General features: G+C 45.3%; 49 protein-coding genes, 2 tRNA genes and 1 pseudogene (1 of these 52 running past the window's edge). 23 read left to right on the top strand and 29 right to left on the bottom strand.

The window, feature by feature from the left end; all coding sequences use genetic code 11:
- Positions 1 to 23 precede the first annotated feature (23 nt).
- The 4 genes from B0182_RS14310 (at position 24) to trpC (ending at position 3,144) form a co-directional block, all read left to right on the top strand.
- Positions 24 to 200 (top strand): hypothetical protein, encoded by a 177-nt coding sequence (locus B0182_RS14310; protein ID WP_158079658.1) that lies wholly within the window; start codon positions 24 to 26, stop codon positions 198 to 200.
- A 276-nt stretch (positions 201 to 476) separates the two neighbouring features.
- Positions 477 to 1,100 (top strand): anthranilate synthase component II, encoded by a 624-nt coding sequence (locus tag B0182_RS07285; RefSeq protein ID WP_078274287.1) that lies wholly within the window; start codon positions 477 to 479, stop codon positions 1,098 to 1,100.
- Between the two features lie 88 nt (positions 1,101 to 1,188).
- A complete protein-coding gene (gene trpD, locus B0182_RS07290; protein WP_078274288.1) occupies positions 1,189 to 2,250 on the top strand; it encodes an anthranilate phosphoribosyltransferase in 1,062 nt (353 codons plus the stop codon).
- Between the two features lie 75 nt (positions 2,251 to 2,325).
- Positions 2,326 to 3,144 carry an indole-3-glycerol phosphate synthase TrpC gene (gene trpC, locus B0182_RS07295; protein ID WP_078274289.1) on the top strand — a complete coding sequence of 273 codons (819 nt, stop codon included), beginning with the start codon at positions 2,326 to 2,328 and terminating at the stop codon, positions 3,142 to 3,144.
- A gap of 63 nt (positions 3,145 to 3,207) precedes the next feature.
- Here trpC and B0182_RS07300 read toward each other — a convergent pair whose 3' ends face one another.
- The gene (locus tag B0182_RS07300) at positions 3,208 to 6,174 is read right to left on the bottom strand and encodes an insulinase family protein (RefSeq protein ID WP_078274290.1); all 2,967 of its coding nucleotides are present in this window, start codon (positions 6,172 to 6,174) and stop codon (positions 3,208 to 3,210) included.
- A 197-nt stretch (positions 6,175 to 6,371) separates the two neighbouring features.
- Between B0182_RS07300 and glmM the strand changes: the two genes are divergently transcribed.
- The 6 genes from glmM to B0182_RS07330 all read left to right on the top strand — a co-directional run bounded on the left by glmM (position 6,372) and on the right by B0182_RS07330 (position 10,422).
- Positions 6,372 to 7,727, top strand: coding sequence for a phosphoglucosamine mutase (gene glmM, locus B0182_RS07305; protein ID WP_078274291.1), 1,356 nt, complete (start codon positions 6,372 to 6,374; stop codon positions 7,725 to 7,727).
- Positions 7,728 to 7,896: 169 nt separating this feature from the next.
- Positions 7,897 to 8,145: a hypothetical protein gene (locus tag B0182_RS07310; RefSeq protein WP_078274292.1), complete on the top strand. Its 249-nt coding sequence runs from the start codon at positions 7,897 to 7,899 to the stop codon at positions 8,143 to 8,145.
- Complete coding sequence (locus B0182_RS07315; RefSeq protein ID WP_078274293.1) at positions 8,142 to 8,513, top strand: hypothetical protein; 372 nt, start codon at positions 8,142 to 8,144, stop codon at positions 8,511 to 8,513. The genes B0182_RS07310 and B0182_RS07315 overlap by 4 nt, the downstream gene beginning before the upstream one ends.
- Before the next feature lie 163 nt (positions 8,514 to 8,676).
- Positions 8,677 to 8,910: a hypothetical protein gene (locus B0182_RS07320; RefSeq protein ID WP_115369586.1), complete on the top strand. Its 234-nt coding sequence runs from the start codon at positions 8,677 to 8,679 to the stop codon at positions 8,908 to 8,910.
- 19 nt (positions 8,911 to 8,929) lie between these two features.
- The gene (gene pdxH, locus B0182_RS07325) at positions 8,930 to 9,583 is read left to right on the top strand and encodes a pyridoxamine 5'-phosphate oxidase (RefSeq protein ID WP_078274295.1); all 654 of its coding nucleotides are present in this window, start codon (positions 8,930 to 8,932) and stop codon (positions 9,581 to 9,583) included.
- Positions 9,580 to 10,422 carry a metallophosphoesterase gene (locus B0182_RS07330; RefSeq protein ID WP_078274296.1) on the top strand — a complete coding sequence of 281 codons (843 nt, stop codon included), beginning with the start codon at positions 9,580 to 9,582 and terminating at the stop codon, positions 10,420 to 10,422. Before pdxH ends, B0182_RS07330 begins: the two co-directional genes overlap by 4 nt.
- A 2-nt stretch (positions 10,423 to 10,424) precedes the next feature.
- Here the strand turns inward: B0182_RS07330 and B0182_RS07335 are convergent, their stop codons facing one another.
- The gene (locus B0182_RS07335; RefSeq protein ID WP_078274297.1) at positions 10,425 to 11,357 is read right to left on the bottom strand and encodes a DUF2628 domain-containing protein; all 933 of its coding nucleotides are present in this window, start codon (positions 11,355 to 11,357) and stop codon (positions 10,425 to 10,427) included.
- A 69-nt stretch (positions 11,358 to 11,426) separates the two neighbouring features.
- On the opposite strand from B0182_RS07335, the gene trmB reads away from it, so the two are divergent.
- On the top strand, positions 11,427 to 12,269 hold the full coding sequence (gene trmB, locus B0182_RS07340) for a tRNA (guanosine(46)-N7)-methyltransferase TrmB (RefSeq protein ID WP_078274298.1): 843 nt from the start codon (positions 11,427 to 11,429) through the stop codon (positions 12,267 to 12,269).
- A gap of 1 nt (position 12,270) precedes the next feature.
- Here trmB and mtgA read toward each other — a convergent pair whose 3' ends face one another.
- The gene (mtgA, locus tag B0182_RS07345) at positions 12,271 to 12,942 is read right to left on the bottom strand and encodes a monofunctional biosynthetic peptidoglycan transglycosylase (protein WP_228157833.1); all 672 of its coding nucleotides are present in this window, start codon (positions 12,940 to 12,942) and stop codon (positions 12,271 to 12,273) included.
- 159 nt (positions 12,943 to 13,101) lie between these two features.
- On the opposite strand from mtgA, the gene B0182_RS07350 reads away from it, so the two are divergent.
- The 3 genes from B0182_RS07350 (at position 13,102) to B0182_RS07360 (ending at position 17,425) form a co-directional block, all read left to right on the top strand.
- Complete coding sequence (locus tag B0182_RS07350; protein ID WP_078274300.1) at positions 13,102 to 13,512, top strand: thioredoxin domain-containing protein; 411 nt, start codon at positions 13,102 to 13,104, stop codon at positions 13,510 to 13,512.
- Between the two features lie 573 nt (positions 13,513 to 14,085).
- Positions 14,086 to 15,846 (top strand): L-lactate permease, encoded by a 1,761-nt coding sequence (locus B0182_RS07355; RefSeq protein WP_078274301.1) that lies wholly within the window; start codon positions 14,086 to 14,088, stop codon positions 15,844 to 15,846.
- 370 nt (positions 15,847 to 16,216) lie between these two features.
- Entirely contained in the window at positions 16,217 to 17,425 is a 1,209-nt protein-coding gene (locus tag B0182_RS07360; protein ID WP_029102711.1) for an alpha-hydroxy acid oxidase, read from the top strand.
- An 83-nt stretch (positions 17,426 to 17,508) separates the two neighbouring features.
- Here B0182_RS07360 and lolD read toward each other — a convergent pair whose 3' ends face one another.
- Together lolD and B0182_RS07370 are read right to left on the bottom strand one after the other, a co-directional pair.
- Complete coding sequence (gene lolD, locus B0182_RS07365; RefSeq protein WP_078274302.1) at positions 17,509 to 18,189, bottom strand: lipoprotein-releasing ABC transporter ATP-binding protein LolD; 681 nt, start codon at positions 18,187 to 18,189, stop codon at positions 17,509 to 17,511.
- Positions 18,190 to 18,198: 9 nt separating this feature from the next.
- On the bottom strand, positions 18,199 to 19,437 hold the full coding sequence (locus tag B0182_RS07370) for a lipoprotein-releasing ABC transporter permease subunit (RefSeq protein WP_078274303.1): 1,239 nt from the start codon (positions 19,435 to 19,437) through the stop codon (positions 18,199 to 18,201).
- A gap of 172 nt (positions 19,438 to 19,609) precedes the next feature.
- Here B0182_RS07370 and B0182_RS07375 point away from each other — a divergent pair, with 172 nt between their 5' ends.
- A complete protein-coding gene (locus B0182_RS07375) occupies positions 19,610 to 20,578 on the top strand; it encodes a hypothetical protein (RefSeq protein WP_078274304.1) in 969 nt (322 codons plus the stop codon).
- A gap of 191 nt (positions 20,579 to 20,769) precedes the next feature.
- Here the strand turns inward: B0182_RS07375 and B0182_RS07380 are convergent, their stop codons facing one another.
- The 3 genes from B0182_RS07380 to B0182_RS07390 form a co-directional block, all read right to left on the bottom strand.
- Positions 20,770 to 22,491 carry an efflux transporter outer membrane subunit gene (locus B0182_RS07380; RefSeq protein ID WP_078274305.1) on the bottom strand — a complete coding sequence of 574 codons (1,722 nt, stop codon included), beginning with the start codon at positions 22,489 to 22,491 and terminating at the stop codon, positions 20,770 to 20,772.
- 89 nt (positions 22,492 to 22,580) lie between these two features.
- Positions 22,581 to 25,727, bottom strand: coding sequence for an efflux RND transporter permease subunit (locus B0182_RS07385; RefSeq protein ID WP_078274306.1), 3,147 nt, complete (start codon positions 25,725 to 25,727; stop codon positions 22,581 to 22,583).
- A gap of 9 nt (positions 25,728 to 25,736) precedes the next feature.
- Positions 25,737 to 27,203: an efflux RND transporter periplasmic adaptor subunit gene (locus tag B0182_RS07390; RefSeq protein WP_078274307.1), complete on the bottom strand. Its 1,467-nt coding sequence runs from the start codon at positions 27,201 to 27,203 to the stop codon at positions 25,737 to 25,739.
- A 407-nt stretch (positions 27,204 to 27,610) separates the two neighbouring features.
- On the opposite strand from B0182_RS07390, the gene B0182_RS07395 reads away from it, so the two are divergent.
- Positions 27,611 to 27,684, top strand: a tRNA-Cys gene (locus B0182_RS07395).
- Positions 27,685 to 27,712: 28 nt separating this feature from the next.
- Positions 27,713 to 27,799, top strand: a tRNA-Leu gene (locus tag B0182_RS07400).
- Positions 27,800 to 28,397: 598 nt separating this feature from the next.
- On the opposite strand, the gene rpmG is transcribed toward B0182_RS07400, so the two are convergent.
- From rpmG to alaS, 8 genes and pseudogenes are all read right to left on the bottom strand, one after another.
- On the bottom strand, positions 28,398 to 28,553 hold the full coding sequence (rpmG, locus tag B0182_RS07410; protein WP_003659281.1) for a 50S ribosomal protein L33: 156 nt from the start codon (positions 28,551 to 28,553) through the stop codon (positions 28,398 to 28,400).
- Between the two features lie 20 nt (positions 28,554 to 28,573).
- Positions 28,574 to 28,810 carry a 50S ribosomal protein L28 gene (gene rpmB / locus B0182_RS07415; protein ID WP_029102716.1) on the bottom strand — a complete coding sequence of 79 codons (237 nt, stop codon included), beginning with the start codon at positions 28,808 to 28,810 and terminating at the stop codon, positions 28,574 to 28,576.
- Between the two features lie 250 nt (positions 28,811 to 29,060).
- Positions 29,061 to 29,405 carry a HopJ type III effector protein gene (locus B0182_RS07420; RefSeq protein ID WP_078274309.1) on the bottom strand — a complete coding sequence of 115 codons (345 nt, stop codon included), beginning with the start codon at positions 29,403 to 29,405 and terminating at the stop codon, positions 29,061 to 29,063.
- 91 nt (positions 29,406 to 29,496) lie between these two features.
- Positions 29,497 to 29,664, bottom strand: a pseudogene (csrA, locus tag B0182_RS07425) (carbon storage regulator CsrA); the annotation flags it as partial.
- Between the two features lie 154 nt (positions 29,665 to 29,818).
- A complete protein-coding gene (locus B0182_RS07430; protein WP_078274310.1) occupies positions 29,819 to 31,105 on the bottom strand; it encodes an aspartate kinase in 1,287 nt (428 codons plus the stop codon).
- Between the two features lie 35 nt (positions 31,106 to 31,140).
- The gene (locus B0182_RS07435) at positions 31,141 to 31,578 is read right to left on the bottom strand and encodes a hypothetical protein (RefSeq protein ID WP_078274311.1); all 438 of its coding nucleotides are present in this window, start codon (positions 31,576 to 31,578) and stop codon (positions 31,141 to 31,143) included.
- Positions 31,578 to 31,760 (bottom strand): hypothetical protein, encoded by a 183-nt coding sequence (locus B0182_RS13965; protein WP_112742048.1) that lies wholly within the window; start codon positions 31,758 to 31,760, stop codon positions 31,578 to 31,580. Before B0182_RS13965 ends, B0182_RS07435 begins: the two co-directional genes overlap by 1 nt.
- A gap of 229 nt (positions 31,761 to 31,989) precedes the next feature.
- Entirely contained in the window at positions 31,990 to 34,653 is a 2,664-nt protein-coding gene (alaS, locus tag B0182_RS07440) for an alanine--tRNA ligase (RefSeq protein ID WP_078274312.1), read from the bottom strand.
- A 278-nt stretch (positions 34,654 to 34,931) separates the two neighbouring features.
- On the opposite strand from alaS, the gene B0182_RS07445 reads away from it, so the two are divergent.
- Together B0182_RS07445 and tfpB are read left to right on the top strand one after the other, a co-directional pair.
- A complete protein-coding gene (locus B0182_RS07445) occupies positions 34,932 to 35,159 on the top strand; it encodes a hypothetical protein (RefSeq protein ID WP_078274313.1) in 228 nt (75 codons plus the stop codon).
- 203 nt (positions 35,160 to 35,362) lie between these two features.
- Positions 35,363 to 37,129, top strand: a complete 1,767-nt coding sequence (tfpB, locus tag B0182_RS07450) for a type IV pilus assembly ATPase TfpB (protein ID WP_078274314.1) — start codon at positions 35,363 to 35,365, stop codon at positions 37,127 to 37,129.
- Positions 37,130 to 37,242: 113 nt separating this feature from the next.
- Here tfpB and B0182_RS07455 read toward each other — a convergent pair whose 3' ends face one another.
- From B0182_RS07455 to pgsA, 13 genes are all read right to left on the bottom strand, one after another.
- Positions 37,243 to 38,025: a hypothetical protein gene (locus B0182_RS07455; RefSeq protein WP_228157795.1), complete on the bottom strand. Its 783-nt coding sequence runs from the start codon at positions 38,023 to 38,025 to the stop codon at positions 37,243 to 37,245.
- 174 nt (positions 38,026 to 38,199) lie between these two features.
- Entirely contained in the window at positions 38,200 to 38,610 is a 411-nt protein-coding gene (locus tag B0182_RS15175) for a type IV pilin protein (RefSeq protein WP_272506368.1), read from the bottom strand.
- Entirely contained in the window at positions 38,604 to 39,119 is a 516-nt protein-coding gene (locus tag B0182_RS15180; protein ID WP_078274345.1) for a type IV pilin protein, read from the bottom strand. Before B0182_RS15180 ends, B0182_RS15175 begins: the two co-directional genes overlap by 7 nt.
- 25 nt (positions 39,120 to 39,144) lie before the next feature.
- Positions 39,145 to 43,815 carry a PilC/PilY family type IV pilus protein gene (locus B0182_RS07470; RefSeq protein WP_078274315.1) on the bottom strand — a complete coding sequence of 1,557 codons (4,671 nt, stop codon included), beginning with the start codon at positions 43,813 to 43,815 and terminating at the stop codon, positions 39,145 to 39,147.
- A gap of 31 nt (positions 43,816 to 43,846) precedes the next feature.
- Positions 43,847 to 44,602 (bottom strand): pilus assembly protein PilX, encoded by a 756-nt coding sequence (locus B0182_RS07475; protein ID WP_143821690.1) that lies wholly within the window; start codon positions 44,600 to 44,602, stop codon positions 43,847 to 43,849.
- An 11-nt stretch (positions 44,603 to 44,613) separates the two neighbouring features.
- A complete protein-coding gene (locus B0182_RS07480) occupies positions 44,614 to 45,486 on the bottom strand; it encodes a prepilin-type N-terminal cleavage/methylation domain-containing protein (protein ID WP_158079659.1) in 873 nt (290 codons plus the stop codon).
- Complete coding sequence (locus B0182_RS07485) at positions 45,486 to 46,016, bottom strand: type IV pilus modification PilV family protein (RefSeq protein ID WP_078274318.1); 531 nt, start codon at positions 46,014 to 46,016, stop codon at positions 45,486 to 45,488. Before B0182_RS07485 ends, B0182_RS07480 begins: the two co-directional genes overlap by 1 nt.
- On the bottom strand, positions 46,013 to 46,480 hold the full coding sequence (locus B0182_RS07490; protein WP_078274320.1) for a pilus assembly FimT family protein: 468 nt from the start codon (positions 46,478 to 46,480) through the stop codon (positions 46,013 to 46,015). The genes B0182_RS07485 and B0182_RS07490 overlap by 4 nt, the downstream gene beginning before the upstream one ends.
- 256 nt (positions 46,481 to 46,736) lie before the next feature.
- A complete protein-coding gene (locus tag B0182_RS07495; RefSeq protein WP_143821691.1) occupies positions 46,737 to 47,510 on the bottom strand; it encodes a ComF family protein in 774 nt (257 codons plus the stop codon).
- A gap of 3 nt (positions 47,511 to 47,513) precedes the next feature.
- The gene (locus B0182_RS07500; RefSeq protein WP_078274322.1) at positions 47,514 to 48,782 is read right to left on the bottom strand and encodes a phospholipase A; all 1,269 of its coding nucleotides are present in this window, start codon (positions 48,780 to 48,782) and stop codon (positions 47,514 to 47,516) included.
- Positions 48,783 to 48,924: 142 nt separating this feature from the next.
- A complete protein-coding gene (locus tag B0182_RS07505; protein ID WP_078274323.1) occupies positions 48,925 to 49,368 on the bottom strand; it encodes a DUF3465 domain-containing protein in 444 nt (147 codons plus the stop codon).
- Between the two features lie 522 nt (positions 49,369 to 49,890).
- Positions 49,891 to 52,119: a cytochrome c biogenesis protein CcdA gene (locus tag B0182_RS07510; protein WP_078274324.1), complete on the bottom strand. Its 2,229-nt coding sequence runs from the start codon at positions 52,117 to 52,119 to the stop codon at positions 49,891 to 49,893.
- Positions 52,120 to 52,381: 262 nt separating this feature from the next.
- Positions 52,382 to 53,029, bottom strand: a complete 648-nt coding sequence (gene pgsA / locus B0182_RS07515) for a CDP-diacylglycerol--glycerol-3-phosphate 3-phosphatidyltransferase (protein ID WP_078274325.1) — start codon at positions 53,027 to 53,029, stop codon at positions 52,382 to 52,384.
- 166 nt (positions 53,030 to 53,195) lie between these two features.
- On the opposite strand from pgsA, the gene B0182_RS07520 reads away from it, so the two are divergent.
- From B0182_RS07520 to B0182_RS07540, 4 genes are all read left to right on the top strand, one after another.
- On the top strand, positions 53,196 to 54,425 hold the full coding sequence (locus B0182_RS07520) for a BaiN/RdsA family NAD(P)/FAD-dependent oxidoreductase (RefSeq protein ID WP_078274326.1): 1,230 nt from the start codon (positions 53,196 to 53,198) through the stop codon (positions 54,423 to 54,425).
- Between the two features lie 186 nt (positions 54,426 to 54,611).
- A complete protein-coding gene (gene pnuC, locus B0182_RS07525; protein WP_078274327.1) occupies positions 54,612 to 55,373 on the top strand; it encodes a nicotinamide riboside transporter PnuC in 762 nt (253 codons plus the stop codon).
- A gap of 148 nt (positions 55,374 to 55,521) precedes the next feature.
- The gene (locus B0182_RS07530) at positions 55,522 to 55,965 is read left to right on the top strand and encodes an Mpo1 family 2-hydroxy fatty acid dioxygenase (RefSeq protein ID WP_078274328.1); all 444 of its coding nucleotides are present in this window, start codon (positions 55,522 to 55,524) and stop codon (positions 55,963 to 55,965) included.
- A 309-nt stretch (positions 55,966 to 56,274) separates the two neighbouring features.
- Positions 56,275 to 57,671, top strand: the 5' portion of a protein-coding gene (locus B0182_RS07540) for a formate--tetrahydrofolate ligase (RefSeq protein ID WP_078274331.1). 271 nt of this gene lie beyond the right edge of the window; the window shows 1,397 of its 1,668 coding nt (coding positions 1-1,397); its start codon is at positions 56,275 to 56,277; its stop codon lies beyond the right edge, outside the window.

Consider the following 57,671-nt stretch of genomic DNA (forward strand, 5'->3'; position numbering starts at 1 on the left):
CCTAAGCCACCAAAGGAGTAGTCATGTATGTCTATCCAAGAATAAAGGGCTATGCGATTAATGTGTGCGACCTGCCCCACTATATCAGCCCCTGTGTTAAGCATTATTATGTATTTTGTGCGTTTTGGCATGGGGTGAATTTCATGCCGTATCACGGGCTTTATGAGATTTTGAAGAAATTTTTAGGGAGAATTGAATGACCATACAAAGACGAGTTAGAATTACCGAATTTTGCAAATTATTGGGAAAAACACGCTCAACATTTGACAGATGGCGAAAGAGTGGTAAAATACCGAAAGAAGATGGGCATGACCCTTACCCTTACTGGTTAGAAAACAATGTCAAAACATTCATTGAGCAAAAATAACAAAAAGCACACTCAAACAGGGTGTGCTTTTTGTTTTTGAGTGTAATATTGAGTGTAGTTTTCTAAAATAAGATAAAATATGTAATAAAATCAACAGGATATTTTAAAAATGCTCTTAATGATAGATAACTATTGCAGTTTTACTTACAACATTGTTCAGTATTTTGGCGAGTTAAAGCAGGACATTGTGGTAAAACGCAACAACGAGATTACCATTGATGAGATAACCGCTCTTGCCCCTCAAGCCATTATCCTAGGGCCCGGCCCTTGCACGCCGACCGAGGCGGGGGTTACGGTGCCGATTTTGACGCATTTTGGTGGGCAAATTCCCATTTTGGGCGTGTGCTTGGGTCATCAAGCCATTGGGCAAGCCTTTGGGGGCAATGTCGTGCGAGCAGGCGAGGTCATGCACGGACGATTATCAGACGTGTATCATAAGGATATGGGCGTATTTCATGGCTTGCCAAAACCTGTGTCAGTGGTACGGTATCATTCGCTGGTCATTGACAAAGCCACGTTGCCTGAGTGCCTAGAAATCACCGCTTGGACACAAAATGCAGACAGCTCTATGGGCGAGATTATGGGTGTTCGTCATAAAGAGCTAGACATTGAAGGCGTGCAGTTTCACCCAGAGTCTATTTTAAGCGAGCATGGTTATCAGCTTTTTAACAACTTTTTAAAACGCTGTGGGCTTGCTGTGCTAGATGATGAAACTTTGCCAACGGTGGCGTGATTTTTTATTTAAAAACAGTATTGTAAGGGCAATTTATTCGCCCAAATTCGGTAAAATTATTCGTTTAAAAAAATTTAAAAGGAAATCCATGTTAAAAAATGACCACGACATTCACGCCTTTTTGGTACACACCCTAAACACCCTAATCAATGGCGAAAACCTAAGCGATGACGACACCGCCACGCTCATGACCCTTATCATGACAGGCAAATGCCCCGATGTGCTACTGTCCGCCATTATCACGGCTTGGCGTATCAAGGGCGAGACGGTGGACGAGGTTGCCATTTCTGCTCGTGTTATGCGGTCGTTTGCCAATGCCGTTACTTTGGACGTGGATAATGCGGTGGATATCGTGGGAACGGGCGGAGATGGGGCGAATTTGTTCAACGTATCCACAGCATCCGCCTTTGTGGTGGCGGTCTGTGGCGGTGTGGTCGCCAAGCACGGTAGCACAGGCGTGTCAAGCCGTTCGGGTGCGTCCAATTTGCTCACAAGTGCAGGCGTGAATCTCGCCCTTGACCCAAGCCAAGTTGCCGACTGTGCTAAAAATACAGGGGTGTGCTTTATGTTCGCCCCCAATCATCACCCCGCCATGCGTCATGCCAAGGCGGTGCGTGGAGCGTTGAAGGTGCGGACAATTTTTAATATTCTAGGGCCTTTGACCAACCCTGCGTCTACCCCAAACACCTTGCTTGGGGTGTATGATGTGGCATTGTGCGAAAAGCTCGCTCACGTCATGGGCAAACTTGGCAATCGCCATGTGTGGGTCGTGCATTCTGATGACGGCTTGGACGAGATAAGCCTTGCCACACCCACAACAGTATCGGAATACAAGGACGGTAAGGTAACTACCTTTAAAATTACCCCCACCGATGTCGGCATTGCCATGCAGTCGCTTGACGGCTTGTCGGTTGGCTCGTCTGATGAAAGTTTTGACCTTATCAAATCTGCCCTACAAGGGAAAACCGACTCACGCACCCAAAAGGCGTGTGATATTATCGCTCTAAATGCAGGGGCAAGCCTGTATCTGTCAGGGGTGTCAGACAACTTTAAAGACGGTGTCGCCCTTGCCAAAGAGGCCCTAGCAAGTGGTAAGGCATGGCAAAAAATGCAGGAATTTGTGGCATTTACCCAGACGTTTAACGCCTAAAATAGGATATGTAGGGGCAAATTACAATTCACCCAAATTATATTTTCAAATTTAAAAAATTTTAAAAGGAAAAACATGTCAACCCCCACCATTTTACAAAAAATTGTTGCCACCAAACACCAAGAAATCGCCCAAGCTCGCACCCAAATCAGCCTTGATGAATTAAAACAAAAAGCCAAATCCGCCCCTACTGTGCGTGGTTTTGCCAATGCCCTGCGAGCGGTGGAGCAAGGCAAAATCGGCGTGATTAGCGAGATAAAAAAGGCAAGCCCGTCCAAAGGCGTGATTTGCCAAAATTTTGACCCCATTGCCACCGCCCAAGGCTACGAGTCGGCAGGGGCAACTTGTTTGTCTGTTTTAACCGACCGTGAGTATTTTTTTGGGCATGATGACTATCTTATCCAAGCCAAAAACGCTTGTAATTTGCCTGCCTTGCGTAAAGATTTTATGGTGGACGAGTACCACATTTATGAAAGCCGAACGCTTGGGGCGGATTGTATTTTGCTTATCATGGCATGCCTTGATGATGAGACCGTGACACATTTGCACAAGGTGGCGATAGAGCTTGGCATGGACGTGCTGATTGAGATTCATGATGAAAATGAGCTAGCTCGTGCATTGAAATTGCCCAAATCCACCCACAACATTTATGGCATCAATAACCGCAATCTGAATACCTTTGATGTGGATTTGAACACGTCCATTCGCCTTGCTAAGACCTTGCGTGAAAATGTGGGTGATGACGCACTTATTGTCAGCGAAAGTGGCATTCATGGGGCGGACGATGTACACCTGATGCAGTCGCATGACATTCATCATTTCCTTATCGGTGAGCAATTTATGAAAACGGACAATGCAGGGCTTGCGTTACAAAATTTATTAAAAAGCATATAAATACCACACAAACCAAAACCCCACACCACACGGCATGGGGTTTTTGCTTGACTTAAAACAATCTTAACCAATCTTATGACAATCAAACCCAAGTTCTGCCATTTGACTCTCTTTTTCAAGCGGAGCAAGGCTCGCCTTAACATGAGGCTTGTCTTTTAGATACGTGTGTGCCACTCGTTTTAGGTCGTCTATCGTAACCGCCAACAGCTTGGCTCGTATGGCTTCTTGCATTTCTTTGGTGCGTCCGTGTAGTTCGCTAAAACACGCCTTGACCGCCTCGCCTGCTGGGGACGCAGGTTTGTCCATACCGCCGATAATCCCCAAAATCGCCTCCTCCAACTTATCAGCGTCATGGTCGTTATCAAGTAGCCAGTCAATGCTCTTTTCAAAATGAAGAAAAGTCGCCACGCAGTGCGGGTCTCGGTAGCTATAAAAGCGAAAACTTGCCGAATTGGCATCAAAACTCGCCCCACCGCCATACGCTCCGCCTTTTTCGCGGATTGCCGAATGCAGATAGCCATTTCTTAAAAACGGAGCCAGCACTGTCAAGGCAGGTGTGTCCTCATGCCCCGATGTGGTCGCAGGGTAGGCTGCGGCATTATGATAGACATTGGTGGCGATAAGCCATGCGATGTCTTTATTGTCATCGCTGTTAGAAAGCTCATCAAACGCTAGTAGCGTATCATGTACTACGACAGACGATTTGACAGGCTTATGCGGTGTGTTTAGCACGTCTTTTATCACCGCCTTTAACTCGTCCGCCTTGTCCGACTCACACACCAAAATCACGTCTTTGGGCAGGTTTTGTACTTGCTCATGGATTTGGGCTAGGCGTGCTGATAGCGTTTGCCAAACCGCTTGGTCGGTTTCACTTTGTTTTAAAAATGATTTTAGTGCCGACAGGGCAGGTAAGCCCGAATAACGGTATTCTAACGATGATAATTTGCTCATGCTCCGACTGGCGGTCTGAATGGCGTAGCTGTGTCCGCTTGCTGATAGGCGTGATTGCCAAGACGCTTGTTTTTGCTGTAACAGCTCGCTCATGCGGTCGGTTTCGGTGAAAATGGTGTTGTTTAGCACGTCGCTTACCAGTTCCACCGCCTCAGGCTTACGAGCTAAGGCACGGGTCGCCACTACTAGATAGCTTGTCATCGCCTCCTTATCATGGCGGTCGGTACGCTGTGAAATGCGAGCAGTAACGCCTGATGAAACGGACGCTTGCACCGCTTGGAACGTGCGTGCGTCATACCTATCCGTACCTAGCTCGGACAACAGCCCTAGATATAGGGGCAGCAGCGGATTATTTAAAATGCCTAAATTATCATTTAAATCAAGCACTACTTGATAATAATACAGTCCATTTGTCCCTGCATGATACTCATAAAGTGTACGTTCGTCTTGCCCAATGGTTATCGGCTGTTTGTTGGCGTGGGCGAATTTTATCGCTTTGGGAATGTCATCTAGCCCCACTTTTGGCAAAATATCCACGTCATCTATCATCGCTTGGCGTGTGGCAAGCTCGGCAGACTTTTGGCGAATGAGTGCTTTATCCTCATCGCTTAACGTGGTATTTAGCTTATCCAAACTTGCCTTTTCATCGTCTATCAGGCGTTGGGCTTTGTCCTTGTCAGGCGATAGAGTTAGGCGAACTCGGTGCGGATTGTCAATCAGGTGCGTTTTGATGAGATTTTGCACCCAATTTGGCTCTTTGACCTGCTCCGATAGCCACGACAAATGTTCATCAATCTCCCACATGTCCACAGGATTACCGCCATGCAGTGCCGTACCAAACCCTTCAAGCATGAGTGTCAAGCCATAAGGCATACTGTCGCCCCCGATATGGCGTTGGTCTAGCTCTATCTGATGCAAAATGGTCTGTATGGTCTCATTATCAATGGGGTTTTCTGCCACAGAACGAAGTAGCTCCAAAATGCCGTTTTCCACGTCATCGGCAAGCTCACGCTCCGAACCACGCACGCCTGCATAAAACGCCATTTCATAATGACTGTCGTCCAAGCCCAGTAGCGGACTTGCGGACGTGCCAAGTGGCGAGCTGTCAAGATACGCTCTTAGGGGCGAGCCTGCGTGTTCTATCAGCACGCCCTCCATGAGGCGAAGTGCCAGACGCTGTTTGGGGTCGGTAATGCTTGGTAGTAGCCACGCCAACACGTTATGGGTCATTTTCTCGCCACTCACGTCAGCGGTATAAGTGTCATAGACTTGCACAGGCTCATTTAGGCGAGTCTCGGTCATGGAGACGAACTGTTTGCCACGAGACGGCTTTTCAGCATCATCAAAACGCACTAGGGCATCATCGTGCAGGCGTGCTTGAATGTCCGCCACGTCAATGTCGCCAAAACTCATGATAATGGCGTTAGATGGGTGATAATGAGTCTTGTGAAAATTGACCAAATCAGCATGGGTCAGCTTCACAATCTCTTTTGGGTCGCCCCCTGAGTTATAATGATAAGTCGTGGTCGGATACAGGTGTGGTGCCAAAGCATAGTAAAGCTGGTCAATCTCGCCACTCATCGCCCCTTTCATCTCATTAAAGACAATGCCGTGATATTCAGGTCGCCCCTGCTTGTCAAGCTCCAAACGAATGCCTTCTTGGGCAAAATCTAACTCGTGAATGTTGGGGAAAAACACCGCATCAAGATAGACGGATAATAGGTTAAAATAATCGTTTTTGTTTTGACTGGCAAAGGGGTACACCGTCCAATCACTTGCCGTCATGGCGTTCATAAAGGTCTGCAATGACCGCTTAATCATGCTAAAAAACGGGTCTCGTACAGGGTATTTTTGTGAACCGCACAAGACAACGTGTTCTAGAATATGAGCTTCGCCCCGAGAAGTCATGGGCTGGGTGGCAAAGCCAATCATCAAGGCGTTTTCGTCATTATCACATGCCAGATGATAATGAGTTGCCCCTGTGGCAGTATGCTCGCAAAGTAGCACCGTGATATCAAGGGCTTCTATGTGGTGCTTAGATTTTAGGGTAAAGGCAGGGTGTGGGTTAAGATTTGTCATGAATGGTTCCGTGATGAAAAAATGCTATATTGTGGCAAAAATTTGCAATTTAAACAAGGCTTTTGTAAATTTTGATAAAAATTCTTGTTTTTATGATTAACTTTTATACTACTGAAAAAGTATTGAATTAGAGAATAATTTGGCGGTATACTTAGGATTATTTTTTCTTATCATTTTAATTTTAAAAGGCAATCATCATGAGCTACTTTGGCACAGACGGCATTCGTGGGGCATTTGGACAATTTCCCATTACCCCTGATTTTCTATTAAGATTGGGCTATGCCGCAGGGCAGGTTTTGACCGCCCAAAACATCACAGGCAGACGACCCAGCGTGGTTATCGGTAAAGACACCCGTCTGTCGGGCTATGTCATTGAATCCGCCTTGCAAGCAGGATTTAACTCGGCAGGCGTGGACGTACACCTACTCGGGCCTTTGCCAACACCTGCCATTGCTCATTTGGCAAGAAGTTTTCACGCCGACATGGGCGTGGTCATCTCGGCGAGCCACAACCCTTATGGCGACAATGGCGTAAAGTTTTTCTCAGGCGAAGGCAAAAAAATCTCAGACGAAACCCAATCCGCCATTAACGCCAAATTGGACGAGATGATACATGGCGACACGCTTTCACGCCTTGAACACTACCCCACCGAGCTTGGCAAAAGCTACCGCATTGATGACGCTAAGGGGCGTTATATTGAGTACTGCAAAGGCTCATTCCCCTACCAATACGACCTGCGTGGGCTAACCATTGTGGTGGACTGTGCCAACGGAGCAGGGTACAGCGTTGCCCCACGGGTTTTGCGTGAACTTGGAGCAAGTGTCATCGCCCACGCCAACACGCCAAACGGTACAAATATTAATGCGGGCTGCGGTTCAACCCACCCCGAAGCCTTGCAACGCCTAGTGCTAGAACACAAAGCCGATTTGGGCATTGCCCTAGACGGAGACGGCGACCGCATTGTGATGGTGGATGAAAACGGGCAAATTTTGGACGGCGACAGCATTTTATACATCCTTGCCAATGGAGCGGACGAAAAGCCTGCTGGCGTGGTCGGTACGCTGATGAGCAACATGGCACTTGAAAACTTACTTAAAAATCAAGGCACCCACTTTATCCGTGCCAAAGTGGGCGACCGCTACGTCATGCAAGAGCTAGAAAAACACGGCTACACCATTGGCGGAGAGTCATCGGGGCATATTCTTTGCCTTGATAAATCCCGCACGGGCGATGCCATTGTAGCAGGCTTGCAGGTGCTGGCGGTTTTGGTCAAAAAAGGCGGTAAACTCTCCGATTTAACAAAGGATTACACCCCATATCCCCAAACGCTCATCAACGTCCGCCTAGCCAAAATGAGCGACCCTTATGACAATGACGAGCTAAAATCCACCTTCGCCCAAGCCGAGAGCGAGCTTGGCAGTACAGGGCGACTACTAATCCGTAAATCAGGCACCGAGCCTGTGATTCGGGTCATGGTTGAAGCCCAAGATGGCGATACGGCACAAACATTGGCAACGTCATTGGCGGATAAGGTAAAGGCGGTGTTGGGGTGATTTTAAATCATAGATAATTTAAAATGAGTGTGTGGGGTGAATTGAATTTACCTTATGGTAAATTTAACATTTGGGCGAATAAATTGCCCCTACATATCCAATTTTAAAATCTATATTTAAAAATACCCTTAATAAAAATATCATTTTAATATTTAAAAGAGAAAAACCCATGATATTAGACCTACCCCCAACCACCATAGAGCTGATTACCGCCAAAGCCGAGCAAGCAGGTATGACGGTTGATGAATTGCTTATCTCTACTTTTACCAAAGATGATGAAGACGCTTATTATGATTGGTTTTATCAACATCATTTTGATATTGAGAAATTGGATAAATCAATCAAAAGCGGTTCTACCCCTATACCCCATTTTGACAGCGTAGAACAGCTGGCAGATTGGCTGGGCGGTGCAAGATGAAAGTGAAAACAAGTCTTGCCTTTGACGAACAACTTGCCCTACTTTCACACGCAGACCGCATAAAAATCGCTCTATTTATCCAACAAATTCAACAACACGGCTTGCGTGGTCTGCAAGGTCGTAATAAATCCTCCGCCCCAACCAATCCCCACACCAAAAAAGAGCGAGCCAATTTTGATTATGCCCAAAAACATTGTTTGTGGCATTATCATATAGGCATTCCTGAATATGTGGGCGATGATGGCGATATGACGAGCGAATGTATTCTGCATTATCAACGCTTTGATGATGAAATTGTACTGGTGGATATTAGTACACATCCGCCTTTTGAATTACCAAGTCAAGATAAATTAAAACAGTTGCAATAAAGGTTGTTAAATGAAAATTTTTGTCATAATAGGAATTTTATTGGCGGTATGAGCAAATGCCAATGTTGATAGCGCCAATCAAAATACAGAACATTTTATTGATAATGAATGCACGAAAGCGATTTTTGCGATGTCTGATGCAATTTTGTATGGCAGAATGTGCATGTTTTATGATGATAATTCCTTAGGTCTTGAGAGTATCTTATTTAATATAAAAACAGTAAATAAGACAACTGAACAAGCAAAGGCTGTTTGTCCTGCAACTTTATCTGGGGCTGAATACGATTTGATAGAGCAACATAGCCCCAATTGGCATTTACATCAAGTTAATCCAACACAAATTACCGAATATCCTAAAGCGATAGAATTTTGCAAAACTTATAAAACAAACCATTAAATCAAAAAAGGTAACTTCTATGGGAATTGATTTTAGTGCCAGCCGTCTGTCCTACGAAAAAGACGAACTCATTGAAAAAAACATTGGCGACACCCCTTATCCATTGCTCCAAAAATGGATGAGCGAAGCCCTAGCTGAACAAATCGGCGAAGCCTATGCCTTTTCGCTTGCCACTTGTGGGGCGGATAGGCGTCCATCGGTGCGAACGCTACTCATGCGTGAGATTGTGCCTGTGGGCGATGACATGGAAATGATTTTTTATACCAATTATGACAGCGACAAGGGGCAGGATTTGGCGGACAATCCCTTTGCCGAAGCCTTGTTTTTTTGGCATACGCTAGAACGTCAAGTGCGAGCGTCTGGGCGTGTGGTAAAATTATCCACTCAAAAATCAGAAGCCTACTACCATTCCCGCCCCAAAGACAGCCAGCTGGCGGCGTGGGTCAGTCGCCCCCAAAGTGGCGTGGTAGAGAGCCGTGAAGTCATGGAGAGCGATTTTGCCAAATTATCCGAGCAGTTTGGCGAGCATATCCCCAAGCCTGAGTTTTGGGGCGGATATTGCCTATTGGTGGATAAAATAGAATTCTGGCAAGGGCGAGCCAACCGTATGCACGACCGCATTGTCTATCGCAAAGGCGAAAACGGTTGGGAGAGAGAGCGGATATTGCCATGATATTTTTTAACAAATATAAAAAAGCGATAATAAGAATACTCATCGCTTTATTGATGATAGTTGCCATTATTATTTATAGCAATTTATTAAAAGTGGTGGATTATAAATTTGATAATATCGGCTATCAAAGTGATAAGGCATTAAATATCGCCCTAATTACCGATTTGCACGCTTGTTATTATGGCGATAATCAAAAATGGCTGATAGATGGTTTAAAACAAAAACAGCCTGACGTGATATTATTGGGCGGGGATATTTATGATGATAAAATGCCTTTTGATAATGCTGATGAATTATTGAGCCAATTACCCGATATTGCCCCAACCTATTATGTGGACGGCAATCATGAAAATTGGCTAAGTCAGCCGGATTATAATAAAGTTATGGGTAAAATTCACACTCATGGTGTATCAATCATTCATGGCAAAAGTATATCCGTGCCAAACACCAATGTCGTCATTCATGGCATATCTGACCCAGACGGCGGAGCGTTTGATAAGGATTTAAAAACAGTAACGGATAATTTAAATAATGATACTAAAAATCACGTCCATATTTTATTAACCCACCGCCCCGAGCATATTGACACGTATCTTAATTATCCTTTTGATATCATCATGGCAGGTCATGCTCATGGCGGACAATGGCGAGTGCCATTCGTTATCAATGGCGTGTACGCTCCCAATCAAGGGCTATTCCCCAAATATGCAGGCGGACTTTATGAATTTGCCAATGACAATAACACCAAATTTATCGTGAGCCGTGGCTTGGCACGAGAAAGCACGAGAGTGCCACGTCTGTTTAACCGTCCTGAATTAGTGTTTGTGAGTTTGGAGTGAAGCTACCCCACACAACGTTTTGGTGTTTGTTTTTTATTTAGCGATGTCTGACACCGCCACGAATTATCATCTATTTGATGATAAATTGCCAAATGCCGACCGTTTAAATACCGCACCGGATAACTTGCCCCTGATACCGTTGCCACCACCGCACAATCGGTCTTGGCATAGGGCAGGCTTGCCACCACTTCCACGCTCACCCTTTGGTTGTCGGTAGTAACGGGCAGACCCACAGGGCAGTTACCTGTTTGCTCATAGATGAGCTCCACTCGCTTGGCAATGGCATTGGTACTGCGATAACTCTCAAAAATCACTGCCTGCTCTTTTTGCATGGCGATAATCGGCACAAATTGCAATACAATAATCGCAAGCAACGTCCCAAACATGGCAAACGCCACGCCAAGCCCCACCACACTGACCCCGCCATGCTCTGCCAGATATGCCTTTTGAGCGTTCTTGTCAGTAGGGTATAGCTCCACGGCATCGGCAATCTCACGCCGTGCCATGCGATAATAATACGCGTCCGCCCAGCGTGCCACCATGCCCGACCAAAACAGCCACACCGCCCCAGCTATCATGAGCCGTGTGTACATCTGATAGTCATCAGGCAGTTTACCCACAAATAAAAATTCACACACCGCCAAAATGATGACGATGTTGAGCTTAATAAACGACCACCCTGCCACACAATACACCACGCAGTCTAGATAACGCTTGCGGTATAACAGCCAGCCAAACGTGGTGAGAAACGCCGACCAGTTCCAGCGAGCATGCAGTTTGCCTGCCTTATCAAATTGCCCAAACCGCTTTAAATAATAGCTTTGCGAGCGTGTGCCAATAAACCACTTGTCAAGCTGAATCCGCTCTTTGTCGGATAAGTGGGGCAAATAAAATGGAGGCGGAGTCGTGTCTTCTAAAAATGGCAAACGAAACATAAATTTTGTACTTAACCCATGAATGCTTTATAATAGGCACTATTTTACGCCTTTTTTAGGTAATATACCATGACTAACCCAGACCAATCCACCCCAAAAGCCCCCCTTGCCCCTGTTGGGGGCGACCGCCAAAGCCCTGACATCTCTCGGGATACCATCAGCCAAGAAATCCAAAACCTAGCTCGCACGCCCACCGAATACAGCCACGCCATCGCCACCTTTATGAGACGGCGAACGCACCTGAGCCAGTATGCTGAGACCGCCCTGACCGACCCTGCCTTTGCTCCGTACATCATCAATCATGGTAAGGATTTGGGCAGATTGGGCGATGTATCTAACATCACCGATTTGCGGGTGTTTTTTAAGGATACACCAAATGGCGAGAACGCCCCTTTGACCTTAGAAATCGGCTTTGGCATGGGCGACAGCTTGGTAGAAATGGCACAAGCCGAGCCAGCTCGTAACTTTGTCGGCATAGAAGTCCACGAACCAGGCATTGGGCGTACTGCTTATCTATCTCATGAATTGGAACTGACTAATTTAAAGGTGCTAAATGGCGATGCGATTGCCTTATTAAACAATTTACCTAGTGAGCATTTGGACACGGTACAGCTTTATTTTCCCGACCCGTGGCAAAAAAAGCGACATTACAAACGCCGTTTTGTAACGACCGACCGCATGACCTTGGTGGCAGACAAACTAAAAACGGGCGGGATTTTTCACAGTGCGACCGATTGGGAGCATTATGCCTTGTGGATGCTTGAAGTGCTAGATAACATGAGCGAGTTTGAAAATATGGCAGGCAAAGGCAACTTTTCGCCACGTCCTGATTTTCGCCCTGCCACCAAATTCGAAAAACGTGGGGCGGATTATGGACGTGCGTCTTGGGATTTGCTATATCAAAAGGTGTAACTTAAGGCAATACCGCACTGGGCATACGCTTCATGATAATCCGCTTTTTGTTTTGTAGGCGACGGTTATTGAGATTTTTTTGGTAATATTTGGGATTGGGGAGCATGCTGATGAGCAATGCCGACTGCTCACGGCTTAGGTTTTTGGCAGATTTGCCATAATAATGCCGTGCCGCCGCCTCAATGCCATAAATGCCCTCGCCAAATTCCGCCACGTTCAGATACACCTCTAAAATCCGCTGTTTGTCCCACATCTGCTCCATCATCACCGTGATAATCGCCTCTTCGCCCTTACGGATATAGGAGCGGTGCGATGTCAAAAACAGATTTTTGGCAAGCTGTTGGCTGATGGTCGAGCCGCCCATTGACACCGCCCCGCCTGCTTCGTTTGCTTTAATGGCGCGCTCAATGCCTTCCATGTCAAAGCCATTATGCGTGGCAAATTTGGCATCTTCGCTCGCCACCACCGCCTGTTTGACCGCTTTGGCGATATCATCATAATCTACCCATACCTGCACAACCTCGCCCCCTGATAGGCGATGAGCAACCATAAACATGGAGTTACCGACAGGGGCGACTTTCCACACGCCAAGCATGGCGGCGATGAGCAGGTGAAAGCTGATTACCAACACCAAGAGTGGAGCTATCACCCATCGCCACAGCCATGCCACCAGTCGCCGTCTTTTGGGTTTGGGGGGTGTTTGTGAGTCGGGACTGGGCTGAGACGGCGTATTTGTGGTTTTTTTAAACATAAAATAAAATAAACTTGGGGTGTATTTGCTATAATAAAAGCCCTATTTTACACGATTTTTTGCTATGGGGCATTTATTTTTATGAATAATATTAATTTTATCAAATACTTACAAAAATTAACAAACGACCGCTTCGCCCTAACTTGCCTGGCTCATAACGAATACCGCACGTTTCATGCCCTACTATTGGCGACATTTACAGGCTTAGACAGCCAGCAAATCATCCACACATCCAATCCTACCACAGATTGGTATCTTTTAGGCACGGATGGCTGTCATCTGTGCCACACCAGCCACGCCCTACTGACCCAAGCCCGAGCTATACATCCACGCATGCCTGCCATTCATGTGCTTGACCTTGCCGACAGCGAAGAGCTGATAGACCATCTGGGCACGCTCATTCCCATTCTTATCACCCCCACCCGCCTACTATGCTATCCGTTTGGGATTATGGATATTGTTCATCTTTTATCAAATAATCATCACGGATAAGCACGCCAAAATCGTACATCACACCGATTTTTATAAAATATTTTTATCAATTTTTAAAATTTATCGAAAAAAAAACAATAAAAATGTGATGATTGGTTAAAATCTGTTAGGGCGTACCCATCTTTGGTATTTGCAATGAAAAATGCTTGTTTAAAAAAGCAGGGGAATCGCCCGTTTTTCAAGGAAAAACTTGAGGCTGTGAGTCTTCTATCAGACAAGTTTTTGACTTCGAGCCACAAGATTTAGCCATTTTTCATGCAAAAATTGGTTAAAATTGTCAAATTCTCATCTTATTTTATAAAAATGTTATCAAGGGTAGGTACGCCCTATTTATTTTTAATAAATTTTTGAGTAAAATACCACTTTGGCTCATTATTTAGCTAATGAGATTTATTGCTAATAACCATTTTTATATTGTGGTATTTGCTAAATTTTACCAAAAATAGGGCTTTGTGATGTATCAATCATCACAAACGATTGTTATTTTGTATGACCCAACAATTTTAATGGATTTTTAAAATTGAAATCATAACACAAATGGGCATACAGTCTTTGTTGGACAAAGGAGTGTATATGCTGACCTTTTTGGCATTATTACCAATTTTAATTGTTTTTACCTTATTGGTCGTCATGCGACTACCCGCCAAAATTGCCATGCCTGTGGCGTATTTTGCAACAGCTTTGCTGTCATTATTTGTATGGCAAACCGCTGGCAATCAAGTTGCCGCTGCAACCATTCATGGCGTATTAACCGCCGCCAACGTCCTATTCATCGTCTTTGCTGCGGTGCTACTGCTTAATACCCTAAAAGAGAGCGGAGCCATTGTCGCCATCCGCCAAGGCTTTATGGGTATCTCGCCTGACCGTCGTGTACAGATGATTATTGTGGCATGGCTGTTTGGCTCACTCATTGAAGGCTCCACAGGTTGGGGTACGCCATCAGCAGTGGGAGCTCCCCTACTGCTGGCACTCGGCTTTCCTGCAATGGCGTGTGTCATGGCAATTCTTATCATTCAGTCCGCTCCTGTCTCCTATGGAGCAGTAGGTACGCCCATTCTTATCGGCGTGAACTCGGGGCTTGAAAATAAAGAAGATGTAACCGCTGCCATTAGTCAGCAGGGCATTGCCTTTAATGATTACATCATCCAAATCGGGGCAAACGTTGCCTTTGTGCATTCAGTGGTGGGTTTTTTGATTCCGCTGATTTTGTGCTGTTTCTTGACCAAATTCTTTGGGGTAAAACGCTCGTTTCGCCAAGGTTTTGAAGCCGCTCCTTTTGCCATTTTTGCCGGTCTGTGCTTTGTCATCCCTTACTATTTGACCGCCAAATTTGTCGGACCCGAACTACCTTCTTTGGTCGGAGCCGTGGTCGGTCTTGCTATTGTCGTGCCAGCTGCCAAAATGGGCTTTTTGACCCCCAAAAACACCTTTGACTTTGAAAGCCGTGATAAATGGGAAGAAGAATGGAGGGGCACCTTAGCCGCCACCAACATTGATGTGAATGAAAAAGCCAAATTCTCTGTGGTTAAAGCATTCTCGCCTTATCTGCTGGTCATCGGTATTCTAATCGCCACTCGTACCATCAAGCCATTAAAAGATTGGCTAAGCAGTAATGCGGTTATCACATTTAGCAATATCCTAGACACCAGTATCACCAACAAAACACAGCTACTGTACTCGCCTGCGACCGTGCTGCTGCTTGTCTCCATCATTTGCATCTTTTTGTTTGGCATGAAAGGCGACACCGTCAAAAAAAGTTGGTCAGCCTCTGGCAAAACCATGATAGCCGCCGCCCCTGCCCTACTGTTCTCAATTCCGATGGTGCAGGTATTCATCAACTCTGGCACGCCTGCTGATGTTGCCGAGCCGATTCTTGCCATGCCAAAAGTACTGGCGGCAGGTGCTGCTGATGTATTTGCAAATATGTGGCCACTCGTGTCGCCTTGGATTGGGGCATTGGGGGCGTTCATTGCAGGGTCAAACACCGTCTCTAACATGATGTTTAGCCATTTTCAGTGGAGCACTGCCACTCAGATTGACCTAGGTGCTAATGACGCCGCCAAAGTCGTCGCCCTGCAAGCCGTGGGCGGTGCCGCTGGTAACATGATTAGCGTGCATAACGTTGTCGCTGCCTGTGCGGTGGTCGGACTGGTGAACCGTGAAGGCTTGGTTATTCGTAAGACACTCATCGCCATGAGTTATTATGTAATACAAGCAGGTCTGGTGGGCATGGCGTTCATCTTTAACCCTGTATGGTGGATTGCAGCAGCATTGTGGGCGATTGCCTTCTTTGCCATCATGACTGTTATCAGCAAAAAGAGTGAGCGAACTTAAGTATGATTTTAACAAAAGGGGTTTTATAGGGCGTGTTAAACATTGGTATTTGCAATGAAAAATAAGAAAAATCGCACGTTTTTCAAGGAAAAAACAAAGGCTGTGAGTTTTCTATCAGACAAGTTTTTATTATGAAAAACAATCCGACCGCTTAATTTTAAGAGATTAAGTTTTAAAAATCTTAAAAATCTACATGATTAAGTGGTCGGATAGCCATTTTTCATGCAAAAATTGATTGATATTGTCAAATTCCCATCTTGTTTTATAAAATGTTATCAATGTTCAACATGCCCTAATCCCTTTTGTTATTTTTTATAAATTATTGTAAAATACACCCCATTTTCAAAACTTTAAAAACTAAGGCTGTTTTATGGCAGATTTAAGTAAAATCACCGAAATCGAAGACCTACGCCGTATTGCCGAGCGTAAAGTACCCCGCATGTTCTATGACTATGTGGACTCAGGCTCGTGGACACAGACCACTTATCGCAATAACGAAACCGACTTTGACCGCATCAAGCTACGCCAACGTGTACTCGTTGACATGGAAGGTCGTTCGCTTGCCACACAGATGATAGGGCAAGACGTGCATATGCCGGTGGCAATCGCCCCGACAGGCTTTACAGGCATGATGTGGGCAGACGGTGAGATTCACGCGGCTCGTGCTGCTGAGAAATTTGGCATTCCCTTTTCGCTCTCGACGATGAGTATTTGCTCTATTGAAGATGTCGCAGAGAACACCACCAAGCCATTTTGGTTTCAGCTGTATGTCATGCGTGATAAAAAATTCATGGAAAATCTGATTCGCCGTGCCAAAGAAGCCAAATGCTCTGCCCTTATCCTAACAGCTGATTTACAGGTGCTAGGACAACGCCACAAAGACATCAAAAATGGTCTGTCTGCACCCCCTAAGCCTACCCTAACCAACATCATCAATCTGATGACCAAACCTGAATGGTGCTTTAATATGCTTGGCACCAAACGCCATACCTTTCGCAACATTGTCGGTCATGCCGAAGGGGTGGGCGATTTGTCTAGCCTATCATCTTGGACGGCAGAGCAGTTTGACCCGAGCCTTAATTGGGACGATGTCGCTCGTATCAAAGAGCTGTGGGGTGGCCCGCTCATCATCAAAGGCATCATGGAGCCCGAAGACGCCATTTTGGCTGCCAAATCAGGAGCGGACGCCATGGTCATCTCCAACCACGGCGGTCGTCAGCTAGACGGAGCCCCAAGCTCTATCGCTAGCCTTGCCGACTGTGTGCAAGCGGTACAAGCAGAAAACTCAAAATGCGAAATCTGGCTAGACAGTGGTATCCGCTCAGGTCAAGACGTGCTAAAAGCCATCGCACTAGGAGCAAAAGGCACGATGATAGGTCGCTCATTCCTATATGGTCTGGGGGCGTATGGCGAAGATGGCGTTCGCCGTGCCTTAGAGATCATCTACAAAGAGTGCGACATCACGATGGCGTTCTGCGGTCATACCAACATCAGCACCGTTAATGAAGACATCTTTGTCAAAGGCACTTACGAGAATCTCAAAGCCAGTAACCCCCATGTTACGCCAATTCGTTGGTAAAAATACAAAACCATGTCTTAGGGCGTGGTTTTTTACTGATGCATTTACCTATGGCAAGCTCATACAGTTCATTGAATCATCCATCAAAACTGCGCCCACGTCCCACTTTTCATGTGTAGTACCCTATCAGCTCGTGCCGCCAATGTCCTGTCATGCGTGACCATGAGTAGTGCCATGCCAAGCGTGTCTTGTAGCTCTGAGAGTAGCTCAAACACCGCCAAAGCATTATCATCATCTAGGTTGCCCGTTGGCTCATCAGCCAACACCAAACTCGGGCGTGTTACCAACGCACGGGCAATCGCCACACGCTGACGCTCACCGCCTGACAACTCGCTTGGGCGGTGGTGGGTGCGATGCGACAGACCGACACGGTCTAGTAGTTCATTTGCCCTATCTTTTGCTTCGTTAATACTGACATCAACACGCATGAGCAGGGGCATGGCAACATTTTCGGTGGCGCTAAACTCCGCCAGTAGATGATGAAATTGATAAATAAAACCCAAATGCTCATTACGCATCTGTCCACGTGCCGTCTCATTTAAATGATTTAGGCACACGCCTTTGAGCCATACTTCGCCCTCAGTTGGTGTATCAAGCCCTCCCAATAAGTGCAACAGCGTACTTTTGCCCGAACCGCTACTACCAACGATGGCAACACGTTCGCCTTGATGAACGGTTAAATCAAGCCCTGTCAGTACAGATGTTTGAATTTTGCCTTCGTCATAGATTTTGCTGATATTTTTTGCCTCTAAAATAATACTCATCTAATTTCCTTATTCATAACGCAAGGTTTGGGCGGGCTGAATTTTTGACGCACGCAAAGCAGGATAAATGGTCATGACAAATGACAATAAAAATGACGCGGATGTGATAAGCAGTACATCGCTTAGCTTTACTTGTGATGGCAAATAATTGACAAAATACGCATCAAACAAATGTAGTCCAAAGAAATTATTAATAAAACCTAAAATATCACTCACCGTCAAAGCAAAAGTTATGCCCAATATCGTCCCTGCTATCGTACCAATCACGCCAATAATCATGCCTTGCACCATAAAGACTTGCATGATAAGCTTAGGACTTGCCCCAAAGGTCTTTAAAATCGCGATGTCAGATTTTTTATCCGTCACAAGCATTACAAGGCTAGACACGATATTAAAAGCCGCCACCACAATGATTAAAAAAAGCAGTAGTCCCACCATGGCTTTTTCCATTTGAATGGCGGAGAACAGATTGCCGTGCGTGCTTGTCCAGTCATTAGCAATCAAACGCTCAGGAGCAATGTTCTGTGCTTTTAGTGCCGCTTGGGGGGCTTTAAAAATATCATTCATTTTTAGGCGAATGCCCTGAGCTCCCTCGGGCAGACGCAGTAGAACGCCTGCATCACGCATGGCAACATACGCCATAGTGCTGTCAATCTCAGGGCTGATGCTAAACGTCCCCACAAGGGTAAAACGCTTAAATCTAGGAACAACACCCGCCACCGATACTGATGCTTCGGGCATTACCAAGGTTACCTTATCGCCTATCATCAGCCCCATAGATTGCACCATGCTCTCACCCAAGACAATACCAAACTCCCCCGCCCTTAATACATGGATGTCGCCTTGCACCATATGTTCGCCAATGATGGACACTTTGGTTTCATACTCAGGCTCAATGCCTGTTACCATAATACCCGCCACCTGTCCGTGAGCGGTCAGCATGCCTTGCAATCCGATAAATGGAGCAGTTGCCACGACATTTTTGTCATTCTCTTCAATCTTTTTGGCAAGTGTTTGCCAATCAGGCATAATCTCATAAGAGCTGACATTTGCCTGTGACACCATGCCCAAAATGCGGGTTTTTAACTCCCTATCAAAGCCATTCATCACCGACAAAACAGTAATAAGCACCGCCACACCAAGGGTTAGCCCAATCATTGAGATGAGTGAGATAAAGGAGATAAAGCCATTTTTACGCTCAGCTCGGGTGTATCTTAGCCCGATAAATAAAGCAAGGGGACGAAACATAAATGGGGATTGCCTTTTGAAATTTGACGCCATAGTTTACACCATTTTGGCATGCTTTTGGGGATTTTGTCGTTCATGATGATAAATTTTATCCAAATCAGTAGGATAAGATGACTTGATTTTTTAAAATTCCCCCTTATAAAGATGGGGTATTTATTCATACGGAACTCCCATGAGCATTCGCTACGACTACAAGCATGAAGTACCACCCCAAAAGATAGACTTGCCTTGCGACAAAAATGCAGGACATGGCGATCATTGGGCGATGTTAACTAATAACATTGCCGATGACGTGCCAGATTGGCTCCAAGCCATGTTGGAGACCGCCACTCTGCCTACTGGTTTGACCGTGGGGCGTACTGATCATAAGACCCTTTTACTCGGACAAGACACCCCTTGTCACATCAAGCAAATTCTTACCATGGATAACGGCAAACCCACCGCTTTTATCAACGCCTACCCTGCGGTGCATAGCCCTTATGGGGTAAACTGTCAGATTGAGCGAGTGATTCGCTGTGAGCGTACCGCTGACGCCATTTTACGCCTTCGAACCACCGATGGCACGACCATCTACGCCTTTGACCAGCTCTACGCCATCAATCGCCACGAGTACAAAACCCCAAAAAATTACTTTGCTAATTTTAGTGCATGGGCGTACAACATTGAACCAAGTAACAAAGATGAGACGCTACTGGTCAAAAACCCAAAAGCCATTCGCTATCATCGTGCCTTTAATGACATCGTGGCGGATAATGGTGGCATAGTGCCTGATGACATTGATGAGCAAATAAAAACATGGACACCCAAAGACGGCGATGAAAACACACTTCTTACTCCGGTGGAGATTAACTTTGGGGAGAGCTGTATTTATCTGTTTGGCGACACCTTCGGGCAAGAAGATGAAGCATGGTGCCAAGGTCAGGTGCTGGGCATAAGCTGTACTGAATTTTTTGGCATACCCATCACGCTCTTTGATGTGGCAATTTTACGTGAACCCAATGCCGAGGCCTTTGTGGTGCGTATCGCTGCCGTCAGCAATGAGCAAAACCGTCAGATTCAAGTGCAAGACTACATTCAAGCAAACATCTGGCTACAAGTGGCAATCTATGCCGAGAACCAACAAAGGCAATCTCACATCTAGCGATATTGATGGCGTATTTGCCAAGCCCTACCCATCATCTTGACCATAATTTTCACGTATTATGTCAATAACTATCTATGTCAAGCCACAATTTTAAAAGCCATGTTTAAACAACACCTTTTGCTCATCACTTAACTTTATGAAAAAAGTCCGCAACCCAACACAGATTGCGGACTTTTTTGATGACAAAATCAAGGGGTTACTTGCACAGGCTCACTATCATCAGCAGGTTTGATGATGGCTGATCCCGATGGGTTAGTGGCAGGCATACTGGTCACCTGTGCGTCGTTGGTCGTAGGCTCTGTCGCCACCCCACCCACATTGGATGGTTCCACCACACTGATATTATTAGGCTCAGGCTGTACAAGCTCTGGGCTGGTGGCAGTATTAGCACCTTTAATTTGGGCATTTGCCAACTGCTCAGCGGTAGCAAGACTTGCTGTCTGCATGGCTTCACGCTGTTTATTAAAGTTTGTAATCTGCTCAGCCGAGAGTGTCGCTCCCCCACCTAATACTTGATAAAGCTCAATCTGACTTAGAATTTTTTGTAATTCCAAATTCAAAATGCTTTGCTGATTGGCAAAAAGCGAACGCTCAGCATCTAGCACATTAAGATAATTATCAAGCCCCGAGCGAAAACGTGCATGGGCAATGTTATAGGTTTCTTGATAATTTTTTTGTAGGCGATACTGTGAATTTAGCTGATGTTCCATGGTGGCACGGGTAGCAAGCACATCAGAGACTTCTTTAAATGCCGTTTGAATGGTTTTTTCATAATTCACCAAGGCTTGCTTTTGACCGATTTGTGCGACTTCATAATTAGCACGTCTGTATCCTGCATCAAAAATTGGCAAGCTAATAGATGGACCCGCTGACCAACTAAATGCCCCTGATTTGAATAAATCCCCCAAATCAGTGGAGCCATAGCCGATGTTGCTTGACAGTCTAATGCTGGGAAAATAGGCAGCACGAGCCACATTGATGTTCGCTCCTGCTGCTTTTAGGCGATGTTCAGCTTGGACGATGTCAGGACGGTAGTATAACAGCTCACTGGGCAGACCCGTACTAAATAGACTTTGCGTGGTGATGTTATTTACGCCTAAATCAGGCAATAGCTCCACAGGTATCGGGGTTCCCAATAATAACTGCAAGGCATTTTTTGTTTTTAAGATATTGGCATCCGCCTGATAGACTGCCAATTTGGCAGATTCTAGCGACGCTTCGGCTTGTAGACTGGTTGATTTGGCATCAATGCCCGCCTCAAAACGCTTATTGTTAATGAACAGTGAATGTTCACGGGTTTTTAACGTTTCTAGGGCAAGCTGACGTTGTGCCATGGCATAGCTAAGATTGACATAGCCTTGGGCGATTGCTGAGATGATAGAAATTTGAGCGGCGTCTTTGGCGGAATTTTGTGCCAAATAGTCATGTAGTGCTGCTTCTTTGGCACTAGCAACCCGACCCCACAAATCAAGCTCATAACTTGACAGGGCAAGTCCAACATTATAATTGGTGCTAGGATTTCTATCACGAGCATCCACCCCACGAGTTGCCCCGCCCGATACGCCAATATTGGGGTAGGCATTGGCATTGGTGATCTGATACTGAGCCCTGGCACTTTGCACCGCCAAGATGGCTGATTGTAAGTCTTTATTGTGAGTCAGACCCATTTCAATCAAGGCCTTTAATTTGGGGTCGGCATAAAAATCTTGCCAACGCATGCCTGCCAAACTTGGTGCCTCAGGCGTGCTGATGGTTGTGTTAACATCAAGCACTTTATAAGGCAACTCTACAGGCACTTTTGGCTGAGCCAGTACACTTTGTGATTTTTGGGGAATGGTACTACACGCAGTCATGAACAAGGCAAGCGTGCTTAGCATGAACACACGTGATGTTTTTATGTTATTTTTCATAATATCTCTCTTTAACCAAATTAGCCCAAATCATGTCATGATACACAATGCAGGCTAATTTGGCAATGTCTTCCTATTGGTTGCCACGCTTAAGCGTTATGAACGTCCGCATTCGCTGTCTTTTTGTATTTGTATGGAAAAATCGAACGCACCCACACATAGAACATCGGAATAAAGAACACGCCCAAGAAAGTCGCCGTGATAACGCCACCGACCACACTCGTACCAACAGCGTTTTGACTGCCAGAGCCTGCCCCTGTGGCAATCATCAGTGGTACCACACCAATACCAAAAGCAAGCGATGTCATGATAATCGGACGCAGTCGCATACGAGCTGCTGTCATGACCGACTCTTTTAAGGATTTGCCCGACTCTTGAATTTCTTTGGCAAATTCAATAATCAAAATGGCGTTTTTGGCGGACAGACCAATGACCGTCAATAGACCCACCTGTAAGTACACGTCATTGGCAAAGCCACGCAGCATGGTAAAGATGACCGCACCGGCAACTCCCAGTGGAATCACCAACATGACCGAGAATGGAATCGACCAGCTCTCATACAACGCCGCCAAACATAGGAATACCACCAGCATAGAGATGATATAAAGTGGCAATGCTTGACCGCCTGATTTACGCTCTTCTAGTGACAGACCCGTCCACTCATAACCAATACCCTCAGGCAGTTGTGCAATCATCTCTTCCATGGCAAGCATGGCGTCACCCGTACTCTTACCAGGGGCGGCGGCACCTTGGACATTTAGTGATGACAGACCATTATAGCGGTTTAAGCCAGGGCTACCAAATTGCCATTCGCTGTCTGAGAATGCCCCAAAGCTAATCATCTGCCCCGCGGCATTACGCACATGCCATTTGCTGATGTCTTCAGGCGTGGCACGGCTGTTAGGATTACCTTGCATGTAGACCTTTTTGATGCGACCACGGTCAATAAAGTCATTAACATAGCTACCACCAAAGGCTTGGGCAAGCGTGGCATTGACGGTTGCCATATTTAGGTTATAGGCAGCTGCTTGCTCTTGGTTGATGTTAACTTTGAGCTTAGGAGCATCTTCTTGACCATTAGGGCGGACACCTGCCACAGTTGGGTTTTGAGCAGACATACCAAGTAGCATATTACGAGCTTCCAACAGCTTAGCATGACCCACACCGCCGATGTCTTGGAGTTGTAAATCAAAGCCACTGGCATTACCAAAACCTTGAATCGCAGGCGGGGCAATTGGATACACAAGTGTCGCCTCTGGAATCATGACATTAAGTGCCATGGCACGTCCTGCAATCGCCTGTGCTACACTCTCATCCGAGGTACGACCGCTCCAATCTTTTAATTTAACAAATGCTAAACCCGCATTTTGACCACTTGCCCCAAAGCTAAACCCTGAGATGGTAAAGACCGACTCTACGTTATCCGCCTCTTGTTCGCGAAAGTAGCCACCCACCTTTTCCATGACCGCAGCAGTTTGGTCAAGCGTCGAACCTGCTGGCAGCTGCACCAATGTCATCAGCATACCTTGGTCTTCTTCTGGTACAAATGAGCTTGGCAAACGCACAAAAATCAGTGCCAATACCGCAATCACACCTGCATAGGCGATGGCAAAGAGCCATTTGGCATTAAAGGTTTTACCAACAAAGTTCTCATAACTGCGACTGGCTTTAAAGAAAAAGCGGTTAAACCAACCAAAAAAGCCTTTTTGAGTATGGATGTCTTTATGAGCTTGGCGTTTTAGGATGGTCACACATAAAGCAGGGGTGAACACCAGTGCAATCACTGCCGACAGCGACATGCTGGTGATAAGAGTTGCAGCAAACTGACGATAAATCACCCCAGACGAACCACCAAAGAAAATCATCGGTACAAATACCACTGACAAAATCAAGGCAATCCCAATAACCACCTTACTAATCTCACCCATTGACTGAATGGTTGCATCTTTGACCGAGATATTCGGGTCTTCTTCTAAGATACGCTCGACGTTCTCCACAACAACAATGGCGTCATCAACAAGCAGACCGATGGCAAGCACCATCGCAAACATGGTCAAGATATTAATGGTAAAACCAAAAAACAGCAGTACCGCAAATGTTCCTAGGATAACCACAGGCACGGCAAGTGTAGGGATGATGGTCGCACGCCAGTTCTGCAAGAATAAGAACATGACTAAGAATACCAACACAATCGCCTCTAATAGCGTCATCACCACTTGCTTGATGGATAATTTTACAAACGGTGTGATGTCATAAGGTACGACAATTTTTAAACCCTTAGGAAAGCCTTGTGATAACTCATCAAGCCTTTGTTGTACCGCTTCACGCACTTCTAAGGCATTGGCACCAGAAGCGAGCATGATACCCATACCCGCAGCTTCTTGTCCATTATAGAGGGTTTTTACTGCATAACTCTCTGAACCCAGCTCAATATCCGCCACGTCTCTTAGATAAACTTTCGCCCCTGACGTGTCAGTTTTGACCAAAATGTTACCAAATTCTTCAGGTGTTTGTAAAAAGCTCTGCACACTTACAGTAGCATTAATCACTTGGCGATCAAGATCGGTTGGCAAATTGGCAAGCTGACCTGCTGACACCTGCACGTTTTGCGACTGTATCGCTGCTGAGATGTCAGATGGCATGAGTGAATAAGATGATAATTTGGTAGGGTCTAGCCAAATCCTCATGGCATAAGGCGAGCCAAACACGTTTAGCGAACCCACACCATTGACACGGCTGAGACTGTCCACCACATTTGAGTTAATGTAGTCGGCGATGTCCGACTGGGTCATACTGCCATCTTCTGACACAAAGGACGCCACCATCAAGAAACTACTGCTCGACTTGTTTACCGACACGCCTTGACGTTGTACATCAGCAGGCAGAGAGCTGGTCGCTGCTTGCAGTTTGTTTTGCACCTGCACCTGTGCGGTGTCTGGATTGACCCCATTTTCAAAGGTAAGCGTAATAGACGCCGAACCATTGGCTGATGAACTTGATGACATATACATGAGTCCATCAAGCCCTTTCATCTGCTGTTCAATGACCTGCGTTACGGTGTTTTCCACTGTTTCGGCATCAGCACCTGGATAGACGGCATTGACTGACACCGTTGGCGGGGCAATCTGCGGGTACTGCTCAATGGGCAAACTGCGTACCGCAATAATACCCACAAGCATAATCAAAATAGCAATGACCCACGCAAAAATGGGTCGTTCAATAAAATACTTTGACATCACTTACCCCTATTGTGCCACTTCATCAGCAGCATCTGCCATCGCTTGGGCTTCTGCTTGTTCAGCACTATCATCTGTCGGTGCTCGGTTTTGAGTAGGAGCTGTTGGTGCCTGTTGCTCTTGCCGTCCTTGCTGACTGGTTTTGCTTTGTTGTGGAGCTTGGCTTGGGGCTTGGTTAGGGTTCTGTACAGGTCCTTGGGCGGGGGCTTGACCTACTCCTTGGGGATTTTGACCGTTTGGTGAGTAGGGTCGTGTCTCAACCGCCTGCTCAGGCTTAACCTTAGCACCGCCAACCACAACGACATTATCACCATTGGTCAGACCATCGGTTACTACCCATTGACCTTGGAACGTGCCTGCGGTCTTGACATTACGCACTTCAATTTGTTTGTTTTGATTGACCACATAGACCTGAGTTTCGCCTTTGGGTGTGCGAATGATGGCAGTTTGGGGCAGTAGCATGGCGTTATGCACCACTGACTGGGCCAGGTTGGCATTGACATACATCCCTGGGATAAGCAGTCCGTCAGGGTTCGGGAACACCGCTCTTAGCTTGACCGCTCCTGTCGCCTCATCCACGCTGGCATCTGAGAGTGCCAAACGTCCAATGAGCGGGTAGGTCTCGCCATCTTCTAGAACGATTTGTACCTCTGTTGAGCCCTCACTGGCTTGACCGCTTGCCATCTGCTGACGCAGTCTTAGTAGCTCTGATGATGACTGACTGATGTCCACATACACCATGTCAGTGCGTGAGATGGTCGCCAGTGGTGTGACTTGACTGGCGGAGACCAATGCCCCTGCCGTGACCGCCGAAATACCAATCTTACCGCTAATCGGAGCTCGAATGATGGTACGGCTCATGTCAAGCTGACTGGCATCACGGTTTGCCTTGGCGCTGTTGATTGACGCATTGGCTTGATTGACCGTTGCTTTGGCAGCCTCGACATTTGCCTGTGCGGTTCTCACGGCGGTCTTATGCTGGTCATACAGCTGTTTTGATACCGCATCGATACCCACCAAGCTCTCAACACGCGCCAAATCTGCCCGAGCTTGGGCAAGGGTCGCCTCTTGGGCGGCAAGACTGGCTCTGGCACTAATCAAGCTCGCCTCCGCTGTCTGAATGGCAGCGATACTACTGTTAGCAGCACTGATATAATTATCACGGTTTAGGCGGTACAGCTCTTGCCCTGCCTTGACATAACTACCCTCATGGAAAGCAACAGACTCAATAATACCCGTCACCTGTGGACGCACCTCGGATGTCTCAACCGCTGTCACACGCCCTGAGAAAGATTTAACCACGGGTATTGAACGTAGCGACACCGTCTGCACTTCTACGGTCGCTGGGGGCATTTGCTGAGCAGCACCTGCCCCCGCTCCTGCACCGCCTGCCCCTTGGTCGTTTTTACCACAGCCCACTAGGGCGATGGTCGCCACAAGCACAGAGAATGTTAATACTTTTAAATTAAATTTCATAAATACCTGCTTACTATAAATATTTTAAAGTAATCATAAAAAGAGTTTTAGGGTTTTACTTTTTTGATTACACGCTTTTATAGATTTTCAAAATTCATATTTATGATATTATAATGAAAATTAACCAACAAAAGTAAAACGCTAAAGCCATTGCATTTTGGATAAAATGCATGTTTTTTCAAAAAACAGCTAAACCTGACTATTATACTCTAATTTATCCTAAAAGTTATGAGTTTTATTGACATCAATACCAAAAAAGCACTTGATTTTTCGGGCTAGTTGTGAACAATACGACCGTTTTTTACGAACTTTTGACGAAAATTTTTAAAATTTTTTAAAAAATACTTGCAATTTTACCAAAACATGATATTATAGCGACCACTTAGGTCATTGACTGACCAAGACAAGGCTGGGTGGCAGAGTGGTCATGCAGCGGACTGCAACTCCGTGTACGCCGGTTCGATTCCGACCTCAGCCTCCATTTTTGATTACTTTTATTTTAGTAATCCGCCCGGGTGGTGAAATTGGTAGACACAAGGGATTTAAAATCCCTCGCTCTTTTGAGCGTGCCGGTTCAAGTCCGGCCCCGGGCACCATCCATTTAAAATCCTTAAATATTTTCTAAGGATTTTTTATTTGTCTAAATAAATCATATGATATCCGCCCCACTCCATCTATACTCTTTTAATTTTAGGTAGTAGTCTAAAAAGTATGCTGAACTAGGTTTTCCGTTCGCCCTAAGCCTGCCTGCGGGTAGGAAAACCGTTAGGTTTCCCAAGCTCACCACGAACGGTTTTCCTTGTAGCATACTTTTTGAACCAGAGCTTAATTTTAAAATATACACCCAATAAACTTTAAAATTACTAGGGCGTGCCTGCCTTTTGTATTTGCAATGAAAAATGAGGAAAATCGCCCGTTTTTCAAGGAAAAACATTGTTTTATTTCTAAAACATTTCTATATTTTAAATTGTGTTATAAAGGTTAGGCACGCCCTATAAACACAATGATATTTGGATGTAGCCTTGTGCAGTAATGTCATCAAAGGGCGTGCTCAGCACATTCCTACAAATCCGTGGCATATATCAAGTTTGCTAGGGGCAAAATCTTGGAATAATGCTATTTTATCAGCAAACAAAAAACCAAATCCGAATACCGAATTTGGTTTTAAGCGATTTTCTAAATTAAAGGGCAAAATTATTTGATTTTTGCTTCTTTAAATAGAACGTGCTGGCGAATTTTTGGGTCAAATTTTTTGATTTCCATTTTGCCAGGCATGGTGCGTTTGTTTTTGGTGGTGGTATAAAAATAACCAGTGCCAGCCGTAGAAACGAGTTTGATTTTATCTCTCATGGTATTATCCTTTTGCTAAATTAAATCTTTTGACCTTGGGCACGCAAATCGGCAAGCACTTTGTCAATGCCGTGCTTGTCAATGATACGCATACCTTTTGAAGATACACGAAGACGCACAAAACGGTTTTCAGATTCTACCCAAAAACGATGGTTGTGTAGGTTTGGCAAAAAACGACGACGGGTTTTGTTGTTAGCGTGAGATACGTTATTACCCACTAGTGGGCGTTTTCCAGTAACTTGGCATACACGAGACATGATGAACTCCTATATTACGATGTGGCACGGATATTGAGCGGTATCGGTTGTGCCGTTTAAACAATCGCCACAAATTAGGTATGGACTAGGCGGATTATTCAAACTTGTTAGTGATGTCATTTCATCTTTATTGTTAAAGGCGACAATAAATAGAAAGTGACAGAAAAATCAAAGCCCAAATTTTACAGCAATTTCACTCATATTTCAAGTAAAATTTTAAAATCGGGCTTATTTTATCAAATTTACAAAATTAACGAGCGGTCAAAGCACTCACAGGCATACCAAACCCTTGCCAGCCATAATGCAAAAAGCTACGAATATTGGCGTGGTCGGTGCCGTCTGGCGTGTCTAGCACCGCCTGATAATGCTCGGCAAATAGTTTTAAGGTGTCAAGCTGATTTAGACCGTGCAGTTTGGCAAGGCTAAACACCTTGGCAGAGCCTTCGTTGGTGTCAGCAGGATTGACCGCTTCGCCATTATGAAAGGCGACAGGCGTATAAGTATAATTGGCATCAATAAAGGCAAGCACGTCTTTGAACGTCAAACTGCCCTGCTCAATACCATTTAATAGCCGTGAAATGTCAGTGTGATTCATCATGCATCCATTAGCGATTAAAATAATCGTCGTCATCAAATGATGGTGGGGCAAAGTTGCCTTGTTCTAGGTGGCTCATGTGCATTTGCATAGAGCGTTCGTGTTGGATACGCTGATAAATCTCTTCACGATGAACAGCGATGTCTTTAGGGGCATTAACACCAAGGCGGACTTGGTTGCCTTTGACACCCAGCACAGTAACGCTGACTTCATCACCAATCATTAGGGTTTCACCAACACGGCGAGTTAGGATTAACATAATAGCTCCTTGCTATAAAAACAATGCTAAAAAGCAAAAAATAAAAATTACCCAAGTTGTTATTATAAAACTTCTTGGGTAACTTGTCAGCTTTTTTTGGCAATTTTTACGTAATGATTATGATTAATAAACCAAATTGTTACATAATTGCTAATTACAGCCCTGCAACCTTACTCTCACCGTCTTCACGGTCAAGCCCAAAGGCGGTGTGTAGTGATTTGACCGCTTTTTCCAAATGCTCTTCTTTGATAAGTACAGAGACTTTGATTTCGGAGGTTGAAATCATTTGTAGGTTGATGTTTTGGGACGCTAATGTTTCAAACATTTTGCTTGCCACGCCTGCGTGCGAACGCATACCCACGCCCACGATAGAGACTTTAACCACATCGCTCGCTCCTACTACTTCGATGGCTCCGATGTCGTCTTTGACTTGTTCGTTCAGGATTTTCATGGCTTTGTCAAAGTCGCCACGAGGTACGGTAAAGCTAAAATCGGTTACGCCATTTTCGGACATATTTTGGATAATCATGTCCACTTCGATGTTGGCTTTGCCAATCGGACTTAAAATGGCAGAGGCAATACCAGGGCGGTCTGGCACACCCAGCACAACGATTTTGGCTTCATCACGGTTAAAGGCAATGCCCGAAATTAACGCTTTTTCCATAGTATCTCCTTCATCAGCGGTAATCAGTGTACCAAAAGTTTGTTTAAATTCATCATCAAAAGCCCCGTCATCGCCTTCATCAAAGCTAGACAGTACCCGTACAGGTACTTTATATTTGCCTGCAAATTCTACCGAGCGGATTTGCAGCACTTTTGAGCCAAGACTTGCCATTTCTAGCATTTCTTCAAAAGTGATTTTGTCAAGTTTTTTCGCCTTAGAAGTCACTCGGGGGTCGGTGGTGTACACGCCGTCCACATCAGTATAAATTTGGCATTCGTCCGCCTTTAACGCCGCAGCGATGGCAACACCTGTGGTGTCCGAGCCACCTCGTCCAAGCGTGGTCAAGTCGTTGTGTTCGTTCACGCCCTGAAAGCCTGCCACAATCAACACTTTACCGTCAGCGAGTTCTTGTTTTAGGTTGTCAGCGTCAATATGCTCAATGCGTGCTTTGGTGTGCGTGGTGTCGGTCTTAATGGCGACTTGACGACCTGTCATGGATTTGGCGTCCACGCCCAAATCTTTTAGTGCCATGGCAAGTAGGGCAATAGATACCTGCTCGCCTGTGGCGACCATTTGGTCGTATTCACGAGGGTCTGGGTCGTTTGAAATTTCACGAGCCAGACCGATGAGTCGGTTGGTCTCGCCGCTCATTGCCGAAACCACCACCACCACTTGATGACCGTGGTCGTGCCAGCGTTTGACACGCTGGGCGACATTTTTGATACGGGTGGTATTCCCCATGGAAGTACCACCGTATTTTTGGACGATTAGTGCCATAATTTTTCCTTGTAAATCAGAATGGCTTTGGAAAATTAAACTTTTGTGCGAATCAATTCTACCACTTCATTAAATTCATCAATACTTTCAAAAAATTCACGAATGAGCTTGTATTTTTTGTGATTAACAAAAATCAACAAACATTGATTTTTGTTAATTTGTTTCTCTTTTAATTTGGTAATTTCTTGATAATAAATGATTGTTTCAGTTTTAGAAAAAGGCTTCTCATAAAGGGAAATTTTATCATCTGTCAATGTGATAGATGTTGGTTTTAAAAAAATTAAAGCATATATTCCAAGAATTGTAAATAATACCGATATAATAGCAAAAAAGATTGCAGAATTATTCATAAAACTTGATGAGCTTGCATATAAATTAATATTGCCAATCCATAAAGAAATACTCACTATAATAAGAATTGCACCAATTTTCTTTGTTTGAAAATCGTATTTATATTCTTGATAATATGCCATTACAAATTATGCCCCTGTAATTCAAAATAAAACGCCACTACCACTGTCATCACCGCCACAAAAATCCACACCGCATAAAAAATCCAATAATTTTTAACTTTAAATTTTTGGCAAATGGTTTTTTCATCAATCGTCATTGCTATGCCAGTCAAAACTGATTGATGTCCAAACAGTACTTTCATCAATGCTACCAAGCATTAACAAAAAGAATATCAAACAAGTGGTATAGCGTACGATTTTAATAACCATTGCAATTTCCTAATTAAAAAGTTTTTGGCGTAAGGTGCGTACCACGCACCAATTTGTGCAATCAGCATAAACTCGGTGCGTATTACGCACCTTACAAATTGGGATTGTAGTACAAAATTGTACGGGCGAATTGTAATTCACCCCTACACATTCCCAAATTACTTACGCCAATTTACTCGCCAACTCGCCTTGCAACTCCGAAAGCACCTTATCAAGCCCATCAACCTTACTTGCTCCACCTTGGGCATAGTCAGGTTTACCGCCACCTTTACCACCCAATTCGCCCGCCAAATGACGGATAATGTCGCCCGCCTTAACCTTATCAGTCAAGCCCTTCGCCACGCTTGCCGACAGTGCCAAATCATCACTCTCGCCCACCAGTACAATCACCCCGTCAAGGCGAGATTTTAGGGTATCCATCAGCCCACGAATGGCTTTGCCGTCCACGCCTACCACTTTGGCGATGAGTAGATTTATCTCGCCCACTTTGACCGCTTTTTGTAGTAGCGATACTGCTTGTAGGCTTGCCAGTTTTTGCTCGGTGCGTTCTAGCTGTTTTTCAAGCTCACGGTTACGCTCGGCAAGGCTACCGACACGAGTTTCAATCTCACCACGTTTTGCCTTAAAATTCGTTGCCAAATTACCCAAAATCGTCTCGCCTGTCTGCACATAACGCACCGCTCCCATGCCTGTCAAGGCTTCAATACGACGAACGCCCGAGGCGATACCACTCTCAGAGACGATTTTAAACAGACCGATATCGCCTGTTTGAGCCACGTGGATACCACCGCACAGCTCAATGGAGAACGTAGAGTTATCGGCATTTGTCCCCATGGTAAGAACACGCACGGTTTCGCCATATTTTTCACCAAACAAAGCCATTGCCCCTTTGCCAATGGCTTCATCAATGGGTAGGTACTCAATCTGCACAGGGGTATTTTTTTGGATTTGCTCGTTTACCATGCGCTCAATGGTGGTAAGCTCATCATGACTGATTGGTTTATCATAAGAGAAGTCAAAACGTAGCACGTCTGCCGATACCAGCGAGCCTTTTTGGGCAACGCCTGTGCCCAGCACCGCACGTAGGCTTGCGTGGAGCAGGTGTGTGGCGGAGTGGTTTTTGGCGGAAGCTTTACGCACGTCGGCAATCACTTGGGCGTTGGCAGACTGATTTGGGGTGATCTCGCCCATTTTTACCGTGCCATAATGGATAATTGCCGTGCCAGATTTTTTGGTGTCTTCGACAAAAAACACCCCTGTGGACGTGCTAATCTCACCTGTCTCGCCCACTTGACCGCCACCTTCGGCATAAAATGGCGTGGCAGACAGCACAATCACACCTTCATCGCCTTCGCCCAAACACTCTACCGCCTTGCCGTCTTGGTACACGCCTATGATTTGGCTTTGGTTGTCTAGCAGGTCATAACCGACAAATTCGGTTGGAGTTTCTACTTTAATGGCACTTGTGTAGTCCACGTCAAATTTGCCCGCTTCTCTGGCACGGGTACGTTGGGCTTCCATAGCCACATTAAAGCCGTCTTCGTCAATGCCCACGCCACGCTCACGAGCGATGTCGGCAGTTAGGTCGGTTGGGAAACCATAGGTATCATATAGCTTAAACACCGTCTCCCCTGTCAAGGTATCGCCTGTGTTTAGACTTTCTAATTCGCCCGATAACAGACGTAAGCCCTGTGCCAATGTTTTGGCAAATTGTTCTTCTTCTTTTAAAATCACCGCTCCGATTTCGTCTTGTTTTTCAATCAATTGCGGATAGGCTTCGCCCATTTCCTTGATAAGAGCAGGGACAAGTTTATAAAAGAACGCCCCGTCCGCTCCCAGTTTATTGCCATGACGTACCGCACGGCGAATGATACGGCGTAGGACATAGCCACGCCCTTCGTTACTTGGGCGGACACCGTCAGCGATGAGAAACGACACGGCACGGATATGGTCGGCAATGACCTTAAAAGACGACTCATAGGTGCTCTCCACGCCAATCACTTGGGCGGTCGCATTCATGAGATTAACAAACAAATCCGTCTCATAGTTGCCACATTTACCCTGCATGATCGAGCTGATACGCTCTAAGCCCATGCCTGTATCCACAGACGGCTTGGGTAGGGGTTCTAGCGTGCCGTCTTTTTGGCGGTTAAACTGCATAAATACGCAGTTCCAAATCTCCACATAGCGGTCACCATCTTCGTCAGGCGTACCGGGCAGTCCGCCTTCCATATGCTTGCCATAATCATAAAAAATCTCGGAGCAAGGCCCGCAAGGTCCTGTATCGCCCATCGCCCAAAAGTTATCCGACTGATAAAGCCCACCTTTATCGCCAATACGAATAATCCGCTCAGGGGCAAGCCCGATGTCCTTATGCCAAATGTCAAAGGCTTCATCATCGGTGTGATAGACGGTTACATAAAGGCGGTCTTTGGGTAAGGCAAGCCAGTTGTCATCAGTCAAAAATTCCCACGCAAAGGCAATGGCGTCCTTTTTAAAATAATCGCCAAAGCTAAAATTACCGAGCATTTCAAAAAAGGTGTGATGACGGGCGGTGTAGCCGACATTATCAAGGTCGTTGTGTTTGCCCCCTGCACGCACGCATTTTTGTGATGACACGGCACGCTGATAGTCCCGTTTTTCTAGACCCAAAAAGGTACCTTTAAATTGGTTCATGCCAGCGTTGGTAAATAATAGCGTGGGGTCGTTGTGTGGAATGAGACTTGATGATGCCACAGGCGTGTGGTTTTTGCTTTTAAAAAAATCAATAAAGGCTTGACGTACTTCGGTCAGTTGCATGGTTTTGGTTAAGTGAGCGGTTGTCATGGTCGTATCTCGTAGCTTGCCTGTGATTTTTAAAAATCATGGGGCGAATTTGATAAATAAACAGTTAATTTTATCACAAACCGCCATAATTAACAGTGATTTTAACCAATTTTTCACAAAATTTAGTTGAAAGACTGACTAAATTAATAACTTTTTGGAATTAATATAAAATCCTTATAAAAATTATGGAATTTTTGATAAAAATGCTTAACATTCATGTAAAAAAGGTGTATAAATAGCATATAGATTTTATCCACAAAAATGCTAGGGGATTTACCATGAACATTCCACTATTTAGTGCCATTTTTTCGATTGCTTCTACTGTACTCATTGGCGTCTTGATGATTATGGTGTTTGTCAATGACATGACCAATATGCAAACGGTGCTTGGAGTCGTGGTCGCAGGGCTTGTGGTAAGCATTCCCATCGCCCTTGTCGTCACCAAACGCATTTCTGCCATGACAAACTCTGCCAGTCCCACCCCCAATCAGCAAAAAACGCAGTAACGCTTTTGGCACAGCTTATCTAGCCCAACATCACAATACCAGCCAGAGAGCCAAGCCACAGCCGAAACACAGATATGCCATGATAGCACGCCCCATCATGGCATTTTTACACAGCGTACGACCAAACGTACGACCAAACAAAATTGAAATACACCCATCAATTCATGTTACAATAGTATTTATTTATCACAAATAGAGCTGTCATGACTGAGTTGTCCCTAATCGTCGATTTGCGTTGGTGTTTGGATGAGTTATTAAAAGAAGGTCGCATTGACCAAAAATCATACAATCTTGTCATCACCAGTCGCAACGACCCTGCCCTACACCCCGTCCAAAACATCGCCCGTTTTAATCTCACGAGCTTATTAGACCATCAGCCCCTAACTGTAGATAAGCTCAATCTATGGTTGGCGGGCAAAGCTGGCGTGGACGTGGTGCGAATTGACCCCCTAAAAGTGGATGTGCCGGGTGTGACGGGTATCATGTCCTTTGAGTACGCCAAAAATCAGTACATTCTGCCCATTGCCGTGACCGATACAGAAGTCATCATCGGCACTGACCAACCTTTTTATCATGATTGGCATGCCAACATCAGCCACATCGTCCGCCCCAAAACCATCAAGGTCGTTTATCTGTCACCTGAACAGCTCAATCGCTACCGTGCCGAGTTCTATCAGGTCACCCGTGCCATACAAGGGGCGGACATCGCCCAAAAAAAGGCAAGTGCGGACATTACCAATGTAGAAGCCCTGCTTCAACTTGGCGATAACAGCAATCCTGATGCCAATGACCAACACATCGTCAAAGTCGTAGATTGGCTTTTGCAATACGCCTTTGAACAGCGAGCTTCCGACATTCACTTGGAGCCACGCCGTGAGACAGGCAAGGTGCGATTTAGAATTGACGGGGTACTGCATACCGTCTATGAGATGCCTGCTGCGATTTTGACGGCTGTTACCGCTCGTATCAAGATTTTGGGACGATTAAACGTTGCTGAGAAACGAAAGCCCCAAGATGGACGTTTAAAGACACGCACGCCAAAAGGGCTAGAAACCGAACTTCGTCTGTCCACCTTGCCCACCGCATTTGGCGAAAAGCTCGTGATGCGTGTGTTTGACCCCGAAGTGCTGGTACGCACCTTTGCCCAGCTTGGCTTGACGGGCAAACAACTAGAAACGTGGCACGCTCTCACCGCCCACCCCAACGGCATTATTCTGGTAACAGGTCCCACAGGTTCAGGCAAAACCACGACGCTTTATAGCACACTCAAACAACTTGCCACCGAAAAAGTGAATGTCTGTACTATTGAAGACCCCATTGAGATGATTGAGCCGTCTTTTAATCAGATGCAGATTAACTCAGCGATTGATTTGCACTTTGCAGACGGCATTCGCTCGCTCATGCGACAAGACCCTGACATCATCATGGTGGGCGAAATCCGAGACGGCGAGACGGCAGACATGGCGGTGCAGGCAAGTCTGACGGGGCATTTGGTGTTATCCACCTTGCACACCAATGACGCTCCAAGCTCTTTGACACGGCTACATGATTTGGGCGTTCAGCCGTTTTTGACATCGGCAACCATTTTGGGCATTATGGCTCAAAGGCTTGTCAGAACGCTTTGCCCTCACTGCAAATCCGCCCAAGACGTGAGCGAAAACTCGCCCCTAGCGGACGAATGGCGCGGGCTTGTCACTCCGTGGAACGCTCCTGTTCCGTCCAAAATCTACATGCCTGTGGGCTGTGATGAGTGCCGAAACACAGGCTATAAAGGGAGAATCGGGCTGTATGAGATTTTGCCGTTGTCCAATGAGCTTAAAAAATTGGTTGCCAAAGATGCAAGCCTTGACGACCTAAAAAAACAGGCGTATAGTGAAGGGGTGTTACCGTTACGCATAGAAGGAGCAAAACGTGTGGCAGAGGGCGTTACCACGCTTGAAGAAGTGCTTCGGGTTGTTCCGTTGAATTAGCAAAGCTCGACCAAAAACATCTCCCAATAATCCAGTCTAAAAAACTTTCAGACCCAAAACTAAAACAAACCCCAAAGTTTTAAACTTTGGGGTTATTAAGTTAGATGCTTAAATTAGAAACGATAAGTTGCACCAACTTTAACAATAGGATACCAAGTGGGATTATTATCTCTGATGGTTTTTTCTAGGTCAGCTTGAAATTCTGCTTCATTTTGGCTTGGAACAACAGCATTATCTAGATTAACTTCTGTTTTCCATTTGCCAGTATAAGCAGCACCCACTTCACCAAAGAAACCGACACGGCTGTTACTGTTGATATTTGGCTTAACACCCAAAGTCAAGTAAGGAGCCAAGGTATTGCCAGACTCTGCCTTAACATTGATATTGCCATCAACTTTGTATTTTTTATCATTAATCTTGATGGTTGCTCTCCCTTCTTGGGAAGTTAGGGTTGCATCAAGCTTATTGTCTTGAAAAATAACGCCAGTACCTACAGTAAAGCGGTTTTTCCAAGGACGTAGATTAACACCAACATAAGGGTTGCTGTAATCGCCATCAAGTTTTAGGTTGCCTTGATAGTCATCCCATTCATTACCTAGCACTTTTTTCCAGTTGATGATAGAATCACTACCACCGATGTCGGTATCTACATCGAAGCTACCGCCATTCCAACCAGCAACCACTTCGGTTGATTCGTTGGCAGACCATGCGATGCTTGCACCATAACCTAATGTACCAATCTCAGCATTGATAGCACCTGGCTTGGCTAATGTGGTAAAGACAGTCTTACCACTATCTACAATGGTATGACCTGCATTGGTTACGACATTTGCCATGGCAGTACCAGAAAATAATACCGCACTAGTTAGGGCTACTAACTTTAAAGTTTTCATCATCTTTTCTCCAAAAGTAATATATAAACTAAACATTAATTTATATGGTTTAATTTTAATATCAAAAAACCATAAAATCAATAGTCAAATCAAAGAAATTTGTGATATTTTGATGACTTTCATGTTTTGATATGTAACCAAACAGCCATGATAAGATTTTGATTTACAAATGTTTTATTATCGCCATTCATCACCTGTCCCGCATCTTCCCGCACGGCATTTTCTACCATCTGCGTGCAATTGCAAGTTACCATCGTTCTTCATTTGTCCAGAAGCATTAGGCGTTGCTGTAATCACCCATTGATCCGTCAAAGGGGCAATTACCACATTATACAACTCACTGCTCTCCGGATTTGCGGAGCTAATAATAGGGGCAGTAGGTATATTTGCATAACCACCCAACATCATCTTCTTAGACTCAATTTGACCTGCCATATTCTGCATATCAGCCATCATATTGGCACGTTTAGTCTTAATGATGTAGTTTTGATAACTAGGGTAGGCAATAGCTGCTAAAATCCCAATCACCGCCACCGCTAACATTAATTCAACAAGAGTAAAACCCTTTGACTTATTTTCTATTACCACGAAATCTCCCCTTCGCAACTACAATCATTAATACTGTTATCTGGGCAAAAGTTCCGATCCTCACTCATACATCTCTGCCCTTGACTATTCATCAAAATCACTTTGGCCTGCTGATTGTCTTGGGTCGGTCTTGCAACCATCACCCAAGATGTCCCAGCTCTAACGGTATTTATATCTCTAGCCGCAGAAGATAATGCTCCTCCCTGCCCATTAGTTAGCTCGATGGTGTATTTAGGGTTATTGGTTGGCACACTAATGGTAGTTGCGTCCGTAAAAGTTTCTCCACCATTATCCGCAACCTGTCTAATTCTAAAACCTGAAAAGGTTAAAGTGCTAGCACGCCATTTGTCTAAATCCATCTGAATGGTTGCCATACGAGCTTGGGCTTGCGACTCTGAATTCTTTATCAAAAATTGCCTATAACTGGGGATGGCAATCGCTGCCAGTATCCCCAAGATAACTATCGTAATGACTAACTCTATGAGAGTGAAGCCTTGCTGTTTATTCATAAATATTCTCCGATAGTCAATAACATTATTTTGTGGCAGACACGTCATACCATTGCTTGGGTGTTAAAGTATAAGCAGTGCTTTCGCTTTGTCCGCCACTAATGAGATCAGGTATAGCAATCGGATTCGTCCAACCAGTAACACCATTAGGATTTGGCACACCCGACTGTGCTGTAACAATAGAGCTTGATGCTTTATTGTAATTATTTTCGGCATGGTAAGCACCCAACATGCTCGATAACAACACCTTGCTTGAATTTGCTTTACTTGCAGGACCTCTGGCAAGCTCTTGAATACCTATACCTGCTCTTTGATAGCCAGCAAGTCCAGTTGATGTGTTTTCACAAATACCCCAAGGCATGCAGTAGAACTGACGCTCTGAACCACCTTTAATTTGGGCTGAACAACTATCGGTCTTAGTATAACTCATGTCTGGATTATAAACAGTCGTGTACAAGAAACTGCTTCTTTTGTTATTCAGCAAGCCACTAACTACTTCTAATTTACCGACACCCTTACCATATCTAACATTGGTATAACCATCAAAACGATTTAATGGATAATACCAACCCTTTTTCACCGCTTCAGTTGGATTGGAGTTGGTTATGAAAGCCTTAATCTTTTGTAAGTGAGTATCTTTTTGACCACCATTCACATCTCCCAAAGCTTCAAGGTTGGCAGGTGTAATATCTTTCACCTGATAGGTGCTACTAGTTAGAGCATTAAATTCTCGATTGGTTTTTGTAATATCGGTATCAAAAAGTGTATACAGTCTATCAGCCGTTGTGGTATTACCTCTTAGTTTTGATAAAGGACTACTTCTATCGCCCGAGATAACTGATACCGTAGCGAAACGCTTAGTCTCTGTATAGATATTAACCTGTGGCTTTTCATAAAAACGTCTGGTATACACACCCTCGCCTGGTTCATGGAATACTCGAACCACACCACGCGCAGCAAACGAATCACGTGTTGATGATGCGTTGGTAAAATCAGCACGGAATATTTGACCGCCTAGGTCAGCAGCGTATAAGTGATCCATAAAGCCGTCATTATTACGGTCCAGAACAGCAATCTCACCAACAATACTGTGTTTCATATCACGAATCGTCTCTGATGAGGCTTTCCATATCAAAGCACCTGTCTTGGCATTAATAATATAAATTGCACTACCATCTGCATAAGGTTTTACCTTACAAGCATCTGAGCCTGTACCTTCGCCTACTTGGAAATTCTCATCTTCATAGCACATGTCATAGCCACCACCAAACACCAGTACGTCGGTACCCATATCATTAGCGCCAGTCTTAATACGTGCCAAAGTTGGTTTATTCCAGATATAACCCAATCTATCTGCACCCTCCGATGTCGGAAGAAAAGCAAATCTTAATATTGGTTCATTTTTGTCTGTTAAATCAAGTCCATACAGACCTTTTGCTCCCAAGCGGAAGCCACCAAAAGCATTAACACCTGATAGAGTATTGTATGACTTGCCTTGAGGGGCGGTAGGTTCAGTGCTTTGAGCCACCAACTTACCGTCTTGATAAGTATAAGTTGCTGTTACTAGCCACGGAGCATCCACACCAAACTTCGGCTTACCAACACCCTCACTCTCTCCACTTACAGATGCAGAGAGCGCCTCTGGCTGTTCTAACAACATCTGCTTGGTAATGATGGCAAATTGCTCTTTGCCGCCAGAACCTGACTCTGAAAAATTATCAGAATCCACCATGTGCAATGCACCATCCATCGAACCAAAGAGAACATACTCATCACGCTCATCTGTCACTTCTCCATCTGCATTTACCTTTGCCGAATAAGAGACAAAGCTAGGCGAGGAATGCACAACACCGCCCATGATTTTAGAGTCAGCTATATTATCAGCTGTTACCACTGTATTTGCTAAATTATCAGGTACAGTAACATTGACAAATCCTAAGAATCTCAATAAATGCTGAACATTAGCAGGTGTATACAGCTTAGTATCCGCAAAAGTATTGTCTGCACTCAACTCATTGTCATTTAAGGTTAGCTTCCCACTGGCATTAACACCGAATTTTTTAAGAGTATCACCATCTTCCACAAAAACGGTGCGAACACCATCAAGTGCTGACCTATTAGGCAATTTTAGATTTGCATAAACCCCACCTGATGTTACCGCATCGTTGGCATCTGGATAATCTTTATCACTCCAAAAATCTTGGGCTACTTTGCTTAGGCTCACACCATCTGCTTGGTAAAGATGAGCTTTGTTTTTACCAAAGAATGTGCCTTCATTAGCGACATCACTCACCCCTTTGGTTACTGTACCGATTTCATATTTCTTTAAGTTACCCTGCCAAATACTACTGGCGGAACTCACATCTGGCTGCAACATAGGCAAGAAAGCAATAGCCTGTTGACTGGATGCTTGATATGGGTCATCAGGAATGGTAATCGTACCAGCTGGTGCGGTAGGCAGACTTGTATTTAGTGTGTTTAAAAATACCTTGATACTCTTAGCAATATCATCAGCTGACTGAGTATAGAAAAAACCACCTTCGCCATAACCGCTACCAATATTACCCCAACGACACGCATTCTTAGCATCTGCGGTGGCCGTATCTGAGTCACAGTTATAGATGGTCTGCCCATTTTCATTTTTCGAACTTGACAGACCGGCAAAAGATGCACCAAACCCCGCTACCGCCGTTCTGATTTTTACGCCAGATGGGTTTTGTGTTGGCTCTCTTAGACGTTTTGCATACTCACCAATATATTCCCAGCCCCCTGTCTCACCTTTAAACAGACCAGAGGTTAACGCCGGAGATGTTAGCCCCACAGGCTTTGAAGAGATGGTTTTATTGCCCAAGGTGCGATTGATGATTTGTTTTGCCATATCATCTGTTGTGGAGTTAGGAGCACCGTCAGTTAGGAAATAGATACCGTTACTACTACATTCACCCACGGTATTATCAGGCTCTTGATAATTATCGTCATTTTTAAATGGCACAGTAACATTTAACTCGTTAACACCGTCACCATTTAGGTCATGTTTAATACCAGCATATCTCATGCCACCAATGTTATTGAGATATTCATTCGTGGCTGTTGATTTTTTCGCTTCTTTTAAGTGATAGCCCATCCGATAATATTCATTCTGATAGCTGTAAGTACCCCAATTATTTCGGACAAGTATCGTTCTTGATTGCACTGGCTGGCAATCAATATACCAACTTGGACAGGTCAGGTTTCTATTTGTTCCTTTTACTCCCTCCCCCAATGCATTACTCTTACATTTGTAGTTACCACCATTATCCCAAGCAGTACTACGATAAGCATAGCCTGCATCACAAGTCTCAGCACCCTCAGTAGTAGATGTTACGATAAATGGACTGGCACGGTAGGATACATAAGCAGTTGCCCCACCTGGGTTGTCCCAGCCTTTGGTGTTAATCGGCTCGATGTCCATCGGCTCATTGTCTACTTTCATCCAACCAGCATAACGCCAGCCCACAGGAAGTTTTGAATGCGTCTCCCATGCATTGCTCATACGACCGACAGTTCTAATTAGCTCTTGACGACTAACCGGCGTCCAACCGCCATTGCTGTTAGGTTTATAAACAGGAATGTTGGGTCCTATTGTTGAACCATCATACCATAAACCAAAAGGCTGCCCAGTATCCTTACGAATTTCATTAGGGTTCCAACCATTTGCACACTGCCTAACGGTCGCACCGAATTGCCTTGCTGCATCGGCAGTACCCAGCTCGACGCAAATATAATAGACCTGTTCAGTGCCACCTGTACGCTGCATGACCACAGAACCATCATACAAGATATTTAAAGTTTTTGCCTTTTCGATGTTACTATCCCTGCCAGTACCAGTCCCTAGCATATAAGCACCTGCCTCAGCGTAAGCATGAGCGGTCGGCGTACCACTTGCTGCCTTAAAGATATCAGGATAGTTGGTTGAATTACCTGCTAAGTTTGGATTGGGCTTCCCATCTTCATCGCTTACAACATCAACCGATTTGAAAGCAGCAAGTGTACGAATTAGATCCAAACGATGTTCTTTGGTCAAAGGTTTAACAGGAACCAAGATCGTGCCTGAGTGACCGTCCACCAAAGTGTTTTGTGAATCACCAATCTTAATGGGGGTCTTGGAGGAGAAGTTACCCAAACCAATAGAAACTGTCTCATCAATGGTATCGCTGGCAATGAGCTGAATCAAGGATTCTTTGAGACGCGACAGTCGGTCAAACTTACCTGACTCACTCTCAATAAGCTTGCCAGAGGCATCAATGGTTGCTGTACCACAGCCTCGCAGATAGTAGTTAATCGTCTCTCCTTCGACTGTTACGCTCTTTTTAAAAGCAGTTCTATTATAAGTTTCACTACTTGCCCGCATATCTTTAGCGTTATAAATCCACTGTTTGAACTCCCCTGCCGTTCTACCACACAAAGGTTTATCAACATCACCAGGGCTACCATACTTGTTCGTCTTTGGTAGGACAAGGGAGCTAATACCCATCGAGCCTGAGGTGTCCAGCATCATCATCAGGTTTGTATTGGCTGACTTAGCAGGCTGATAGATTTCAAGGTCTCCAATCTGCTTGGTTGATGCGTGAGCTGACATGGTGGTCATTGCCATGATTGTGGCAATACTAACACGGGTAAGCTGTGTACTAAGTGTATTTTTTTTTAAATTTTTCATGATAATCACCTGTTTGCTGTTATGATGAGCATTAACGATTTGCTAGGGTACTGGTTTGAGCTACAGTCACTTGCTGGTAAATGGTCTTATGTGGCGTACCTGTGTCAGCCATGCAGTCCATCAATGTGTCATTAGTCTCGGTAGTGCGTCTAGTCAAACAATTCCCAGGTGTGCCGTAAGCAGGGATTAGAGAAGTGGTATGCACCTCAAAGTCGTAGACGGTTGCCTCTCCCAATGTAGCACTCTGACCATAAGGGATGTGCTCAAAACCAAAAGCATTCTCGTTATTTTCTTCTGATTTTCTAGGCTGGGTCAGATTAACCTGCGTAACCACCGACTGTCTGGCACTGGTATATTCAAAAGTGTCACCCTGACCGCAAATACCACCATTATTTTCTAGCATACCTGTCCCACGAAAAATAGTAGCAGTATTACGCAAATAATCATTGGTCCTAGGATTGAAACAATAAACAAATTCATCGCCCATATTATTCGAATCATTAATAAAATAACCCAAAGACCCTAAGGGGCTTAGCACCACTCTTTTATACAACACATCTTGATCGCTACCATTAACAATGGCTTCTAGCTTTTGATTAGCACTTTCAGACGATTGGAGTAGCACATTGTCCATTTGGTCGGCGGTAGCGACTTTTAAGTCTGTACTACTTTTTCGTAAAGCAATCACGCCGATACTTAAAATCATGATTAGAAAAACCAAAACAACCACCAAAGCAACGCCTTGTTGGTGACGATTGGCGATATTCATTTGGGAAAAGCTAGACATAATTATTCTCTTTAATCTCTACCTGTGGTATGTACGACACGAGCATTTCTAAGCAGTACATTTGACTCGTAGACACCCCGAACCTGTGCATTATTTGCGGCATTACCTATCAAGGTATTTGTCTCACCAAATATTTGAAATTGAGTCGCTCCTTCTTCACCTAAAATAGCTGTGCCGCCGCGACTAACAATTCCCAGCCTGACCGCCACTATCGGATCTTGGCTGCCAGCACCCAAATTAACATAAGCTTGTGGAGACAAAAAGGTAATCTGTGGGTTATTCCCCTCAGTTTGCATGCCCAATAATATTCTAAATTGATCTACATTGCTAATGAATTCTACATCACCTGCACCGAGCCTTGCCGTGCCGTTAGCTAGACCACCTAGATTATTTCCTGTAAAATGACCTGAATCACAGTGCAGATGAAGGTTTGGCACTGTCCCTGACATGAAATAACGCTCTACAACCAAGGTGCCGTCTGGAACGTCATTACCCTCACAATCACTCATTGTTCTACCAGAGATATTGCGATAAGAAATGGTCAGCTGGTCACTTCTAACATTAGTGTTAGTCACACCGCCGCCTGAGCGTGTTAAAAAATCACCTTCAATAGGAAGGTTATTCCTAGTCAAGACAATTCCGCCGAAACCTGTATCAGACTTAATAGAGGTAGTATCATTACCTAAGTTGGCAAGACGAATGTTATGCTCTAAGCTCTGAAAGCCGAACACGCTGGTATTTTGCAAATTACTGCTACTAGCTTGAATGGTGTTTGTTCTTACGCTCATGATGTAAACCTGCATAACAGCAGCAGAAATAATGAGACCCAACACCAATGAAATCATCAGTTCAATGAGGGTAAAACCTTGTTGTCTTGAATTCATTAGTAAGCCTCCATGACAAAACATGATGCACCCGAGTTTTGAATGCCTGTTGCCTCATTCGCACAATCATTCCTTCCACTACCAAGTGTCGCTTTCGTCTTACCCCAAGCAGCAATCATGCATCGACGCACCTGACCACCTGCCGTGCCTGGGCAATTGACTAATCTTAATGTCATACCTTGACTGGTTGCAAAGACATTTAAAGTTGCAGCATCCTTGGCAGCAAGCTGTGCTACTGTACAGTAGTTTAAACTATCTCCAGATTGCATACAACCATCAGTATTCCTAGCATTACCATTTAGTGCCGTTGTAAAAGCACCGATACCATCCTCTCCATAACCCCTCATGTTTTCTGCTGCACCACGCATAACAGCCAACGCACGAGTACGCATCAGACTCTCATCAGTAGATTTTACCGCTGCCAATTGCATGGCACTAAACCCCAAGACAGCGATGGCAAGCAACATTAATGCGACCATTACCTCGACAATACCGATACCCTGTTGATTTTTCAAAGATTTATATGTCATGATGAACAATCTCCGCCATTTCTGTTGACTGTAATGTTTGAGCGATTATCTACTGTTATTATAATTTGATTGCTTGTAAAATCTTGGTAACAAATACCAAAAGTACCAGCACCTTGTACTGTTTTTTGGGGGGTGAAGACAATAGTATTTGAAGAGGGAGTAACTACTACCTTATTAGAATATGTCATATTCATCGGCTCAGAACCAGTTATTTGGATATTATGCCCCTGGGCATCAATAATGAAACTGACATTTCTCTTCTGGATTAGTGCACTGGCTCGGGCATTTTTTAATGCAGACTCAATATCGCCTGCTGCTCTGGTCATTTGCGTTCGAGCCAGTTGTGAACTGATACTAGGATATGCCATCATTGAAATGATAGCGATAATAGATATTACCACCAACGCCTCAATCAAGGTAAATCCCGACTGATGGCGATATGAATGTAAATTTGAATGAAACACGAGTCATCCCCGACAGGTTGGGATACAAACCATCCCAATTAAATAGTAGTGAAAATTAATGATAATGTCGCAAGAATCATTCCTTAAACATCGTTATTTCTTGGGAGGAATATACCTAAAATATGGTTAAAAATTGTCACTTTATTGACAAAAATTGACAATTTATTTATCTATTGTAGCAAAAATCAGCACCAAAACCAACACCGCTTATCCTTGTCAATCTATGAATTAAGCAACTAAATAGGCTTGGGGGTCTTTACCCATCCAAAATCGGCAGATGAATCCCCTCTCGCCCATGCAATGCACAAACGCCATGAATTTTGGCAGTGGGGTGTTCTGCCCAAATGGCATTTGCCATGGCAAGCAGTGTCGAGCCTGTGGTCACAACATCATCTACCAGTATCGCATGACGGACAGGCAAAGGGTCGGTCAGATAAAAATCATGCTTGACGTTATGCAGGCGGTCGCTACGGCTAAGACCACGCTGATGAATGACATTATCCAAGCGAGCGACACCTTGCCACATCGGTATCTGCCACAAAAAGGATAAATATCTGGTCAAAATCAGCACAGGATAAAAGCCTCGTTCTACCAAACGAGAGCTTGTGGTCGGAGCTGGAATAAGCACGGCGTTATCAGCATTTACACCTTGGGGTCGCCTGACGTATCTCATTAGATGATACAGCACCATGAGTGATGACACATCGCCTTTATCCTTGAAAGCGGTCATGACCTGCTTTAACGGCACATCATAATAAGCACTCGCATACAAAGCAATCTCTCGCCCATCATCACGCATGGCAAATATCGGCAATCTACCTGCCCACTGGGCATGACAATACATACAAAGCAGTGGAGCATGGTAAAAGGGTGCGTGGTAAACAGGAATATGACAAAAAGGGGGATGGTCAGCCATACCCCCTATATCCAACTTAGGCTTAACCTCTATCGTCTGCCCACATAACTGACAGCACTCATGCACGTATGATGAGAGCATGGCAAGGGCATACGGGGGCAGGCGAGCGAGCAAAGGTTATAATCCCATCCAGTCATTTAACATCACGCCCACGCCCACGGTCGTGGACTCATGATTATAATCAATGATGGACTGACCATAGCCATGAAACAGCTGAACATAACCACTCACGCCACGACCAATGGGGCGAACATAGTCAAGCTGAACCGCTCCTTTGCTGGTCTTAGGGTTATAACGCAGTGTGCCTGAGATATTATTGCCCTTATCAAACTGATAAATAAAACGCACATCGCCATGACCATAATAGTCTACAATATCAGGGTTATCATCAGGACGGCTACTGTCACTGGTCTTAGCAACTCTCGCCCACAGGCGTGGCATGACCGTAAAGTTACCCCACTCCGCCCCTGCCATGACATAGGCACGGTTCCATGAGCGTGACAGGGAATCACCTTCACCATTTGAGTGGTGTACCACACCCGCCCCAAGCATGCGTAGCTTGCCATCAAAGGGCAAGTCTGCCACCACAGGTTGAGTGATAAACAGCTCTGGCTGATAGTCATGAGCCCTAAACGGACGTGAGTTATCTTCGTTATAGACCTGCCAATGCGACTGCTGAGTATAGCCAAACCACATGTCTGCGTTCGTACCAAACAAATCTTCGACAACTTTGGATTTGAATGAGAGTTGCAATTTTAACTCGGCACTACGGATATCATTACCGGTATAATCCACTGCTTCTTGGGTTGGGGTGCTGACCGAACGGTTGGGTTTGGTATTGACAAATACTGGTAGGACATACATGGGGTTATGGGGACGAGCTTTCCATAGCCCACCGCTGTTTTTGTCCAAGTCATAAGCCAAACTCAGTGGCGTGTATCTACTACCATCCACCTTGCCAAAGCCACTGGCACTGATGTCGGGGTTTATCTCATCATCTGCCCCATTCTCTGTTAGGGCGATGTCAGCAGTCGGCAAATCACCGGCAGTCTCAGCAAGCACCACCTGTGGGTCGCCCTTAATGGTGCGTTTAAAGGTCTGTCCCAAATCAAGAGGGCGTTTGTCTTGGAGTACGCTTGGCACTTTGCCTAGGGCAATGCTGTCAAAACACGCCAAACGCTCACCATCATTGACCACGGATGCACAGTCAAAAAACAGTCGCTCACCTTGCACAGGGTCGGCAATGTCAAGCCCGTTCGTCTGCACCGCACTCACTTCGGGCATGGGCAGGGCAATCTCTTCTGCCCATGCCTGCCCACTCATCACGCCTAGCGACAATGACGAGAGCGTCACAGCAAGGCTCAATCGCTTTGGGATAAACTTCATAAAATATCTCACACTAGGTAAATGACAAGCTTAAATCATTATGCATTCATGCTTGTCATGTTTTGTTAAATGATAGATATACTAAACGATAAATCAAATTAAGACCAACGGTTGAATTTAAAAACATCAAATACAAAGACCGCTATTCATATTTTTGCCCATCAAACATAATCCAGCCCCCTTGGTGTCTGCCCGCAGGGTCATGGTGCGTCCAATGCACCACCCCACCTTTGTCGGTGTATTCATACTCGCCATAAAATGACACACTGTCGCCCTTTTTTAGCCCTGTCACATACGGGGCTAGGTCAATGTTATGGGCGATAAGCACCGTCATGTCCACCCCGTCTAATGAGACGATGAATTTTTGGTGACGTGAGCCTTTGTTGTCATCGGGCAGGGTTGCCTTGACCGTGCCACACCCTGCCACTTGGACATCAGAGCGTCGCTCGGTAAAGCTTGTGGCGATGAGCTGATTTTGACAGCTTGGATTTGACTGCTTGGGCTGTGTGTTTTGGGCGGTTTGGGCATCCACCAAAGTCTGAGCCTGCGATGTTTGGTGAGCTTGCTTGCTTGCCTGGGTTATCATCAAGGCAAGCGGTCAATACCAAACACATCACTCCTAATGTCGCCCCCAGTACAAATGGTCTTGCCCAGTGTGTACATGCACCCAGTACTGTCTTGGTTTGTCTAGCCTGTTTCATTTTATCTGTCTGTTTACCCATTTTGCCCAAAGCAAGTCATCAGAACATGGCTTAAAACTGCATATTTTAACAAAAGCCAAACACGCTTGCAAAATAAAGTTGTAAACGCTCGGGTTCACAACTCTACCTTACCTAAGATTACCAATTTTTACCAAGCTGACATTTTTTGTCAATGACTTACAGTTTTTGTCAGTTGTTTGTTGTTGGCTTTGTAAATTTTATACCTGCATTTAAATGACGGCACTAATTTTTAGGGCGTGCCTACCTTTTATAACACTATTTACAATATAGAAATATTTTAGAAATAAACTAATCGTTTTTGCATGAAAATGACTAAATCTGGTTTTTCATGGCAAATATAAAAGGCAGGCACGCCCTAAAATAATTTTAAAAAAATTTCAAAATCATCAAAACTGCACCAACGCCATCTCAAAATCCGCCCGTTTGGTCTCGCCAAGTAGCATGGTTTGCAGCTGCCCTTGTTTATAAATAAGCAGTGCCGGAGGCCCAAACAGCCCATAACGTGCCAGTACCGCTCGGCTGTCATCATTGGTCTCAGTAATGTCTAGCTTGACCACTTGATAGTCTGACAGTGCCACAGGGCGATTGGTAAACAACGTACGTTCCATGATACGGCATTCGACACACCAGTCGGCAGTCACGTCCACCAGCACTTTTTCATGACGGGTAAGGATGGAGTCAAGCTCGCTTAGACTGCTGATTTTGATGTCTGCCTTGGACTCGGCAACAGTCGCGGTCACCCCCAGTTTGGCGAGCGGTCGCCATGGGTCATTCGCCCCCATGCTCGCCCCCACCACAAGGCACACCGCCCACAACGCCCCCACCAAGGCAAATGCGTGCGACGCTAGATTTTTCATTCTAAACAGCCACACTGCCGTCATCGCAAACCACACCGCCCAAATGATGAGCATGACAGGCGAGAACAGTAGTCGCTCTAATAGAGATAGCGACACCGCGAGCAATAACAGCCCACAAAATTCCTTGACACGGTTCATCCACTCGCCTGCTTTGGGCATAAACTTGCCCTGTGCCAGACCGATGAACATGAGCGGTATGGACAAGCCAAGCCCCAACGAAAACAGGGCGATGAACCCAAAAGGCACGCTACCACTTGCCGAGACTGCCGTCAAAGCCCCTGCCATGGGGGCGGACACACAAGGCGACACCACCAGTGCCGATAACGCCCCAGCAACAAAACTACCACCCACACTGCCCAGCTTATCATCGGCAGATTGGGATTTTCTGTGCAACATGTCTCGCACGCCCGATGGCAAAGTGATCTTAATGATGTCAAACATATACAAGGCAAGCAAGGCAAAAATAATGGCAAATACCCCCAGTACATAAGGGTTTTGTAGCAGTCCAAGCACGCCCACCGCCTGCCCAAACCACGCAATCAGACCGCCCAACACGCCATAAGCCGTCGCCACACCCAGTCCATAACTGCCCGACAAGGCAAATCCCTTTAAGGCAGTATGGGACTTGTTATGAGCAACGATATTGGCGACAATCGGTATCATCGGATAGACGCATGGCGTAAAGGACAGCAACAGTCCCGCCAAAAAGAGCAGTAGCACCGCTAGGGCAGGATTTTTGTTAATGCCAAACGGGTCGCTTTGGCTGCTTACTGCCTGATGACTGGTGTCTGCGGCCGCCGTGCTTGTTTGGGCATTTGGGGAGCTTGCCATGTCAGCAGATGACTCATTACCCAGTCCGCCACCCATCTCATCATTTGATTCGCCAGTTGGGGTATTCCCCCGCTCATCGCCAAATACAGGCGTGACCAGTGGCGATGTTGGGACTGACAGTGTTTGGTCGGGAGCGGTGTTTTGAGTGACGGGCACACCTGTCCCATCTTGGCTCATGCCTGCCTGTGACAACTGGGTAGGCTCTGTGGTCGGGCTGGTTTTGTCTAAATTGTTATTTGTATTGTTATTTGAGTTATTTAAGCCGTTAGTTACATTATTATTTAAATTGCCAGTTAAGCCATTATTTGACTGATTATCCAAGCCAAGCCCCACGCCATCTTTGGGTGTGCCTTTGCCCGATTGATTGGCTTTATTTGTGACCGTGGCTTGACTGCTTGGTGTGTCTGGTTTTTTTTTGGCATTGCCTGTTAGGCTAATGGTCGTTTTTAGTGTCTCAGGCGGATAACACAGCCCTGCCTTGGCACAGCCCTGCCAACGAACACTTATCGGGGCGGTCACATCGGCAGTGGCGGTCAGTTTGACAGTTGCCACCACGTCTTCTTCAAATACCGCCACTCGCCCAAATTCAGGATCATCTATCATCGTGTGTGGTTTGTTAAACGACCACGCGCCCATGCTCACGCCATCGGGCAGGGTCAGTTTGATTTTGTCTTTATAAACATAATGCTCGGGCGTTACCCCAAATGTCACCGCAAGCGTGTCGCCCTGCTGACTGGCAGAGACGTTAAAGGCTTGGTGAACGGGTAGGAATTTGAATTTGGACTGATGAGCAAACAGCCCTGATAGCGTGCCATCGCTTTTGGCGGTATCGGCAGACAGTGCCATCGCAGACATGGGCAACGCCAAAGCAAGCGATAAGGCAGACAGGCGGGATAAGGAAGTTAGTGAATGAGTGAATTTTGACATATTGTATCCTATTCTCAACTTTATATCAGTGATTGATTTATCAAGGGCAAATTGCAATTCCCCCCACAACCCGAAAAATAACCATCAGATAATCAGTAAGTTACCATTTTAAGTTGAGAGTGAAGTATATTGTTCAGCTATGATAAAATGGCATAAGCCACAGAAAAAAACGGCTTATTATATCATAAGCCGTTTTTTAACGATTATACACAAATCACACGTGATTGTGGATTTTTGTTAATTTTATTTTAAATGATTTAAATTAATTTTGTTTTAAATAAGGCCACGCCGCTTTTAGATAAATCGTCATCGACCACAGGGTCAATATCACCGCAATAATCATCAAGGTATAGCCCAGCGTCTCCAAAATCTGCCAGTTAAGTAGTAGTACGGTAATGGCAACCATCTGAAATGTGGTTTTTAATTTGCCTACATATGAGACCGCCACCGATGTGCGATTGCCAAGCTCTGCCATCCACTCACGCAGTGCTGACACGGCAATCTCACGAGAGATAATCACAATGGCACTAATCGCCATCACGATGTTCGGATGCCACTGCACCAAGATAATAAGTGCCGCCGCCACCATCAATTTGTCCGCCACAGGGTCTAAAAAACGCCCAAATGCCGAGCTTTGGTTGAGTTTGCGTGCCAAATAACCATCAAGCCAATCGGTCAGTGCCGCCAATATAAAAACAAACGTCAGCAAAAAATGACGAAGCATGTTATCGCTGTATTCTAGCATGCCAAGGCGAGCAATGGCATTATCGGGAATGGCAGGCACGCCAATGCCAAGTGCAGGGGGCATGTACGCAATCGCCACAAACAGCGGTATCATGACAATGCGAGCAATTGTCAAGTTATTGGGCAGGGTAAAAATGCTAGTCTTATTGGGCTTATCGTTAGACATGGCGGGCTGAACATAAAAATATGGGCGTATGATACCCTAAAATGGGGTGTTTTTGTGTAAAAATTTAAGATTTTTACACAGATTTTGGGTAAAATAAAGCAATTTTTATGCCCACTTTATTTTTATCTTTTATTCTCTACACTCATCATAAAATCATCACACCATCATGACTCATCCGACCCCATCATCGCCCAAGTCCATAACCCACTTTGACGCCATCATCATCGGTGCAGGGGCTTCTGGGCTGTTTTGTGCCTTTCATCTTGCCGAACGTGGCAAAAGCGTGCTAGTGCTTGACCACGCCAACAAAGCTGGTAAAAAAATTCTCATGTCAGGGGGCGGACGGTGTAACTTCGTCAATATGGACGTACGTCCTGAGCATTTTATCAGCCACAATCCGCATTTTGTACGGTCGGCACTGGCAAAGTTCACGCCCCATCATTTCATGAATTATGTCTATAAGCATGGCATTGGTTTTCATGAAAAGTCGCACGGGCAACTGTTCTGCGATGACTCATCCAAAGACATCTTAAATATGATCCTGACCGAATGCGACCATCATGGCGTAACCATCTGGCTAAACACCAAAATCAGCACCATCAACAAGAGTGACACATTCACCCTAACCACGCACAAAGACAACCGTGAGCACACTCTATCTGCCCACTCACTCATCATCGCCACAGGCGGTCTGTCCATTCCCACACTCGGGGCGAGCGGTTTTGGCTATCAGATTGCCGAGCAGTTTGGACATCAGATACTGCCAACATCGGCAGGTCTTGTGCCGTTTACCTTTACCGACCACATCGGAGCCATGGCAAAAGAGCTAAGCGGTATCAGCATGGACGTCATCGCTTTTAATGACAAAGCCCAATTTGCCCTACCGCTACTGTTTACCCATCGGGGACTGTCAGGCCCTGCCATGCTTCAACTATCCAACTATTGGCAAATCGGCGAGTACATTCACATCAACCTACTGCCACACATGAGTGCAGGCGAGCTGTTAATCAAGCACAAACACACGCACCCCAAACAGCACATTCGCACCGCCTTACAGCCCTATTTTGCCAAAAAATTGCTATTGGCGTTAGAGAGTCACTTTTGGCAACAGCACAAAGACAGCGAGCTTGCCAACATCAAGGACAAAGAACTCATCACGCTCGGCAACGCCCTAAACGACTGGCAAATCAAGCCATCAGGCACCGAAGGCTACCGAGTGGCAGAAGTAACCCTTGGCGGGGTGGACACCCGTGATGTATCTAGCAAGACCTTTGAGAGTAAGCTGTGCGATGGTCTATACTTTATCGGCGAAGTACTGGATGTTACAGGTCAGCTTGGCGGTTATAACTTTCACTGGGCATGGGCAAGTGGCTTTGCGTGTGCGATGGCGGTGTGAGCATGTTTTATTGGAATTTTTTAAATCAGCCCCATTTTTAACCTTATTAACCGATTTATTAAGAGCGAATTACCATTTAACCCCATACCCAAAAAATTACCTAATAATCAATAAACCATCATTTTAGGTTAAGATGATATTAAAATCACTTCTAATTTTTTGAAATAACTTGTAATAAGGACACCCATGCAATTTAAATTTTTGGATAACATCACAGGATTTGGCGATAAAGATTGGTCAAAACAATGGATAATCGCTTGGTTTGTGGTTGGGGTCATCGCCCTATTTGTCGGCTTTTGGCAAACCACCGAACACACAGGGCTTGACTGGTTTTATCTTATTGTCTCCTACATCGGGCTTTTGTGCGTGGTGGGTTTGTCCTTTCGCAAAAACGTGATGGGCAACGGCTTTGGTATGCTTGCCACGGCAGGGGAAGTGGTCGTGCAGGGCAGTCGTGGGGCGATTGGGCTCATGCTTGCCCCACTATTTAACTTTTTTACGCACGTTTGGGGCGTGATTTATTGGAAAAAGAACACGGACGCAGACGGCAATATGCTTCCACAATCGGCAAATAAATATGTGTGGATAATTACCGTTTTATTTATCGGCATTGGCGTTTATTTATTTCCAATTATCAATGATTGGCTTACTGCTCATAATTACGCCATTTATCAAGATGACGGTTCTACCTTTATGGGGATTAGCTTTTATACCATTAATATTTTGGCATTTATTTTGTCCGTTACCGCCCAAGCCACGATGATAATGCGATATTCTTTTAATTGGTATTTGTGGATTATTGTTAATATGGTTTGGCTTATTGTTAATATCATGACGGCTAATTATATTTTTGCCATTCAGACGATGGTTTATCAAGTCAATGCCATTGTTGGGTTATATGGCTGGTATCGCAGTGAAAAGATAAATAAAGCCAAAATAAATAATTGACAAACCATTTAGCAGTAATTTAAAAATCTTAAATTTTAAATGTTCATCATTTTAATATTGATAAATTATTGACATTTTTTTATCATGGGTTAAATTATTAGCAATAAATTAACCCGTTATTTTACCAAGCCTAAAATAAGGACATTTTATGCATCCATTTAAATCGCAAAAACCCTTATCACTTTGGCTGTCCGAATATGCCGTCAGCCATCAAAATCCCACGAACAAACGCATTCATTACATTTGCGTGCCGATTATCTTTTTGACCATAGTCGCCCTACTTTATCATATCTCAACATATCTACTTGCAGTCGTTACGATAGGCGTGCTGTGGTTTTATGTGCGATTGTCTTTGTCGTCCTTTATTGCCATGCTTGCCTTTTATGAGCTGTGTCTTAGTGTTGCTGTGTTTACCCCTGTTGGTATTTGGTTTTGGGTTGGGGTGTTTGTGGTGGCTTGGATTGGGCAATTTGTCGGGCATAAGGTTGAAGGGGCAAAGCCGTCATTTTTTGAAGATTTGCAATTTTTGCTGATTGGACCTTTGTGGGTGGCTTTTGCACTGTTTGGCAAAACCCCTGCCCGACAATCATAACCCCAATTTTGTCATGGCTTTTTGCTGATAAAATGATTATAATGTCATCATCATGCTCTGTTATGACATTATTAACTTTATTGGTAGTAGTCTAAAAAGTATGCCAAACTAGTTTTCCGTTCGCTCTGAGCCTGCCTGCGGGCAGGAAAACCGTTAGGTTTCCCAAGCTCGCCACGAACGGTTTTCTTTGTAGCATACTTTTTGAACCAGAGCCACTTTATTTTATCATTAATGACGGCTGTCTCGCCTTTTACAGCCTGTTTAATCACATTCCATTTAATCACATTGACATGATGTTAAGGACTTATCATGACTCAACCGACCGACGCCCAAATCGCCAGTAACGCCCTAGCGACCATCGCCCCCATCAGTGACATCGTACGCAAACTCGGACTGTCCGACGACGACATCGAACACTACGGCAAATACAAAGCCAAAATCCGCCACACCCCGACCACTGACCGCCAAGGCAAGCTCATCTTAGTGACCGCCATCAACCCCACGCCTGCTGGCGAAGGCAAAACCACGCTCGCCATCGGTCTGGGCGACGCATTAACCGCACTCGGTGAGCGTGCCGTGCTTGCCCTGCGTGAGCCATCGCTTGGTCCTGTGTTCGGCATCAAAGGCGGAGCAACAGGGGGCGGTCAGGCACAGGTCGTCCCCATGGAAGACATCAACCTGCATTTTACGGGCGATTTTCACGCCATCACCAGTGCCAATAACCTACTGTCCGCCTTGATTGACAACCACATTCATCACGGCAATGAGCTGGGCATCAACCCCAAAAAAGTGCTGTGGCGACGTGCCTTGGACATGAACGACCGCTTTCTTCGTCACATCGTGGGTGGCATGGGCAAACCCAGTGATGGCGTGATTCGCCCTGATAGCTTTGACATTACCGTGGCGTCTGAGATTATGGCGGTGTTTTGCCTAGCACGAGATTTGGACGACCTAAAAGAGCGACTGGGCAACATGATGGTCGCTTACCGTTTTGATGGTACGCCTGTATTCGCCAAAGATTTGCAGGCCCAAGGAGCGATGACCGCCTTGCTCAAAACCGCTTTTGCCCCCAATCTAGTTCAAACCATGGCAGGCACGCCCACGCTCATCCATGGTGGACCTTTTGCCAACATCGCCCACGGCTGTAACTCGGTCGTGGCGACACGGCTCGGGCTGGCACTGGGCGACTATGTGGTCACCGAAGCAGGCTTTGGGGCGGATTTGGGAGCGGAGAAGTTTTGCAACATCAAATGCCGACTGGCAGGGCTTCACCCCGATGCAGTCGTGGTCGTGGCAACCGTGCGTGCCTTAAAATACAATGGTGGCATCGCCAAAGATGACTTGACTGGCGAAAATCTCACCGCTCTGTCCCAAGGACTACCCAACCTACTAAAACACATCGACAACATGAAATCCGCCTTTGGACTGCCTGTCGTGGTCGCCATCAACCGCTTTGTTAGTGATAGCGATGCCGAACTTGCCCTGATAGAACAAGCCTGCCATGACAGGGGCGTGGCGGTGTCGCTGTGCGATGTCTGGGCAAAAGGCGGACAAGGCGGTCTTGACCTTGCCCAAAAAGTCATCGACGCCACGCACGCTCCCAACCACTTCGCCCTAACCTACAATGATAACGTCAGTGTCAGCGATAAAATCACCGCCATCGCCACAACCATCTATGGAGCGGACGGTGTGTCGCTCACTGCCAA

The organism is Moraxella bovis, from assembly GCF_002014975.1.
In the GTDB taxonomy this organism is placed as follows: domain Bacteria; phylum Pseudomonadota; class Gammaproteobacteria; order Pseudomonadales; family Moraxellaceae; genus Moraxella; species Moraxella bovis.

What these genes read in the sequence shown, in the direction of transcription:
- B0182_RS07510 (WP_078274324.1), bottom strand. Translation starts at nt 52,119, where the DNA reads ATGTCAAAATTCACTCATTCACTAACTTCCTTATCCCGCCTGTCTGCC.
- B0182_RS07470 (WP_078274315.1), bottom strand. Translation starts at nt 43,815, where the DNA reads ATGAAAAATTTAAAAAAAAATACACTTAGTACACAGCTTACCCGTGTT.
- pnuC (WP_078274327.1), top strand. Translation starts at nt 54,612, where the DNA reads ATGCAATTTAAATTTTTGGATAACATCACAGGATTTGGCGATAAAGAT.
- B0182_RS07455 (WP_228157795.1), bottom strand. Translation starts at nt 38,025, where the DNA reads ATGATGAAAACTTTAAAGTTAGTAGCCCTAACTAGTGCGGTATTATTT.
- B0182_RS07315 (WP_078274293.1), top strand. Translation starts at nt 8,142, where the DNA reads ATGAAAGTGAAAACAAGTCTTGCCTTTGACGAACAACTTGCCCTACTT.
- B0182_RS07480 (WP_158079659.1), bottom strand. Translation starts at nt 45,486, where the DNA reads ATGAATTCAAGACAACAAGGTTTTACCCTCATTGAACTGATGATTTCA.
- lolD (WP_078274302.1), bottom strand. Translation starts at nt 18,189, where the DNA reads ATGAGTATTATTTTAGAGGCAAAAAATATCAGCAAAATCTATGACGAA.
- B0182_RS07385 (WP_078274306.1), bottom strand. Translation starts at nt 25,727, where the DNA reads ATGTCAAAGTATTTTATTGAACGACCCATTTTTGCGTGGGTCATTGCT.
- B0182_RS07285 (WP_078274287.1), top strand. Translation starts at nt 477, where the DNA reads ATGCTCTTAATGATAGATAACTATTGCAGTTTTACTTACAACATTGTT.
- B0182_RS13965 (WP_112742048.1), bottom strand. Translation starts at nt 31,760, where the DNA reads ATGAAAGTACTGTTTGGACATCAATCAGTTTTGACTGGCATAGCAATG.
- B0182_RS07370 (WP_078274303.1), bottom strand. Translation starts at nt 19,437, where the DNA reads ATGTTTCGTCCCCTTGCTTTATTTATCGGGCTAAGATACACCCGAGCT.
- glmM (WP_078274291.1), top strand. Translation starts at nt 6,372, where the DNA reads ATGAGCTACTTTGGCACAGACGGCATTCGTGGGGCATTTGGACAATTT.
- B0182_RS07390 (WP_078274307.1), bottom strand. Translation starts at nt 27,203, where the DNA reads ATGAAATTTAATTTAAAAGTATTAACATTCTCTGTGCTTGTGGCGACC.
- B0182_RS07335 (WP_078274297.1), bottom strand. Translation starts at nt 11,357, where the DNA reads ATGTTTCGTTTGCCATTTTTAGAAGACACGACTCCGCCTCCATTTTAT.
- B0182_RS07375 (WP_078274304.1), top strand. Translation starts at nt 19,610, where the DNA reads ATGAGCATTCGCTACGACTACAAGCATGAAGTACCACCCCAAAAGATA.
- B0182_RS07505 (WP_078274323.1), bottom strand. Translation starts at nt 49,368, where the DNA reads ATGATAACCCAGGCAAGCAAGCAAGCTCACCAAACATCGCAGGCTCAG.
- B0182_RS07500 (WP_078274322.1), bottom strand. Translation starts at nt 48,782, where the DNA reads ATGAAGTTTATCCCAAAGCGATTGAGCCTTGCTGTGACGCTCTCGTCA.
- B0182_RS07380 (WP_078274305.1), bottom strand. Translation starts at nt 22,491, where the DNA reads ATGAAAAATAACATAAAAACATCACGTGTGTTCATGCTAAGCACGCTT.
- B0182_RS07420 (WP_078274309.1), bottom strand. Translation starts at nt 29,405, where the DNA reads ATGAATCACACTGACATTTCACGGCTATTAAATGGTATTGAGCAGGGC.
- rpmB (WP_029102716.1), bottom strand. Translation starts at nt 28,810, where the DNA reads ATGTCTCGTGTATGCCAAGTTACTGGAAAACGCCCACTAGTGGGTAAT.
- B0182_RS07310 (WP_078274292.1), top strand. Translation starts at nt 7,897, where the DNA reads ATGATATTAGACCTACCCCCAACCACCATAGAGCTGATTACCGCCAAA.
- B0182_RS07475 (WP_143821690.1), bottom strand. Translation starts at nt 44,602, where the DNA reads ATGTCTAGCTTTTCCCAAATGAATATCGCCAATCGTCACCAACAAGGC.
- trpD (WP_078274288.1), top strand. Translation starts at nt 1,189, where the DNA reads ATGTTAAAAAATGACCACGACATTCACGCCTTTTTGGTACACACCCTA.
- trmB (WP_078274298.1), top strand. Translation starts at nt 11,427, where the DNA reads ATGACTAACCCAGACCAATCCACCCCAAAAGCCCCCCTTGCCCCTGTT.
- pgsA (WP_078274325.1), bottom strand. Translation starts at nt 53,029, where the DNA reads ATGTCTAACGATAAGCCCAATAAGACTAGCATTTTTACCCTGCCCAAT.
- B0182_RS07445 (WP_078274313.1), top strand. Translation starts at nt 34,932, where the DNA reads ATGAACATTCCACTATTTAGTGCCATTTTTTCGATTGCTTCTACTGTA.
- B0182_RS15180 (WP_078274345.1), bottom strand. Translation starts at nt 39,119, where the DNA reads ATGAATAAACAGCAAGGCTTCACTCTCATAGAGTTAGTCATTACGATA.
- trpC (WP_078274289.1), top strand. Translation starts at nt 2,326, where the DNA reads ATGTCAACCCCCACCATTTTACAAAAAATTGTTGCCACCAAACACCAA.
- B0182_RS07320 (WP_115369586.1), top strand. Translation starts at nt 8,677, where the DNA reads ATGTTTTATGATGATAATTCCTTAGGTCTTGAGAGTATCTTATTTAAT.
- B0182_RS07520 (WP_078274326.1), top strand. Translation starts at nt 53,196, where the DNA reads ATGACTCATCCGACCCCATCATCGCCCAAGTCCATAACCCACTTTGAC.
- alaS (WP_078274312.1), bottom strand. Translation starts at nt 34,653, where the DNA reads ATGACAACCGCTCACTTAACCAAAACCATGCAACTGACCGAAGTACGT.
- B0182_RS07355 (WP_078274301.1), top strand. Translation starts at nt 14,086, where the DNA reads ATGCTGACCTTTTTGGCATTATTACCAATTTTAATTGTTTTTACCTTA.
- rpmG (WP_003659281.1), bottom strand. Translation starts at nt 28,553, where the DNA reads ATGAGAGATAAAATCAAACTCGTTTCTACGGCTGGCACTGGTTATTTT.
- B0182_RS07300 (WP_078274290.1), bottom strand. Translation starts at nt 6,174, where the DNA reads ATGACAAATCTTAACCCACACCCTGCCTTTACCCTAAAATCTAAGCAC.
- B0182_RS07350 (WP_078274300.1), top strand. Translation starts at nt 13,102, where the DNA reads ATGAATAATATTAATTTTATCAAATACTTACAAAAATTAACAAACGAC.
- tfpB (WP_078274314.1), top strand. Translation starts at nt 35,363, where the DNA reads ATGACTGAGTTGTCCCTAATCGTCGATTTGCGTTGGTGTTTGGATGAG.
- B0182_RS07360 (WP_029102711.1), top strand. Translation starts at nt 16,217, where the DNA reads ATGGCAGATTTAAGTAAAATCACCGAAATCGAAGACCTACGCCGTATT.
- B0182_RS07435 (WP_078274311.1), bottom strand. Translation starts at nt 31,578, where the DNA reads ATGGCATATTATCAAGAATATAAATACGATTTTCAAACAAAGAAAATT.
- B0182_RS14310 (WP_158079658.1), top strand. Translation starts at nt 24, where the DNA reads ATGTATGTCTATCCAAGAATAAAGGGCTATGCGATTAATGTGTGCGAC.
- B0182_RS07530 (WP_078274328.1), top strand. Translation starts at nt 55,522, where the DNA reads ATGCATCCATTTAAATCGCAAAAACCCTTATCACTTTGGCTGTCCGAA.
- B0182_RS07330 (WP_078274296.1), top strand. Translation starts at nt 9,580, where the DNA reads ATGATATTTTTTAACAAATATAAAAAAGCGATAATAAGAATACTCATC.
- B0182_RS07430 (WP_078274310.1), bottom strand. Translation starts at nt 31,105, where the DNA reads ATGGCACTAATCGTCCAAAAATACGGTGGTACTTCCATGGGGAATACC.
- B0182_RS07485 (WP_078274318.1), bottom strand. Translation starts at nt 46,016, where the DNA reads ATGACATATAAATCTTTGAAAAATCAACAGGGTATCGGTATTGTCGAG.
- pdxH (WP_078274295.1), top strand. Translation starts at nt 8,930, where the DNA reads ATGGGAATTGATTTTAGTGCCAGCCGTCTGTCCTACGAAAAAGACGAA.